The 57671-nt window shown below is 54.7% G+C and carries 53 protein-coding genes (2 of these 53 running past the window's edge); 30 read left to right on the top strand and 23 right to left on the bottom strand.

Annotated features, from left to right (window positions below):
- On the bottom strand, window positions 1-561 hold the 5' portion of the coding sequence (locus ACR0AI_RS19635) for a response regulator transcription factor (RefSeq protein WP_480676554.1). 99 nt of this gene lie to the left of the window's left edge; the window shows 561 of its 660 coding nt (coding positions 1-561); it begins with the start codon at window positions 559-561; its stop codon lies off the left edge, out of view.
- Window positions 562-598: 37 nt separating this feature from the next.
- Window positions 599-1264 carry a PepSY domain-containing protein gene (locus tag ACR0AI_RS19640; protein WP_480676556.1) on the bottom strand — a complete coding sequence of 222 codons (666 nt, stop codon included), beginning with the start codon at window positions 1262-1264 and terminating at the stop codon, window positions 599-601.
- Between the two features lie 179 nt (window positions 1265-1443).
- Here ACR0AI_RS19640 and ACR0AI_RS19645 point away from each other — a divergent pair, with 179 nt between their 5' ends.
- Complete coding sequence (locus ACR0AI_RS19645) at window positions 1444-2619, top strand: hypothetical protein (RefSeq protein ID WP_480676558.1); 1176 nt, start codon at window positions 1444-1446, stop codon at window positions 2617-2619.
- A 239-nt stretch (window positions 2620-2858) separates the two neighbouring features.
- Here the strand turns inward: ACR0AI_RS19645 and ACR0AI_RS19650 are convergent, their stop codons facing one another.
- Entirely contained in the window at window positions 2859-3047 is a 189-nt protein-coding gene (locus ACR0AI_RS19650) for a hypothetical protein (protein ID WP_299898963.1), read from the bottom strand.
- 332 nt (window positions 3048-3379) lie between these two features.
- Here ACR0AI_RS19650 and ACR0AI_RS19655 point away from each other — a divergent pair, with 332 nt between their 5' ends.
- The 5 genes from ACR0AI_RS19655 (at window position 3380) to ACR0AI_RS19675 (ending at window position 7075) form a co-directional block, all read left to right on the top strand.
- The gene (locus tag ACR0AI_RS19655; RefSeq protein ID WP_480676560.1) at window positions 3380-3769 is read left to right on the top strand and encodes a hypothetical protein; all 390 of its coding nucleotides are present in this window, start codon (window positions 3380-3382) and stop codon (window positions 3767-3769) included.
- Window positions 3770-4438: 669 nt separating this feature from the next.
- On the top strand, window positions 4439-4765 hold the full coding sequence (locus ACR0AI_RS19660; protein WP_480676562.1) for a PepSY domain-containing protein: 327 nt from the start codon (window positions 4439-4441) through the stop codon (window positions 4763-4765).
- A gap of 83 nt (window positions 4766-4848) precedes the next feature.
- Window positions 4849-5532, top strand: a complete 684-nt coding sequence (locus ACR0AI_RS19665; RefSeq protein ID WP_480676564.1) for a winged helix-turn-helix domain-containing protein — start codon at window positions 4849-4851, stop codon at window positions 5530-5532.
- Window positions 5516-6787, top strand: a complete 1272-nt coding sequence (locus ACR0AI_RS19670; RefSeq protein ID WP_480676566.1) for a sensor histidine kinase — start codon at window positions 5516-5518, stop codon at window positions 6785-6787. The genes ACR0AI_RS19665 and ACR0AI_RS19670 overlap by 17 nt, the downstream gene beginning before the upstream one ends.
- Window positions 6788-6865: 78 nt before the next feature.
- The gene (locus tag ACR0AI_RS19675; protein ID WP_480676568.1) at window positions 6866-7075 is read left to right on the top strand and encodes a hypothetical protein; all 210 of its coding nucleotides are present in this window, start codon (window positions 6866-6868) and stop codon (window positions 7073-7075) included.
- A gap of 282 nt (window positions 7076-7357) precedes the next feature.
- On the opposite strand, the gene ACR0AI_RS19680 is transcribed toward ACR0AI_RS19675, so the two are convergent.
- Entirely contained in the window at window positions 7358-8539 is a 1182-nt protein-coding gene (locus ACR0AI_RS19680; RefSeq protein WP_480676570.1) for an adenylate/guanylate cyclase domain-containing protein, read from the bottom strand.
- 194 nt (window positions 8540-8733) lie between these two features.
- Here ACR0AI_RS19680 and ACR0AI_RS19685 point away from each other — a divergent pair, with 194 nt between their 5' ends.
- From ACR0AI_RS19685 to ACR0AI_RS19735, 11 genes are all read left to right on the top strand, one after another.
- A complete protein-coding gene (locus ACR0AI_RS19685; RefSeq protein WP_480676572.1) occupies window positions 8734-10266 on the top strand; it encodes a phospholipase D family protein in 1533 nt (510 codons plus the stop codon).
- A 1146-nt stretch (window positions 10267-11412) separates the two neighbouring features.
- Window positions 11413-12696, top strand: coding sequence for a metal-dependent hydrolase family protein (locus ACR0AI_RS19690; RefSeq protein ID WP_480676573.1), 1284 nt, complete (start codon window positions 11413-11415; stop codon window positions 12694-12696).
- A gap of 25 nt (window positions 12697-12721) precedes the next feature.
- Window positions 12722-13852, top strand: a complete 1131-nt coding sequence (locus ACR0AI_RS19695; RefSeq protein ID WP_480676574.1) for a substrate-binding domain-containing protein — start codon at window positions 12722-12724, stop codon at window positions 13850-13852.
- 61 nt (window positions 13853-13913) lie between these two features.
- Window positions 13914-15431, top strand: a complete 1518-nt coding sequence (locus ACR0AI_RS19700) for a sugar ABC transporter ATP-binding protein (protein WP_480676576.1) — start codon at window positions 13914-13916, stop codon at window positions 15429-15431.
- The gene (locus tag ACR0AI_RS19705; protein WP_480676578.1) at window positions 15428-16372 is read left to right on the top strand and encodes an ABC transporter permease; all 945 of its coding nucleotides are present in this window, start codon (window positions 15428-15430) and stop codon (window positions 16370-16372) included. The genes ACR0AI_RS19700 and ACR0AI_RS19705 overlap by 4 nt, the downstream gene beginning before the upstream one ends.
- A complete protein-coding gene (locus tag ACR0AI_RS19710; RefSeq protein WP_480676579.1) occupies window positions 16369-17340 on the top strand; it encodes an ABC transporter permease in 972 nt (323 codons plus the stop codon). The genes ACR0AI_RS19705 and ACR0AI_RS19710 overlap by 4 nt, the downstream gene beginning before the upstream one ends.
- Before the next feature lie 14 nt (window positions 17341-17354).
- Complete coding sequence (locus ACR0AI_RS19715; protein ID WP_480676581.1) at window positions 17355-18704, top strand: substrate-binding domain-containing protein; 1350 nt, start codon at window positions 17355-17357, stop codon at window positions 18702-18704.
- Window positions 18701-19324: a helix-turn-helix domain-containing protein gene (locus tag ACR0AI_RS19720; RefSeq protein WP_480676583.1), complete on the top strand. Its 624-nt coding sequence runs from the start codon at window positions 18701-18703 to the stop codon at window positions 19322-19324. Before ACR0AI_RS19715 ends, ACR0AI_RS19720 begins: the two co-directional genes overlap by 4 nt.
- A 2-nt stretch (window positions 19325-19326) precedes the next feature.
- Complete coding sequence (locus ACR0AI_RS19725; RefSeq protein ID WP_480676584.1) at window positions 19327-20109, top strand: alpha/beta hydrolase; 783 nt, start codon at window positions 19327-19329, stop codon at window positions 20107-20109.
- Window positions 20106-21254 carry a fumarylacetoacetate hydrolase family protein gene (locus ACR0AI_RS19730; protein WP_480676586.1) on the top strand — a complete coding sequence of 383 codons (1149 nt, stop codon included), beginning with the start codon at window positions 20106-20108 and terminating at the stop codon, window positions 21252-21254. The genes ACR0AI_RS19725 and ACR0AI_RS19730 overlap by 4 nt, the downstream gene beginning before the upstream one ends.
- A 10-nt stretch (window positions 21255-21264) precedes the next feature.
- A complete protein-coding gene (locus ACR0AI_RS19735; protein WP_480676588.1) occupies window positions 21265-22761 on the top strand; it encodes an aldehyde dehydrogenase (NADP(+)) in 1497 nt (498 codons plus the stop codon).
- Between the two features lie 84 nt (window positions 22762-22845).
- Here ACR0AI_RS19735 and betC read toward each other — a convergent pair whose 3' ends face one another.
- The 4 genes from betC to proX all read right to left on the bottom strand — a co-directional run bounded on the left by betC (window position 22846) and on the right by proX (window position 27314).
- Window positions 22846-24342, bottom strand: a complete 1497-nt coding sequence (betC, locus tag ACR0AI_RS19740) for a choline-sulfatase (protein WP_480676590.1) — start codon at window positions 24340-24342, stop codon at window positions 22846-22848.
- A gap of 1 nt (window position 24343) precedes the next feature.
- Window positions 24344-25261 carry an ABC transporter permease gene (locus ACR0AI_RS19745; RefSeq protein WP_480676592.1) on the bottom strand — a complete coding sequence of 306 codons (918 nt, stop codon included), beginning with the start codon at window positions 25259-25261 and terminating at the stop codon, window positions 24344-24346.
- Window positions 25262-25272: 11 nt separating this feature from the next.
- Window positions 25273-26292 carry a quaternary amine ABC transporter ATP-binding protein gene (locus tag ACR0AI_RS19750; RefSeq protein ID WP_480676594.1) on the bottom strand — a complete coding sequence of 340 codons (1020 nt, stop codon included), beginning with the start codon at window positions 26290-26292 and terminating at the stop codon, window positions 25273-25275.
- A 62-nt stretch (window positions 26293-26354) separates the two neighbouring features.
- Window positions 26355-27314, bottom strand: coding sequence for a glycine betaine/L-proline ABC transporter substrate-binding protein ProX (gene proX, locus ACR0AI_RS19755; protein ID WP_480676596.1), 960 nt, complete (start codon window positions 27312-27314; stop codon window positions 26355-26357).
- 80 nt (window positions 27315-27394) lie between these two features.
- On the opposite strand from proX, the gene ACR0AI_RS19760 reads away from it, so the two are divergent.
- Window positions 27395-28357: a LysR substrate-binding domain-containing protein gene (locus ACR0AI_RS19760; protein WP_480701446.1), complete on the top strand. Its 963-nt coding sequence runs from the start codon at window positions 27395-27397 to the stop codon at window positions 28355-28357.
- A gap of 462 nt (window positions 28358-28819) precedes the next feature.
- Here ACR0AI_RS19760 and ACR0AI_RS19765 read toward each other — a convergent pair whose 3' ends face one another.
- Window positions 28820-29503: a GntR family transcriptional regulator gene (locus tag ACR0AI_RS19765; RefSeq protein WP_480676600.1), complete on the bottom strand. Its 684-nt coding sequence runs from the start codon at window positions 29501-29503 to the stop codon at window positions 28820-28822.
- 44 nt (window positions 29504-29547) lie between these two features.
- Entirely contained in the window at window positions 29548-30294 is a 747-nt protein-coding gene (locus ACR0AI_RS19770) for a maleate cis-trans isomerase family protein (protein ID WP_480676602.1), read from the bottom strand.
- A gap of 151 nt (window positions 30295-30445) precedes the next feature.
- Here ACR0AI_RS19770 and dctP point away from each other — a divergent pair, with 151 nt between their 5' ends.
- The 10 genes from dctP to ACR0AI_RS19820 all read left to right on the top strand — a co-directional run bounded on the left by dctP (window position 30446) and on the right by ACR0AI_RS19820 (window position 39198).
- Window positions 30446-31450: a TRAP transporter substrate-binding protein DctP gene (gene dctP / locus ACR0AI_RS19775; protein ID WP_480701448.1), complete on the top strand. Its 1005-nt coding sequence runs from the start codon at window positions 30446-30448 to the stop codon at window positions 31448-31450.
- Between the two features lie 65 nt (window positions 31451-31515).
- On the top strand, window positions 31516-32127 hold the full coding sequence (locus tag ACR0AI_RS19780; RefSeq protein ID WP_480676606.1) for a TRAP transporter small permease: 612 nt from the start codon (window positions 31516-31518) through the stop codon (window positions 32125-32127).
- A gap of 1 nt (window position 32128) precedes the next feature.
- Window positions 32129-33424, top strand: a complete 1296-nt coding sequence (locus tag ACR0AI_RS19785; protein ID WP_480676608.1) for a TRAP transporter large permease — start codon at window positions 32129-32131, stop codon at window positions 33422-33424.
- Between the two features lie 152 nt (window positions 33425-33576).
- Entirely contained in the window at window positions 33577-34731 is a 1155-nt protein-coding gene (locus ACR0AI_RS19790) for a M24 family metallopeptidase (protein ID WP_480676609.1), read from the top strand.
- A 130-nt stretch (window positions 34732-34861) separates the two neighbouring features.
- Window positions 34862-35065, top strand: a complete 204-nt coding sequence (locus ACR0AI_RS19795; protein WP_170471590.1) for a hypothetical protein — start codon at window positions 34862-34864, stop codon at window positions 35063-35065.
- A gap of 4 nt (window positions 35066-35069) precedes the next feature.
- Window positions 35070-36476 (top strand): amidase, encoded by a 1407-nt coding sequence (locus ACR0AI_RS19800; RefSeq protein WP_480676611.1) that lies wholly within the window; start codon window positions 35070-35072, stop codon window positions 36474-36476.
- Between the two features lie 2 nt (window positions 36477-36478).
- Window positions 36479-37288 carry a PhzF family phenazine biosynthesis protein gene (locus ACR0AI_RS19805; protein WP_480676612.1) on the top strand — a complete coding sequence of 270 codons (810 nt, stop codon included), beginning with the start codon at window positions 36479-36481 and terminating at the stop codon, window positions 37286-37288.
- A 198-nt stretch (window positions 37289-37486) separates the two neighbouring features.
- Window positions 37487-37807, top strand: coding sequence for a hypothetical protein (locus tag ACR0AI_RS19810; RefSeq protein ID WP_170666240.1), 321 nt, complete (start codon window positions 37487-37489; stop codon window positions 37805-37807).
- A gap of 49 nt (window positions 37808-37856) precedes the next feature.
- The gene (locus ACR0AI_RS19815; protein ID WP_170690821.1) at window positions 37857-38573 is read left to right on the top strand and encodes a HupE/UreJ family protein; all 717 of its coding nucleotides are present in this window, start codon (window positions 37857-37859) and stop codon (window positions 38571-38573) included.
- 13 nt (window positions 38574-38586) lie between these two features.
- Complete coding sequence (locus ACR0AI_RS19820; RefSeq protein ID WP_480676614.1) at window positions 38587-39198, top strand: transmembrane anchor protein; 612 nt, start codon at window positions 38587-38589, stop codon at window positions 39196-39198.
- Window positions 39199-40079: 881 nt separating this feature from the next.
- Here ACR0AI_RS19820 and ACR0AI_RS19825 read toward each other — a convergent pair.
- The 5 genes from ACR0AI_RS19825 to ACR0AI_RS19845 all read right to left on the bottom strand — a co-directional run bounded on the left by ACR0AI_RS19825 (window position 40080) and on the right by ACR0AI_RS19845 (window position 45114).
- A complete protein-coding gene (locus tag ACR0AI_RS19825; RefSeq protein WP_480676616.1) occupies window positions 40080-40463 on the bottom strand; it encodes a hypothetical protein in 384 nt (127 codons plus the stop codon).
- A 993-nt stretch (window positions 40464-41456) separates the two neighbouring features.
- Window positions 41457-42128: a nucleoside/nucleotide kinase family protein gene (locus tag ACR0AI_RS19830; protein ID WP_480676618.1), complete on the bottom strand. Its 672-nt coding sequence runs from the start codon at window positions 42126-42128 to the stop codon at window positions 41457-41459.
- On the bottom strand, window positions 42125-42907 hold the full coding sequence (locus tag ACR0AI_RS19835) for an ATP-binding cassette domain-containing protein (protein WP_170429655.1): 783 nt from the start codon (window positions 42905-42907) through the stop codon (window positions 42125-42127). Before ACR0AI_RS19835 ends, ACR0AI_RS19830 begins: the two co-directional genes overlap by 4 nt.
- The gene (locus ACR0AI_RS19840) at window positions 42907-43977 is read right to left on the bottom strand and encodes an ABC transporter permease (RefSeq protein WP_480676620.1); all 1071 of its coding nucleotides are present in this window, start codon (window positions 43975-43977) and stop codon (window positions 42907-42909) included. Before ACR0AI_RS19840 ends, ACR0AI_RS19835 begins: the two co-directional genes overlap by 1 nt.
- A gap of 117 nt (window positions 43978-44094) precedes the next feature.
- On the bottom strand, window positions 44095-45114 hold the full coding sequence (locus ACR0AI_RS19845) for a substrate-binding domain-containing protein (RefSeq protein WP_480676621.1): 1020 nt from the start codon (window positions 45112-45114) through the stop codon (window positions 44095-44097).
- Between the two features lie 188 nt (window positions 45115-45302).
- On the opposite strand from ACR0AI_RS19845, the gene ACR0AI_RS19850 reads away from it, so the two are divergent.
- The gene (locus ACR0AI_RS19850; protein ID WP_480676623.1) at window positions 45303-46502 is read left to right on the top strand and encodes an ROK family transcriptional regulator; all 1200 of its coding nucleotides are present in this window, start codon (window positions 45303-45305) and stop codon (window positions 46500-46502) included.
- 627 nt (window positions 46503-47129) lie between these two features.
- Here ACR0AI_RS19850 and ACR0AI_RS19855 read toward each other — a convergent pair.
- Complete coding sequence (locus tag ACR0AI_RS19855) at window positions 47130-48062, bottom strand: LysR family transcriptional regulator (protein ID WP_480676625.1); 933 nt, start codon at window positions 48060-48062, stop codon at window positions 47130-47132.
- 334 nt (window positions 48063-48396) lie between these two features.
- On the opposite strand from ACR0AI_RS19855, the gene ACR0AI_RS19860 reads away from it, so the two are divergent.
- A complete protein-coding gene (locus ACR0AI_RS19860; protein WP_480676627.1) occupies window positions 48397-50076 on the top strand; it encodes a BCCT family transporter in 1680 nt (559 codons plus the stop codon).
- Between the two features lie 449 nt (window positions 50077-50525).
- On the opposite strand, the gene ACR0AI_RS19865 is transcribed toward ACR0AI_RS19860, so the two are convergent.
- The 7 genes in view from ACR0AI_RS19865 to ACR0AI_RS19895 are tightly spaced (at most 27 nt apart) and all read right to left on the bottom strand, a layout consistent with a single transcriptional unit that may run on beyond the window.
- A complete protein-coding gene (locus ACR0AI_RS19865) occupies window positions 50526-51680 on the bottom strand; it encodes a Gfo/Idh/MocA family protein (protein WP_480676629.1) in 1155 nt (384 codons plus the stop codon).
- The gene (locus ACR0AI_RS19870) at window positions 51680-52735 is read right to left on the bottom strand and encodes a sugar phosphate isomerase/epimerase family protein (RefSeq protein WP_480676631.1); all 1056 of its coding nucleotides are present in this window, start codon (window positions 52733-52735) and stop codon (window positions 51680-51682) included. The genes ACR0AI_RS19865 and ACR0AI_RS19870 overlap by 1 nt, the downstream gene beginning before the upstream one ends.
- A gap of 27 nt (window positions 52736-52762) precedes the next feature.
- Window positions 52763-53821 carry a LacI family DNA-binding transcriptional regulator gene (locus ACR0AI_RS19875; RefSeq protein ID WP_480676633.1) on the bottom strand — a complete coding sequence of 353 codons (1059 nt, stop codon included), beginning with the start codon at window positions 53819-53821 and terminating at the stop codon, window positions 52763-52765.
- Between the two features lie 7 nt (window positions 53822-53828).
- Window positions 53829-55451, bottom strand: coding sequence for a dihydroxyacetone kinase subunit DhaK (locus ACR0AI_RS19880; RefSeq protein WP_480676635.1), 1623 nt, complete (start codon window positions 55449-55451; stop codon window positions 53829-53831).
- An 11-nt stretch (window positions 55452-55462) separates the two neighbouring features.
- Complete coding sequence (locus ACR0AI_RS19885; RefSeq protein ID WP_480676637.1) at window positions 55463-56455, bottom strand: ABC transporter ATP-binding protein; 993 nt, start codon at window positions 56453-56455, stop codon at window positions 55463-55465.
- Window positions 56448-57545: an ABC transporter ATP-binding protein gene (locus ACR0AI_RS19890; protein ID WP_480676639.1), complete on the bottom strand. Its 1098-nt coding sequence runs from the start codon at window positions 57543-57545 to the stop codon at window positions 56448-56450. Before ACR0AI_RS19890 ends, ACR0AI_RS19885 begins: the two co-directional genes overlap by 8 nt.
- Window positions 57546-57547: 2 nt before the next feature.
- Window positions 57548-57671: the 3' portion of a hypothetical protein gene (locus ACR0AI_RS19895; protein ID WP_155150119.1), read on the bottom strand. It continues 65 nt past the right edge of the window; only the last 124 of its 189 coding nucleotides appear in the window; its start codon lies beyond the right edge, outside the window; its stop codon occupies window positions 57548-57550.

Genomic DNA, 57671 nt, shown 5'->3' on the forward strand with positions numbered 1-57671 from the left:
GGAATCTCTGTCGCCGTCATATTCGTATATGTGTTCCGACAGCTCAGTACGCGACACCATGCGACCGATGTTGTGCGCCAGATAGGTCAGAACGGCGATCTCCTGCGCGGTCAAATCGACAGGTATGCCCCCAACGGTGACCCGACCATTCCGCGTATCTAGAGAAACCTCTCCCATTTCTATCACGGGGTTCAACTGACCGCTCTGACGTCGCAAGATGGCCCGTACCCGCGCCGCCAATTCAGGCATGTGAAACGGCTTGGTCATATAGTCATCCGCGCCAGCATCCAGACCGTCGACGCGTTCGCTCCAGCCATCTCTGGCCGTCAGGATCAAGACCGGTGTCTTGACGCCCGCGCTGCGCCATTCACGCAGGACCGAAATGCCGTCACGCTCAGGTAGGCCGATGTCGAGGATGATCATGTCGTACGGTTCAGTCGACCCCAGATGCAGGGCATCTGTACCATTGTTGGCCACGTCGACCACGCGACCTTCCGCGCCCAATAGCTTTTTGACTTGCTCACAAAGCTGGCGCTCGTCTTCAGCAAGGAGTATTCGCATATCCAGAGGCTACAGCTAAATCAGCGCGACCTTAACTCTAATTTTTTCCACCGCCGTTTCCACCGCCATTGCCGCCTCCGTTTCCACCGCCATTGCCGCCGCCGTTTCCACCGCCATTGCCGCCGCCGTTTCCACCGCCATTGCCGCCTCCGTTTCCACCGCCATTGCCGCCGCCGTTTCCACCGCCATTGCCGCCGCCGTTACCACCACCGTTTCCACCGCCATTGCCGCCGCCGTTTCCACCGCCATTGCCGCCGCCGTTGCCGCCAGCATTGCTTCGACTTGCACTGTTCCCACGGGTGGCAGAGGCGCTCTGACTGTTGTTGCTTTGGGATTTGGTTGAATTGCGTGCGGCTTCGGAAATCTCGCGCCCGGTACTTGAGCGGTTCGAGACGACTGTGCCGGTTTCGGCGTTCACTATCACGCTGACAATCTTTCCGCCCGGCTTTTTGACCAGAATACGATAGTAGATCTTGTCTGTTTTGAATGCGCGCGCATCAACAGGGGTTCCGCCGTACGCTTTCTTCACGCCTTTGATGACACGGTTCAGCCGTATCGCACTGCCTGACAACGTCGCCATACGTAGTTCAGACTGTTTGAGTTCGCGTGCATCTGCCGCCGCTTGTCCCCCGGACAAGGCGGTTAGCAAAGCTGCAACCAGAAAAAACGCTTTGGCCTGCATAACAACCTCAAACACCTTCATCGAAGACTACTAGGCCAGACATGAACCGATGATGAACAAGCAGTTAGCCCTGCGTTCAAGCGACCTCAAGTTAAATCAGTGGCAAGGGCTTTGATTCGACTGCGAGTCAGACTGCCGAAACACTGTGGTCAACCTCAGTATGCGGACTGTCGTTGCTGAAGGTTTTGAGGAGATTGAAAATGAAAACCACCAAGTGCGGACTGCTTAAAGCTTCGACGATCGCGATTGCCTTGTTGGGTTCCACGGCCATTGTAGCCACCGTCGCAACTCCTGATTTTGCACATGCCAAGCCGGGTAACGGTAATGGTGGTGGCAATGGCGGTGGGAACGGCAACGGTGGTGGAAACGGTGGTGGTAACGGCGGCGGAAACGGCAACAGCGGTGGAAATGGCAACGGCAACAGCGGTGGAAATGGCAACGGCAACGGCGGTGGCAATGGAAACAGCGGCGGCAATGGCAACGGCGCTCAGGGAGATCGCGGAGACAACAGCTCGGCTGGAAATGGTGGCCGTGGCAACGGGGCCAACAAAAGCCGTGGCGGCACCAGAGTCGGGTTATTCGGGCAAGGGAAAACAAAGTCTCAGTCTGCTCGGTCCGGTACGAAAAAAGGCGGCGGGTTCTCTCTGAAAGATCTGTTCAACGGGAATGGCAAAACTCGCAAAACGACGACCACCTCAAGGGTTGCCACGACAACCCTTCGAACGCAGAAGGCCAAGGTGCAAAAAACGGTTCGTCAGACTGTGATTGTAGAAGAGTCCAAGCGTCCCGTTTCCCGCACCAAAGGTAATCGTATGGCTGCGCTGCTTGGTGCACATCCGTCCGAGTTGGGCGCACTGAACGCGGCCAATGCAAGCCCAACGGCCCTCGCCAATGCCGCGCCCAATTCACGGGTTGGCAGAATTGCCACGTACCGCGACACTGTGCTGGCCGGAGAACCCTTGCGTGAGGAACTGGAAGAACAGTTGGAGCTCCTTGAGGGGCTGGAAGAACCAGATCGGACAGTTCAAGAAATCGAGGATGACTTGGAAGTCGCATTGGGTGAGGTTCAAACCAACCGGGACACGGTCGCAGAGCTTGAACAGGCATTGGAGGACGCGGGTGGTAGCGATCCGGATATCGAAGCACAGCTAGAAGAGGCCCAAGCCGAATTGGACGCTTCGATTGATGAAGCCCAGACTTTGAATGACGAGAGACAGGCAGCCATTGAATACAACGAAGCTGTTGAAGAGGTGGAAGAGCTGACAGAACTTGTAGAAGAGCAAGATCTGGCTGAACGTGAGGCCCTGGAAGCTGCTGCCAACAAGCCTGTCACCGATGCAGTCGAGGAACAGGTCAAAGCCCTGCTGGGACTGTGATCTGAGGCTTCCCGGCCATCGCCAGCCTCCACTTCAGGGTGAACGGAAAGCTGGAGCGTCGAAAGGCTTTCCGGATACCAAGTTAACAGGTCGACTAAGTCGGCCTGCTAGGCACAAACCCTTGATGATTGTGATGCGCAACAAGAAAATCCCGCCCCAAGTTGGGGCGGGATTTATGTTACAATTCCCATGTTTAGGACGATAATCGAGAATTGTCGGGGGGGTCAGCTTGTTTGCCTTCAGACGTTCTGGTGAGCCTCGGAGAGCCGCATGTTTTTAGTGATCTCTGTCAGTGCATTTTCGATAGGAGGGAAGCGGCTATTGCTCGAATTCATCGTGGTTTGCTGGCGCTCTTCAACAGATTTGCTAGAGGTCCGCATCGCAATTTCAGTGCTGCGATCTTCAGTCACAAAGGCAGGCTTGACCATTTTGTTCCCCTTGTTTCCGCCAAACGATATACGTTTCGTTCGATCCAATTTGGTCATTATGCAAAAGCTTATTTGAACCTAACGAGAATACACTGTTCACGTTCGGTTAATGTTGTTTACGAAATAAGAACAAAGGATTGATCTGGCCGGGCGCCCTTCAATTGCCCCATTCCAGCTCGACGGTTTCAAAGGTCGTTAGATGAGAATGTCGTGCCAAGCGAACCATAGCGTTACAGCAGAAGACTTCGACAGTAAGCCAGTCTCCGCCGATGCATTGGTCAAACCCCGATGGTGATCATAATTGGAAAGCTCAGTTACAGGAGGCGGAAAAGATGAAAACGGCTTTAGTAATTACGGCGACGGTGTTCACTATGCAGACCGGGCCCGTTGCGGGTGCGAGTTTTGACATCCAGTCTCTTGATCTTGGACAGAGTATCGGGTCGCACAACGCACTGCACACTGTTTTGGTGAAATCAAAAGCAGGTAACTGTCCTCCGGGTTTGGCGAAGAAAGCAGTACCATGCGTTCCTCCTGGCCAAGCTAAACGATACCGAGTTGGGGATTTCATCTACAATGGCTATGTTCGCATCGACAATCCTAGCCGATATGGCCTGCGGCGAAACGGCTACTATGTGCGCGCCGGAGATTATGTTTATCAAGTGAACCAGGAGACACACGAGGTGCTGAACCTAATAGGGGCAGTGGTCGATGTTCTAAATTGATTGCATTTATTTAGAACAATCATTGCTCGGATTGACGCCCTTAGGTTGTAGATGAAGCACGGGAGTTTGGGTTTTTCGAGGCTGTCATGGGCGAAGCAGCATCACCGTTAATCTTGCCCCGTAACGTCACTAGGGAAGGTCCAGAGCCGACTTTGAATGATCCCTCACAATGCTGCGGTCGCAGCCCGTTTTCCGGTCCTTAGCTGTAGATATAGTTCTAGGCTTCAGCGAATTCACAAAATGCGGAAGAAGCCGCGGCTAGCCGCACTGCAATGCAAAGAGAACACTTGAGCGTCTGGTCTTCGGACAAAGCCACAATTTGTGTCCGAGACGAATCCCAGCTGTTGAACGTCAAAATGCGCTGAAAGCTAGCTTCGCGAATTTTGGCGGACTGCCCGCAACCGACCTGAAGCTTCTGGGTACAGTTCTTTATTCGCAACTTGTTATCCAAACGGTCGCTGCGACCCTGACAGTCTTCAAAAATACAGGATTAGAAATCAAGTATTTGGCTCGCCAGCCAGATAGCGACCAAGTGCTAGATAGGCATGCGAGGGATCATCAGCTTACAAATTTGTAAACTTCGCCGCACCTTCCAGCAAAGCGCGGCTCCCATGTTGATCTCATCGGAAGGCAATAAAGCCTTCTAACAACTAAACTATGGAGAGAAACATGGACAAGAACAACACAGCGCTCGGCGCTCTGGCAGGTCTGATTCTTACAGGAGCTGTCGTCGGTTCGGTTTCGGCACAAAGCACCGCAGAGGCGACGGGACTCACTTTGCAACAGGCCCTTGAAATCGCGCTTCAGGAAGTGTCGGGTGAGGTCCAGGAAGCGGAACTCGAAAACGAAGACGGGATGAAGATCTATGAGGTCGAAATCCTGGATGCAAGCGGTCAAGAGTTCGAAGTCGAGATTGCCGCCGAAACCGGTGCAGTGATTGAGGTTGAGGCTGAAGGTGAAGACGACGATGACGACAACGATGAAGATGAGACATAGGTCGCGGCCAAGCTGCGAATGATTGGCCAATTCGGAGGTCGCTCACTAGAGTGGCCTCCGAATGCGTGACGGTAAGGGTTCACATGCGAATTTTGTTTCTGGAAGACGACAGCCAACTTGGGTCTTGGGTCTCTAACGGCCTGCGCGAAGAAGGTCATGTCATCGACCATTTCGAGGATGGCAAAGACGCTTTGATGGCGGCTATGACTCAGGAGTACGATCTTCTAATTCTGGACCGCATGGTCCCGGGCCTCGATGGTTTGGCGGTTCTGAAATCCTTGCGGGCCTCGAAGAATACCACCCCCGCGCTTTTTCTAACGGCTTTGGGTGAGGTCGACGCCCGAGTCGAAGGCTTTGGTGCTGGCGGTGACGACTATCTGACGAAACCTTTCGCCTTTGCCGAACTCTCTGCCCGTGTGGGCGCTTTGGGCCGCCGCCGCGAAGGCGTGGAGGCGAGACAGCCGGAAGCCACGGTCTTGCGCCATGGGGATCTAAGCCTCGATCTTCTGGCGCGAACCTGCAAACGCCAGGATCAACAGATTGAGCTATTGGCCAAGGAGTTCAAACTTCTGGAATACTTGATGCGAAGACCGGGTCGATTGGTGACACGTACGATGCTGCTGGAACAGGTCTGGGATATGAGTTTTGACCCGACCACAAGTGTCGTTGAGACCCATATCAGCCGGCTACGCACCAAAATCGACAAGCCGTTTGATACACCGCTGATCCGAACCCGTCGTGGGGAAGGCTATGTCTTTGGCCGGTAATCTGACCTGGCTTCGTCGCTCCTCGACCTTGCGGCTGGCGCTGGTATTGTCAGCCATCTTCGCGCTTTGCATGGCTACCGCGGCCTATATCACGATTACGGTTGGCTCAGATGTGTTCGAACGTCGTATCGATACGACGTTGGATGCGCTGGCAAAGGCCTCGGCCCTTGAGGGTGCGCGCGGGGACCGGTTTGGCGTCATCTTGCGTCACCCAGATGATCTCGAAGACCTGCCAATTGCTTTTCAGCGTGTGGTTGCGCGCGGCGGGGGGACGGTGGAGCTGTCCGATGATTTTCGGGAATCCGAAGCTTGGCGCGTTCTTGTAGATACTGACAGTCAAGGCGCGCCGGTCATGGCGGCTGTTCCGCTTGATGACGCGGAGGATGCGTTTGAACTCTTAGGCGGTGTTCTCTGGACCACGATGTTGACAATGATTGTTCTGACATTGGTGGTAGGGTTTGCCACCGGTATCGTCGCCCAGCGACGTCTCAAGCGGATCAACAGCACGCTTTCGGCGTTGGCCTCTGGCGACCTCAGCGCGCGCACGGAGATCACGCGGAACAAGGATGACCTCGACGACATGGCACGTCAGGTGGATTTGACTGCGGCAGAGTTGGAGCGGCTGGTCGCCCAGACCCGCCATCTCAGCGCGAATTTGGCGCATGATCTGCGCACCCCCTTAGCCCGCCTACGGTCTCGACTTGAAAGCTTGCCTGAAGGAGAGGAACGCGGTGCAGCCCTGGAAGAAGCAGAGCGTTTGTCCGGCATTTTCGATACGATCATGCGGGTCGCTCGGATTGAGGCCGCCCAAGGCACAGACGGATTCGAAAAGGTTGATCTGACGGACTTGATGGCCGACATGTCGATGACATTTGGCCCAGTGGTTGAGGACGCAGGCAAAGTGCTGCAATTTGATGCAAGTGACGCTGCAACGGTTTTCGCAGATCGTCAGATGCTTGTTCAGGCAGTTGCAAACCTCATACAGAATGCGATGCGCCATGGAGGGGATCAGATCAATCTGGCAGCACGTGGTCGCACCATCAGTGTCGCCGACAACGGTCCCGGTGTGGCGCAAGAGAAATATGCCGAGATCCTCAAACCCATGGTCCGTCTTGACGTAACACGGCAAAGCGAGGGTACGGGTTTAGGCCTAGCCCTCGTTCGTGCGGTTGCAGATCGCCATGGTGCAGATCTTATCTTGTCGCAAACCGATCCCCACGGGCTGACGGTGACGCTGAAGTTTGCAAATTTGTAAGTTTTGACCCAAGCGCACGTAAAGCCCGAACCACATATCAGTTTCATCAACACAACAAATGAAACTGGAGATTAGGACATGAAAACGTATCTGAACAAGGTGACCTCTGCTGCTGCTGGTGGCGGCCTCTTTCTTGTGGCCTGTGTCTTAGCGAGCCTTGGCCTGTCCTTTATGGTCATCTTGGCGATGTTTGCACTGGCCATTGTCGGCCTAGGAGTCTTGGCTACTCCGCTTTTGGCGTTGCTTCAATTCTCAGAGCGCAAGGAAGTCGAGGCGGTTGCCGAGTAAACCTGACTGCCTACGGATGCGCCCGATTGGGGGCACAAAGTACCGCACGCTGTTCATTGGGGCTTTCAGGTTGGGCATGTCCGCTTCAGGCTGCGACCGGTCCTCAGCACCCAATGAGCCGACGGCAAATTTGTCCGCGAAGCAGACATTGAACAGAGTTGCGACGAATGACCGTTCCGCGGACTTTGCCGCCATTGGCCCGTTTTCAACGGAGGACCGCAGACAGCCCAAAGCAGACCTTCAAAATACGAAGAACGATTGTGCTTCTAGCAACAGAAAGCATCACTTTGCCTGATCATAGAGACTGATAACGCGAAAAATCTGCACGGGGTTACCGATGCCCTTCAGTTCCCGCTCTCCCATTTCTTCGGTCTCTACATGTTCTTCTATGTCCAGAAGCGCCCTTTGGTTTAAAAGGATCTGCCCGTCGCTGGCAAAGTCGCAAAGCCTGGATGCGGTGTTCACGACCCCACCTATTGCAGTGTAGTCGGCGCGGCCATGAAACCCGATAAGCCCAAGCGTCGCATAACCACTACTGATCCCAATACCCAAACCCATCGCATGTCCGAGTTTCTGCCAGGGTGCTCGTATTCCTTCGAAGGCTTCGTTTATTGCCTTAGCCAGTCGCACGACTTGCAGAACGGGCTGATCGCAGGGAACCGGGTCATTGAAGAAGACCATCAATCCGTCTCCGGCTCGGTATCCAATTGTTCCCTTGTGTTTGGCAACTAAATGGCCAACCTCATCGTGGAAATGCTGGAGAAGGGTAATGACATCTTCCGGCTCAATCGCCTCGGAAATGGAGGTGAAATTACGAATGTCGCAGAATAGGCAAGCGATGTATTGACGATGAGTATTCAAAAGCTCGTCAGCGTTTTCTTCGACGACAAGCTCCGCAACTTGAGGCGCAAGGAATTGTTTGAGACGCCCCAGCCTGTCAATCTCGCCTTCCTGGCGCTTTACCTTCTCAGTCAGTCTTTCGTTCAATGCTTCTATTTCATGTGTCTGGTTGCGAACCGTGTGGTTCAAAGCATCGAGTATAAAGTTCTGGTTTAGCAAAGCAGCGATCACCAAAAGCACATAGGCAAGCGCTTCTACGCGTTCATCATAGCCGAAGTACAGTGTGACGATCAGGATGACGGCAGCAATCCCACCGAGGACGAGCGGAAGCTCCTTGGCATGCCGTTTCCGGTCTCTCCACAAGAAACTAACCGCCAACAATGCAAACACCCACATGAGCACCGCTTGCGCATGTGGGTTTATAGAAAGCGCTTCGTAGCCAATCAAATAGGTCAGTAAAATCCCGGAATAGCACGTGGCCAAAGAAGCCAAAGCAGCCAAGACAGCTCCGATCCCGATTGGCATCGAGATTTTGAACTCCTCCGTTGCCACGCCGATACCGTCGGCCACAGCACGCCGCGAAGGCTCCGCAGCGGAGTTATTTCTGTGTTCGGGATCAGGCATGGTCCTCGTTCGCACTTGGTCGCTGGTAGAGTACGTTTGATTTGAGATTGCGTCAAAATCACATACCTGCATGGGGGAGTTGAGGGTTTCCCCAAATCAACAACGACCAGCCAAACAGTCTCATACTTCACAGAACAGACTTGCAATCACCCGTCTCGGCGTTGTCACCTAATATAAGGGGATGGAGGAAGCTGATGACACGATGGAAGCTGGTTGTCTGTATTTTGTGCACGCTGACCCTTGTTGCTTGCGCCCCCAAAACTCGCACATATGAAAAAACGGTATCGGCTTCGCTGCCGGCGGACTCGCGCACAGCTCTAAGTCGGGCGGCCAATCGGCTTGGCGATCCCAAAGACGGTCGGTCGGGCGTCAAGCTGATCAGTGACGGCGAAGAAGCTCTTGTCTCGCGGCTGTTGCTCGCGGCGGCGGCCGAGAGAACGATCGACGCGCAATACTACCTTCTACACGACGACCCAACGGGCCACCTATTCGCTGCCAGTCTTTTGCAAGCAGCAGATCGGGGTGTTCGTGTCCGATTGCTGCTGGATGACATGGATACGTCTAGCTATGATGCGATGACCGCCGCGTTGGACAATCACGAAAACATTGAGATCCGGCTGTTCAATCCATTCTGGCGGGAACAAAGCCTTTTGATCGCGGGGCTTACGGATTTCAAACGCATCAATCGCAGAATGCATAACAAGTCCATGACGGCAGACAATGTGTTCACGATTGTGGGTGGGAGAAACATCGGCGCCGAGTACTTTCTCGCGCGGGAAGAAATGAACTACGCTGATTTGGATGTCCTGGCCGCGGGCCCCGTTGTACGCGAGGTGTCGCAAAGCTTTGACTCATACTGGAACAGCGAATTCGCCGTTCCGGCTCGGGTAGTCGTTGGAGAACCGCAGGAATTTGACCTTGGTGATGCGCGAGTCAGGTTGAACGAACTGGTCGAGGAAGCGAAGCAGACGCAGTATGGCGCGGCCCTGAGAAAGTCGGCACAAGAGAACTTCGCAGATGGAGCCCTTTCACTGGATTGGCTGCCTGCGAAGCTTTACGCTGATCCGCCGTCAAAAGCCGCCGGTCTCGAGAACTCAGGTCCCGTTCTGGCATCTCAATTGCTTCCGTACTTTGAAAATGCCAGCAGTGAAGTGAACATCGTCTCCGCCTATTTCGTGCCGCGTAACAACGGTGTGAAATGGCTAACCGAACTGGAAAGCCGAGGCGTCGACGTAAAGGTTGTAACCAATTCACTTGCCTCTAACGACGTCGCACCCGTCTACGCGCACTACGCTAAGAAACGCCGTGCACTTCTACGCGGTGGAGTGGAGCTCTATGAACTGCGACCGGACGCCTATCAGGTCCAACGCCGCGGTATTAACTGGGCTCAATCCAGGTCAGGCCTGCATTCCAAGGCATTTGCAGTCGATGACCGATACTTGTTCGTAGGATCGTTCAACTGGGATCCGCGATCTGTCAACATCAACACCGAGATGGGAATTCTGATTGACTCGCCGGCATTGGCGACACAGACCATGGGTGCCTTGGATGACGCTCTACCCGCATACACATATAACGTAACGCTCGAGAAAGCTGGTCAGCTTAGATGGACGACAAGAGGCGATGATGGCAACGTTCTAGAGTACCAATCGGAACCGACAGGATCGACCTGGGATCACATAGTTGCGGGATTTTTAAGTATTTTACCAATTGGGTCTCAGCTGTAGGTTTTTGGCAGATGGCCGACGCTACTAAAATACTCCGGCCTGCAAAACGGCAGGCTTGGGTCGAAAACGCCTTTTGATCGTTTCCTGCCGGTCGCGTGGCTTGTCCGCTAGCAAGAATTTGCAAAGTCCGCTTCCTGCGCATTGCTGTCATTGGGGCATCGAGCAGCATCGGTCAAAGTGGGCTCGAAGAAGACGTTCGCTGCACTTTGTATGAGTGTCTGCTATTCTTATTACCAGTCGTTCCGTCATGCTCGAACCTGAGGCTTTGAAGCGCCAGTTCCAATGATCTGTGTGGTATATTTAGTGGTATGCATTTAGATATGTAATATTTTATGAATTTTTAACAAAAAGTTATATAAAATGTATGGTTGCTCCTCGGTCCGCCACTTTCCTTTAAATTCATTGGAAAGAATGGTGGTTTTTATCAGCTACCCGCTAACATACCCGCCACCCGATTCGAGTGGCTGCATGTAGATTGTGTTTCCAACCATCGCGATTTCTCTCCGCAGTCTTCGATGAATCCGATCAAATCGCGCCCGTGATATGCCCTTGAGTTTTCATCCGATCTTTTGGACACAAATCAAGGTTTGGATAAGCATCTTAGCTACGCCGCTTTTGGCGTTGCTTCAATTCTCGGAGCGCAAGGAAGTCGAAGCGGTTGCCGAGTAAACCGACTACCTGCGGATGCGCCCGATTGGGGGCGCAAAGAACCGCATGCTGTTCATTAGGGTTTTCAGGTTGGGCGTGTTCACTTCAGGCTGAGACCGGTCCTCAGCACCCATTGGCCCGCTAGCACTGGAGCGCCACAGATAGCCTGAAGCTGACGATCAGAGCTAAACTTTGCATTGTCCAGAATTTGCTACATAGTGGCTGATTGATCCGTTCGACTTGGGCCTTCGTGAGAACATTTCTGCACAAAACCAGCAATTTACCGTTTTGACTAACACTAGTCTTAGGAGCTGCGTTCAGGCACAGGCATGATTTTCAATCACCCCCATCTCTCATCTAACTATCTAGATTATGCTATATTTTAGAAAAGTCCAATATATGGTTCTTTGTTAATCTATCTGCTCTAAATTTAGATTGGGATTTGATGCACGATTTCCCCGACCGCGAAGATTGATTTCAAGCGGCAGGGAGGAAAACATGACACAAATCACGATTACAGGTGCGCTGATTTGGGATGGCGTATCCGAGACGCGCTATCCTGGAACTGTTACGATTGAAGGAAACAAGATTACTTCGATCGCCAAAGGCGAAGACGCCTCTGCAGAAGTACAAGGCGAAGTGATTGACGGTACTGGGCATACGCTAATGCCGGGCATGGTCGAAGGCCACTGTCACCCCAGCTTTACCGGTGTAGGCGAGCCATGGGAGCTTGGACAGCTGTGCCCCGAACAGCACATGCTGTTGACCGCCCAAAACTTAAGGTTGCTTTTGAGCCATGGGTTTACGTCGGTTTTCGAAGCGGCCTCAGCCAAACCAATGCTCGGTGTTACAGCACGTGATGCGATAAACGAGGGGATGTTGGACGGTCCACGTATGCGTGCCTCAAGCCCCGAGATCACGACGACCGCAGGCTTGGGAGACGAGCGTAAGCGCCATATCTACCAGGAAAGCTTCGGGTTGGTTGCGGACGGCCCCATAGAGATGCGCCGAGTTGCGCGGGAATGCGTGCGCGACAACGTCGACAACATGAAGATCAATATCTCGGGGGATGAGTTCGTATCCTTTGCGCGGGCCGAAATCACACCATTGGAAGATGATGAACTCGCGGCTTTCATAGCTGTTGCCAAGAAGTACGGCAAAACTGTTGCCGCTCACGCGCGTTCTTCTGAGTCTGTCAAAATGGCTGTGCGTCATGGCGTCGATTGCATCTATCACTGCGATTTCGCGGATGAAGAAGCATTGGACATGCTGGAAGACGCCAAGGATCGCGTCATCCTCGGCCCCGCTTTCGGTCTGGTGCACAACGCAACCCGCGAGGGGGACGCTGTCGGTCTCACCAAAGAAGTGGCCGAGCAAATGAACCTATTTCGCAAGTTCGATGCCACCTGCGCCACTTATCACGAAATCCGCAAACGCGGGCTGCGTGTGGCGGTCGGCGGGGACTATGGTTTTGCCATCACGCCGATGGGGCAGAACGCTCGCGATCTGGAACATTTCGTGCGCTATTTTGGCTACTCGCCTGTCGAGGCGCTGCGCTGTGCCACAAACGTTGGCGCGCAACTGATGCAGATGGAGGATCAGATCGGTCAGGTGAAAGAGGGCTTCTTGGCCGACCTGCTGCTGGTCAAGGGCGACGTCACGCAGGATGTCAGCCTGGTTCAGCATCAGGACAATCTGTCGATGATCATGAAGGACGGGGCGATGTTCAAAGACCCCCGGACCGGCATCAATGCAGGCGGTTTGGTTCGCGCTGCCGAATAAAATCAATACGTTAGGGAGGAAACGCATGCGTATTTTGAAAACCGCGGCCGCCGCCGCGACTCTGGGGCTGTTTGCCGGATCGGCGATGGCGGAAGGATATCAAGGGGTGCCGCGCACCTTTCTGTGGAACCCGGGCGCGTCGGAAATCTATGACGCCGCCGAGTACAAGAAAGATGGGCCTTACACGATCGGGTTCTCGAACGCCTCAATCTCGAACCCGTGGCGTGTGGCGATGTTGCATGGCATCGAAGCGGCAGCGGAACGCAACGCGGACAAGCTGAGCCGCTTCATCATCACCGACGCCAATGACGATCCCAGCAAGCAGGCTGCCGACGTGCAGGATCTGATCGCGCAAGGCGTGGACATCCTGCTGATCTCGCCTGCCACCGCCGAGGCGATGGACCCGGTCATTCGCCGCGCCAAGCGTCAGGGCATCCCAGTAGTTCTGGTCGACCGCTCGGTACCCTCGGACGAGAATTTCATCAGTTTTGTCACCGCATCGGATCAGGCTTTAGGTCGGATTTCAGCCCAATGGCTGGCTGAGAAATTGGATGGCAAAGGCAAAGTTGTCATGCTTGGCGGGCTGGCTGGCGCGTCACCTGCCGAGGCCCGCATTCAGGCAGCAATGGAGGTTTTCAACCAGTTCCCCGAGCTTGAGGTGCTGGAAACCCAATACACAAGTTGGTCGCCCGCCAATGGCAAGACCATCATGTCTGCGCTGATCCAAAAATACGGAGATGAAATTTCGGGCGTCTGGGCCGACTCTGGCCTGCAAGGCTCGGGTTCGATCGAAGCCTTTCTGGCCGCTGGATATGAGGCGGGTTCCATCCCGCCACACACAGGTGGTGACTTCAACGCGATGTATCAGCTGTCGGTGAACAACGATGTTCCGATGATCGGCATCGATTATCCGCCAGCCATGGGCGCACGTGCCTTTGAGGTTCTGTTTGACGTGCTCGACGGAAAAGGCATCCCGAAGCGGATCGAGGTAAACCAGCAGGTCGTTGTGTCTGAAGGCCACGAAACCCCATCCGTGCAGGCCGACGTGTTCGTCGCGGACTATGCGCTGATGGACAAGCCCGGCTCGGTCATTATGTCCTCAGGCGTCGGGGACGACTACGATCCGGCCACCTTCTCGGCGGTCTATCCCAAGTAAACGGGATCAACTCAGGCAGGGGCGGCATCGCATCGCCCCGCCACCACGGGAGGAGAGAACAATGGCACAGCCATATCTGGCCGCGCGCGGCCTCAGCAAGTCATTTGGCCCCAATGAAGTGCTCAAAGGGATCGAGTTCGAAGTCCATGGCCATCACTCCGTCGCACTTTGCGGTGAGAATGGAGCCGGGAAATCGACCCTGATCAAACTGCTGACTGGGCTCTACACCCCAACTGGAGGGCATGTAGAGTTCGAAGGGAAGGAAGCGGGCTGGTCCGATCCGCGCCAGAGCCTCACCGCCGGGATTGCGGTTGTGCATCAGGAATTCTCGGTGCTGGGTGCGCTGTCAATTGCAGAGAACATCTACTTGGGCGCCGAGCCGCGTACCAAGTTGGGCCTGATCGACCGCAAGGCGCTGAAACAGAATGCGCAGGTTTTACTCGATGATCTGGGGATTTCTTTGAACCCCGATGATCTGGTTGAAACCCTGTCGGTTGCCGACAAACAGATGGTCGAAATCGCCAAGGCGCTGCGCGTCGAAGCCAAGGTTCTGATCCTGGATGAACCCACGGCCGTGCTGAGCCAAAACGAAACCAAGCACCTTTTCCGCATCATCAATGACTTGCGAGAACGAGGGATGGGATTGGTTTATGTTTCACACCGGCTAGATGAGATTTTCGAGATTTGCACCGATATCACGGTGATCAAGGACGGGGTCGTAACCTCGAAAGGGCCGACCACGGATTACACCCATGACAGCGTGATTGCTGCCATGGTGGGGCGCGAGCTAGGTGACCTCTTCCCGCACAAGGCCGCGCACCCAACGGCGGGTGAGAAGGTGTTGGAGGTGGAGAACCTTGTGGTGGCTCCGCACCTTCCGCCTGCCAATCTGGATGTCCATGCAAGCGAGATCGTCGGGCTGGCCGGTCTGGTCGGCTCAGGCCGAACGGAACTGGCGCTGGCCCTGTTCGGGGCGGCGCCTTCGACCGGCAGCGTGACCTTGATGGGCGAGCCGATGCCGCACCGTGATCCGGCGGGTTGTATCGAGGCGGGTATTCTGATGCTCACAGAGTCTCGCAAGGATGATGGTTTGTTCCTGAATTCGTCCGTCGCGCGGAACTTTGCGGCGACGACGCCGGGTTTTGGCGTGCATCACAACGCCATCCCACCGGGGCATGAGGAACGTCGCGCGGCAGTTCTGAAAGAACGCCGGGGCGTAGTTGTCGACCATGTGGGTCTGCCAATCTCAGCCCTATCAGGTGGCAACCAGCAAAAGGTCCTGATCGCGCGCTTGCTCGAAAATCGGCCTAAGCTGCTGATCCTTGATGAACCCACCAGGGGCGTCGATGTCGGTGCAAAATCCGAGATCTACAAGACCCTGCGTGAGTTGGCGGATGAAGGTATGGCCCTGCTGGTCATCTCTTCGGAGTTGATTGAGATCGTAGGGCTTTGTGACCGCGTGCATGTCATGCGCGACGGCGAACTGGCCAAAGAATTGGTTGGAGATGAGATCACCGAAGAGGCGATAATCACAGTCGCCGCTGCCGAAACATCAACCCATCACGGAGTAGCGGCATGAGCACGATCGCCCGCGCCACGCGCGCCCAGCCTGTTCATCTGGTCGTTGTTGCTTTGATTGCCATTGTCTTTGTGATCGGCATGACGTCCTCGGATCGTTTTGCAACACCTCTCAATATGGCCAACGTTCAGGACCAGATGGTTGCCCTTGCGATAGTCGCCCTGGCGCAGACCATCGTGATCCTGTCTGGCGGCATCGATCTCAGCTATGCTGGGGCGCTGAGTTTCCTCTGCGTGGTTTTTGCCGCCATTGCCGGAGACACAACCGGGACCTTGTTGTTGGCGATGGCTGCCGTGGTCGCGCTTGGCATCCTGATCGGCATGGTCAACGGAGGGATCACGGCCTACATCGGCGTGCACCCCCTGATCACCACGCTCGGCACCTCGACAATTCTTGCAGGTGCTGCGTTGTTGATCACGCGACAGCCATCGGGTTCGGTACCCTTGTTCTTCGAGGATTTTACCTATGGTCGACTGGGCGTGATGCCCTTCGGCATGGTGTTTGTCATCGCGCTGTATCTGCTGATCGGTTTCATGCTGTGGCGCACGACGTTTGGCACCCGCGTATATGCCATCGGCGATAACGAGGCCGCTGCCGCTGTATCTGGCCTGCCGGTGAAACAGACCAAAGTTGCGATCTACGCTCTGTCCGGTCTGCTTTGCGCCGTAGCCGCGATGTACATGACCGGGCGTTTTGGCGTCGGAGACCCGCGCGCAGGCGTTGGGTTCGATCTGCGCTCGATCACGCCAGTAATTGTTGGTGGTACGTTGCTGGCCGGAGGCAAGGGCGGCGTTCTGGGAACCGCGCTGGCGGTGATCCTGCTTGCGTTCCTGGCGAATGTTCTGAATTTCATGAATATTTCCAGCTACTACCAGTGGATTGCCGAAGGTCTGATCATCATCGCCGCCGTTTCATTCTTTGCAGGAAAGAGCAAGTCATGACCGCGACAGCCACCAACCCCGCAAGCACCAAACCCAACCGCAACACCGTTCGCGCGACACAACGCCGAGAGTTGCTGATCCTATTGGGCTTTCTCGCCGTGATCTGGGCGGTGACAACTGCCTTGTCGCCTAGGTTTTTGACCCCGGCAAACCTGAAGGACATTCTGATCCAGGCCGCACCTTTGGGCTTTGTTGTAATTGGTCAGATGATCGTCATCATCGTCCGAGGGCTTGACCTGTCTGTTGCCTCGATCATGGCGACTGTTGCGGTTCTCTCGACCTCGCTGATTGATTCAACGCCGGTGATTTTCATCGTCGGTCTTCTGTTGGGAGCGTTTATCGGGGCCATCAACGGCTACCTTGTTGCCTATCGAAAAGTGACTCCGTTCCTTGCTACACTCGCCACCATGATCGTGCTTCAAGGTGTGCGATTTGCCTACACCAAAGGCGCGCCGGGCGGGACACTGCCGGACACGTTCCGTTGGCTCGCAACGGGCGACATTTTTGGCGTTCCTGTTGCGCTGATCGCACTGGCTGTCGTGGGTTTCGGGATGCATTGGCTGCTGGAAAGAACGGTCTTTGGCCGTCGCCTTAAACTCTACGGAGACAGCCCGGAAGCCGCGTACATGACCGGCGCGCCGACCCGCCTGTTGGTTGTTATGGCCTTTGTCATCTCGGGCGTGCTGGCTGCTATTGCAGGGCTGTTCCTTGTTGGCTATGTCGGTATCGTCGATAACTGGACTGGGCGTGGGTATGAGCTGGACAGTATCGCTGCAGCTGTGATCGGCGGTGCGGCATTGTCGGGTGGCAAAGGCTCGGTACCTGGCGTGTTACTTGCAGCGCTGATCTTGGTATCTTTGTTCAACATCGTCGTCATCCTTGGCCTGTCGATTGAGTTGCAGTTGGTGATCAAGGGTACTCTGATTATCCTCGCCGCAGCCGTTTACATGAAACGGTCGCAGAGCTGATCGGGAAGGCGCTCATGTCTCAGGATGACAAATCAAACGTGCAGCGCATCGCGGCGATCCTGAAAGGGTTCGACGCACGAAACACACCGCGTCGCACCCATGACATCCTCGAAGATCTGGGCGTCACCCGTTCCACTGGTTTTGGTCTTTTGCGGGCGATGGTGGCGACAGGGTGGCTGGAACGTTTCGACCATGGGTTTCTTAGGTTGGGACCAAAGGCCCGACGGATGATTTTTGCCGCGCTGGAGGTGCCTGAACCCTCGGAAGTTAAGAAGCTGTCGGCGCGACCGGGTGTTCAGGGATCCGAAACGCAGGGCAATATTCCGGATCTGGAGTGGGACCCGACGCTGGTGCGGACTGTCGACGCCAGCCAATATCAGCGCGCAGCACCATACCGCATCGGTTTTTCCAACGCCTCCACAAGCAACGCCTGGCGCCGCGCCATGCTGCAAAGTCTGTTTTACGCAGAACGGATTGCGCAATCGCAGATCGAAACGCTAATCGTTTTGGATGCGCAGGATGATCCCGCTTTGCAGCTTGCCCAGATTGATGAGATTGTAGGGCAGGGGATTGACCTTCTGCTGATATCCATCACTTCGGTCAACGACAAGGCCCTCAGCGATCGCCTCGGAGAGCTGGCCGCTGAGGGCCTACCGATTGTTGCGATTGACCGCCGGCCAAATGACAGGTCTTCGCTCGTTTCATTTGTCACGGCATCTGACAGAAGGATCGGACGTATAAGCGCCCTGTGGATGGCCGAAACTCTGTCTGGGCAGGGTCGTGTGTGGATGCTGAGTGGGCTTGATGGTGCAAGCCCGGCTCTGAGACGACAACAGGCTGCTCTCGCAGTGTTCTCGGAATTCCCGGGCATCAGGGTCGAAAACGTCAGCTATACCGACTGGACCGAAGCAGGTGGGTATGACGCCATCGACAAAGTGCTGGCCGAAGCGCGCCGACCGCCGGATGGGGTCTGGTGTGACAGTGGTCTGCAAGGGGTGGGTTCAGTTAAACGTTTCCTGGATGGCGGCTTTGATATCCCAGCCCACACCGGCGGCGACCTGAATGAGATGTACAAACTATGCCTGAATCACAAGGCGCCGATGGCTGCACTGGACTACCCGGCCAGTATGGGTGCACGGGCGCTGGGGCTGGCACTGGATATTCTTGCCGGGAACACCGTTCCGCAGCGTGTAGAAGAGCCCGTTCAGATCGTGTTGCCGCGAGGATTGGAAACACACTCGGTTAAGGCCGATAGCTGGGCCGAACTGCATGTAGCCTGGGATTTGCGGGATGATGCCATTCTCTCGCAGGGTCCAGCCTTGCGCCTGGAAAAACGATCCATAAAAGGGAGCGCGACAGCATGACCCAATCAGCATATGAGCGTGCAATTGACGTCTTCGAGGCCCTACTGAACGCACCCGCACATGAGGCGCATGGCTCTCCGGCAGGGTTGATCCGGGCGGCAGGGTTGCCTGCCAGCAGCGGTTACCGGCACACCGCGACGCTTGAAGCAGAAGGAATGCTGCGTAGGGACGCACAGGGCTGTTATCTGCCCGGCATGTCTGCCATACGGATTGGTCTGCAAGGTTTCGGCATCGGTCGTCTGGCACCGTTGGTTCAGCCTATCTTGCTACAATTGCGCCAAAGTTCCCAGATGACATCTTTTCTGGCCATAGCACAGGATCTGGAACTGCATATGGGTCCGCATTCTGTCGGGCGTGAGACACGCGCGACGCCCTTGCAGCGTTGTTACGGGTTCGAGACCATTCCGGAATTCACGATCGGTCAGGTCACGGAATTTAGCTTGCGCTGGTTCGAAGGCCGCGTTGCACGTCGCACCAACGTCGCCCTGATCCCAGTCGAAAGCACGGCCACCAGCATTGCCGTTGTCGGCCTGGTCCTGAATTCCACGCGTGGTGCAACCGATTTGCAAAACAGTGCGTTGCGCCAGGCGTACGGACAAATCGCGAAGAAAGAGGTTTAGCCATGCAGACGTTCTGGGACAGCCAGCTCAAATTCTCTGAGGTCATTCCCGGTTTCGCCGAAGCGTTGGACCGTATGGCGCGGGACAGCGACGCTGTAGCTCAACAGCGCTTGTTTACACGTGCCGCTTACGGAGACCATCTGCGCCAATGGGTTGAATGGACCGAAGGCGCAGGCCCAAACTCGGTTTTGCCTGTGATCATTCACGGTGGCTATTGGCGGGCGTTAGACGCCGGGACGCATCGTTTTATGGTTCCCGCGTTTCTGTCAGCGGGGGCCAGCGTGGCCAATATCGAATACCGCCTGATGCCCGAGGTTCGGTTGGCCGATGTCGTGGCAGATACCAAAACTGCCTTGCACAAGCTGGCCGAGGTCTTTCCCGGGGCGCGGTTCGTCCTGATTGGCCATTCCGCCGGTGCGCATCTGGCGCTATCGGCCATTACCGACGACGCTCTGGCTGCACGAACGTTAGGTGTTCTATCTCTAAGCGGGGTTTATGATCTGGCCCCTGTGCGCCTGTCTTTTCTGCAATCGGAACTTGGGCTGACTGCGGAAGAGGTGGCAGAATTCACGCTATCCGCGCATGCGAACCGACCACCTGTCCTCTACGTCAATGGCAGCACCGAAACCCCGGAATACCTGCGGGGCGGGGCGCTGATGTCGCAATCCAAAAACGCTGGTTGGCATGTGATCGACGGCGCGGACCACATGTCACTGACTTGGGCTGCCTGCGATCAGGCCGATCAGCTTTTGTCCAAACTTTATTCTTTGGGAAACACCATATGACACTGAACATACCTGACACCGGAACGTTCGTCGGCCGTATCTGGCTGCCGCAGGCTCAAGGCCCCTCAGTGGTGGCGCGGCGGGGTGATCGTCTTGTCGACATCACCTCGTCACAGACCCCAACGATGCAGGCGCTTCTGGAACTAGACGATCCGGCTGCTGTGGCCAATGCAGTGGACGGCACGGACATCGGCGGTATCAACGAAGTATCGGCCAACTCAACAGAAACGCCCGATCCATCCAGGCCGTATTTCCTTGCACCATCCGACCTGCAACCGATCAAGGCCTGCGGCGTGACTTTCGTATCATCGATGCTGGAACGTGTGATCGAGGAAAAAGCCAAGGGTGACCCGGCCAAGGCGGACGCCATCCGCGCCCGCTGTACAGAGATTCTGGGCGACAGCCTGCGGGCTGTGGTGCCGGGCTCGGACAAAGCGATGGCGTTGAAGGAAGCCCTGATCGCCGAGGGTGTTTGGTCGCAATACCTTGAGGTTGGGATTGGACCTGATGCCGAGGTCTTCACCAAATCTCAGGCTATGTCGGCTGTTGGAGTTGGCGCAAGCATCGGGCTGCACCCGATCTCAACCTGGAACAACCCGGAACCCGAAGTGGTTTTGGCCGTGGACAGTGTTGCTCGTATCAAAGGCGCGACGCTGGGCAATGACGTCAACTTGCGCGATGTTGAAGGACGCTCGGCGCTTTTGTTGGGCAAAGCCAAGGACAACAACGCTTCTTGCGCCATCGGTCCCATGCTCCGGCTTTTTGATGGCAGCTTTGGTCTTGATGACGTTCGACCGGCTGAGCTATCGCTTCGGGTGATTGGTGAAGATGGTTTTGAATTGCGCGGCAACAGTTCGATGGCCGAGATCAGCCGCGATCCGGAAGACCTAGTACGACAGACCCGCGGCGCACATCATCAATACCCTGATGGCTTTCTCCTAATGCTGGGTACTCTTTTTGCGCCCACGCAGGACCGCGACGCGCCGGGTGGAGGTTTTACTCATAAAATAGGTGATCTCGTCGAAATATCGAACCCGCTACTGGGCACATTGACCAACACCGTGCGCCTCTCAACTGAATGCCCACCCTGGGTTTTCGGCACCAGCGCGCTGATGAAAAACCTTGCTGCACGCAAACTGATTTAAGGACATAGACATGAACGGACACAGCCTGATTTCTGGCGAATGGATGACAGGTGAAGGAAGCTTTCAATCTGCGCCTGCAACTGGAGATGCCAAAACCTATTCGGAAGGAACACCGGGCCTTGTGGAACAGGCGTGCACCGCTGCGGAGGATGCCTTTTGGTCCTATGGGTACTCCACGCGCGAAAAGCGCGCCATGTTTCTTGAACGAATTGCCGATGAGATCGAAAAGCGCGGCGCGGAAATAACCGAAATTGGCTGTTCTGAAACCGGTCTGCCTACCGCGCGGCTGGAAGGTGAGCGGGGCCGCACAACTGGGCAGTTGCGCCTGTTCGCTGACCATATCCGCGATGGCGCATACTTGGACTACCGCCATGACGCGGCCTTGCCGGATCGCCAGCCCTTGCCACGCCCGGATTTAAAGATGGTTCAACGCCCGATCGGCCCGGTGGCCGTTTTTGGCGCATCGAATTTTCCTTTGGCCTTCTCGACGGCTGGTGGTGATACCGCTGCGGCGCTGGCAGCGGGGTGTCCTGTGGTGGTCAAAGGTCATCCGGCACATCCGGGTACAGGCGAGATCGTGGCCGAGGCTATCGACGCCGCCCGACAGAGCCTTGACCTGCATCCGGGTGTCTTCAGCTTTGTGCAGGATGGTGGCGTTGCCGTTGGCGGCGCACTTGTTCAGAATCCGTTTATCAAAGCGGTTGGCTTCACCGGTTCCTTACGCGGTGGCCGGGTCTTGTTCGACTTATGTGCAGCGCGTGAAGAGCCGATCCCGTTTTTTGGTGAGTTGGGTTCGGTCAATCCGATGTTCCTGCTGCCCGCCGCCCTGAAATCACGTGGTGCAGAGATCGCGAAGGGTTGGGCGGCGTCCTTAACTCTGGGGGCAGGCCAGTTTTGCACCAATCCCGGGATTGCCCTTGTGCCTGAAGGATCAGACGCTGAGCTATTCATAGCCGAGGCTGCCGCGGCGCTGCAGGATACAGCCCCGCAAACCATGCTGACAGATGGCATTTCCCGCGCATTTTGCGAGGGTCGTGATCGCATCGCATCCGAGCCCGAAGTCACGGCGGTGGTTTCCGGAACAACAGAGAACCGGGATGTGGGTACCTTTCTCTACCGGGTTTCGGCCGACGATTTCGAAACCAGCCCGGTCTTGGCCCACGAAGTCTTTGGGCCATTGGGCATTGTGGTCGTTGCCAAAGATGTCGATAGGTTCGCTTCGATCGCGCGCGCGTTGCAGGGTCAGTTGACTGCAACCATACACATGGACCCGGAGGACTCTGCGCATGCGGTCCAGCTGATGCCAATACTGGAACGCAAAGCTGGGCGTGTTTTGTTCAATGGGTTTCCAACTGGTGTCGAAGTCGCAGACAGCATGGTGCATGGCGGTCCATATCCAGCATCGACGAATTTCGGGGCAACCAGCGTTGGAACACTGTCGATCCGTCGCTTTTTGCGACCCGTTTGCTACCAGAATGTACCTGACGAGATCAGCATAGACATTTGACGCCTTAAGGGTGAGCGGCTGTTGGGTCGCTTTTGCCAAAACTACTTGCTCGGCTAAGCGAGCAGGGCACTTAACAAATTGAAGTCAAATATGTTTAAACGCCCATTCATTGTAGCCCTGTTCTCCGCGGTACCATAGAACTCTGTCGGTTTCAGACTCACCGTGGTTCCAACGCTGCTTGACTCCTTGCCCCATTGCCCTGCGAACCAGAGCGCGTCGCTTTTGGCTTAGCACGATGCTTTCCATCAACTCAGCTTCATTCCATTTTTCTCGGACTTCTTGGCTAAATACGTTGACCAATTCGCAATGGCTCTCTGCATGTGCGAGGTTTGTACGCTCATTCGGGTCGTCGGATAGATCAAAGAGCATGTTCCCGTCATGGGACGAGGAAATGAACTTGTAGTTGCCTCGGCGGATCATGAACATCGGAACCTTAGTCGCCTCGGCCAAATACTCGGCAAAGACCGCGCGTTCAGGCGGTGGATTACCCCTGTCCAGCAGAGACAACAGATTCACGCCTTCCAACGGCTCTACAGGCTCCTCAATTTCGGCCATGCTGTTCAGTGTCGGAAGAAGATCGACAAGTGAAGTCAATTCCTGAACCCGTTGTGGTGCGATACAGGGGCCAGCGATGATCAGCGGAATGCGCAAGGACTTTTCAAAGAAATGTTTTTTGAACCACATGCCGCGTTCACCCAGCATTTCGCCGTGATCCGAAGTGAAAACAATTACGGTGTCTTGGTCCGCGCCGCTTGCTCTCAGAGCATCCATGATCCGGGTCATCAGGCTGTCGATATAGCTGATCGATCCATAGTAGGCGCGGATGGCGCGGGCTACATCCTCGTCACTGAATTGAATTCCCAACATGCCGAAATCCTTGAGCAGCCGCACAGAGTGGGGATCATGCTCGTTTTCTGACAAAGCCCCAACTGCGGGCATTGGGATGTCTTTTCCTTCGTAGAGGTCCCAGAACTCTTTCCGGCACAGGTAGGGTTCGTGCGGATGGGTGTAAGAAACTTGCAGGAAGAACGGGCGTTTGTCGTCACTGCGCGCCATATCGAAGATGTGTTGCACAGCCTTGAAAGTGACCTCTTCATCATAGTCGATCTGGACCGACCGCTCGCAGATCCCGGCGATGCGCACGGCCCGGGGATCGTTGGTGTCGCGCTTGCCCTCGTTTTCCCAATTGGGAACCCAGGCGAAATCACCCGGATACAGGTCTGCTGTCAGGCGCTTTTCAAACCCGTGGAACTGATCAGGGCCGATGAAATGCATTTTGCCGGACAGGGCCGTTTGATAGCCCGCTGCGCGCAGGTAATGCGCATAGGTCGGGATTTCGGCCGAAAACTCTGCTGCATTGTCATAAGCGCCAACTTTCGACGCCAGCTGCCCTGTTGCCATCGAAAAGCGGGATGGTGCACAAAGCGGATAGTTACAATAGGCGTTCTCAAACACCACACCACGCGTGGCCAAATCACCAATGGTCGGGGAGTGGCAGATGGTGTCTCCGTAGGTTTGCAGGGCAGACGCCGTCAGCTGATCGACCTGAAAGAACAGGATATTTGGGCGAGAGTCGGTCATGTTACCCCCGTCCCATCAGGCTGCGGACATATCCAACCGGGCCGGTTTCGTACCATTTCTTGTGACCACGCTCACGCGATGAAATGCCGAAGCTTTGCGATACTCGGTCAATGACGATGGCCAGAAACACGATGCCCAACCCTCCAACGGTCGCCAGACCCATGTCCAGGCGCCCGATGCCGCGCAGAACCATCTGGCCCAGACCCGTCACGGAAATCATCGAAGACACAACAACCATGCTCAGCGCCATCATGATGGTCTGGTTCACGCCGGCCATGATGGTCGGCATCGCCAAAGGTAGCTCGACCTTATACAGCGTTTGCCGGTTCGATGCGCCAAATGCGCGCGCCGCTTCGACCATATCTCCCCGAACCTGTCGGATGCCCAGATTGGTCAAGCGCACCACCGGCGGCAAAGCGTAGATAAAGGTCACGATCACGCCCGAAACATTGCCGATCGAAAACAACATGACGATGGGCACCAGATAGACAAAGGACGGGATCGTCTGCATCAGATCAAGCATGGGCTGCAGGACCGTCCAGAACCGATCGTTCTTGGCCGAATACACACCCAGCGGAATGCCGATCAGTGAACAGAACACAACGCATGTCAGAACGATGGACAGGGTGGTCATGCTTTCTTCCCATGCCCCCATCAGACCGATGGCAAGCATACAGGCCGCCGAGATCAGGCCCAGACGGCGACCGCCTGCCTGCCAGGCCACCAAAATGATCAATGCCAGAACCACCAGGTCAGGGGCCTGGGTTAGAGCGTCCTCCAATCCGGTCAGAACAATCTCAAACGGCACCTTGATAGCCTGAAAGATGAAGCGGAAATTGGTCACCACCCATTGCAGGAAGGATTCAACCCATGTGCCAACAGGGACCCATTCGGTGTCAAAAATATTCCAGATATCCATGATTTCGCTCCTTACCCGCGCAACGCAGTTAAAGCGTCTTTGATGGTGATTTGCCCAACTGAGGCATGATCCGGACTTACGACGGTGACCGGAGACTGGTCCTCCATGAACAGATCAATGATCTCACCCAGTTCAGCGTCGACGCGCACGGTCTTTTCCGTTGTCTCCCGCCCGTTCAGCGGCTCCATGATGGTTTCCGCCCGGACCAGCGCGACACGGCTGATGCCAGTTACAAACTCGGCGACATAGTCGTCTTTCGGGCTGGTCACGATTTCTTCGGGTGTACCAATTTGAACGATCTCACCGTCGTTCATGATGGCGATGTGATCTCCCATCCGGATGGCTTCATCCAGATCATGGGTGATGAACAGCGTGGTTTTGTGCATCTGCGCCGACAGGTTCAGGAACTGGTCCTGTAATTGGCGGCGGATCAGAGGATCAAGCGCCGAGAATGGCTCGTCCATCAACAGGATTTCTGGGTCGGCTGCAAGCGCGCGGGCCAGGCCGACACGCTGCTGCATGCCGCCCGAAAGCTGATCGGGGTAGTGATCAATCCAACCGCCTAGATCCATGGCTTCGAGCGCCTTGACTGCCGCTTCTCGCCGTGTTGGCAAATCAATGCCGCGAACTTCGAGCCCGAATCCGACATTTTCGCCCAAGGTTCGATGCGGCCACAGCGCCATATGCTGAAAGACCATGCCAATCGTTTCGGCTCGCAATTGGCGAAGTTCTTCTTCGCCCATCGTGTCCACACGCTGACCGGCCACATGAATTTGGCCAGACGTCGGTTCAATCAACCTGTTGACGTGGCGCACAAGGGTGGACTTGCCTGACCCGGACAGTCCCATGATGCAGAAAATCTCGCCCTTCCGGACGCTGAAACTCGCATCCCGAACGCCAAGAACGCAGCCAAATCTGTCTCTTACGTCCTCTTTCGACAGCCCCTCAGCCAGGACCGCCTTCATGGCTTCGTCCGAGCGGTTGCCGTAGATTTTCCAGAGGTCACGACATTCGATCTGTGCATCAGCCATTATCTTGTTCCTTCAAAAATCCGGAGCGGCCGGATAAGCCGCCCCAAAGTCTTCGGGGAGAGTTAGTTTGCGGCGGCGGCGGCCTCGGCCACCCAACCGTCGAATTGTGCTTGGTTTTCGGCGATCCAATCAGCGGCGTGGCGCTGGAAGTCTTCCAGCGTGTTTTCCCCGTCGCGCAGTTTCACTTGCGCCGCGTTGACGGCGCTGATCGGGATGTCGACCAGTTCAAAGAACTTGGCAGCGGCGGGGTTCTCTTCAAGGAATTCATTGTTCGCAACGATATAGACGTCGTTCACAGCAAAGCCTGCGTCCATCTCGCCGTCGCTTTGAACACCGATCTGCACCACGTCTTCACCGGGGATCAGGACGTCGCTGATCCAGTTTGGCGTCCATGTGTAATACAGGATGGCGCCACCTTCGTTGTATCGCGTAATGGTGTCAGCCATGATCGCAAAATAACTACCCTGATCATGTTGAACGGTTTCGCGCAGGTTCAAATTGTCCAGATGATCCTCGATTGCGATTTCACATCCCCAACCGGGATTGCATCCGGACAGGTTGGCACGACCATCGCCATCTGCATCAAACAGGGCAGCAACGGCAGGATCGGAAAACTGTTGAACGCTGGTTATGCCGTTCGCTTCGGCGGTCTTCTTGTCGATAAAGAACCCTTGGCCCGCCCCGGTAATCCCGGCCTTTACACGCGTCATTGTGCTTTCGCCGCCGGACTTGTCAAAAAAGTCGTTATGGAGGGGTTTCCAGTGATTGAAGGTGTAGTCGGCGTCACCAGACGCGACAGCCAGATGCACAGCCGGGAAATCTGCTTCCAAGGTTTCTTCGACGTTGTAGCCCAAAGCCTCCAAACCCTGTTGCACGACCATATGCTGAAACCATGCGTTGGCGGGCGATCCCTTAATTGGCGAGACATCAACACCTGCGCCGGGCTGATCGGCCGCAAATGCCGGAAGTCCAAGCACGGTTGTCATCGCGGCGGTACGCGCAAGATTGGAGAAGTTTGGCATGTTTACCTCCCTGAAATTTACGAGGGCCTGTTCGGCCGGTTTCTTCTCTTGGGGTAATTTTTTGTGATCTGATCGCAGTTGTGAAGTTCCAAAATACCATCCACAATGTTAACCATTGTGTTATGGTAAATCTCCGCAAAACTCTTACAAAGCTGCCGCATCTGATTACCTTTGAAGCGGCATGCAGAAATTCCAACTTTACACGTGCGGCAGAAGAGCTGGGTGTCACGCGCGTGTCGGTTAGCCGCCAGATTGCCGAGCTTGAACAAGCGCTTGGTACGACGCTGTTTGTCAGGGACCACAGAAAAGTATCTTTGACTCTAGCGGGCAGAATGCTGGAGGCTGAGGTGGCTCCGGCTTTGCATCAGATTGCAAACGCCGTTCTGAATGTCTCAAAGACGTCAGGTGATACCCCACTGACAGTAACCACGACGACTGCCTTTGCGACCTACTGGCTCATGCCGCGGATGGTGGATTTCAGCAATCAGTTCCCGGAGGTTGAACTGAACCTTGTTATCACTGATCGTAAGCTTGACCTTGCCGCCGAAAACGTCGATGTCGCGATCCGGTATTCCAAAGACAAGCCAACTGGAAACAACGTAACTCCGCTATTGCGCGAGCGTATTTTTCCAGTGATGAGCCCAAAATACTCTCCCAATACCTCACTGTCAGGACCCGTTGATCTGATGAACGAAAACTTGCTTCATCTATCTGGCATCTATCGGCCCGGAGCCCGCTGGCCGCATTGGTTCAAGGCCAACGGTTTCGTGCTACCAGCTGAGTCCAGTGGAGTAGCGTTGAATACCTATATAAACATGTTGCAAGCCGCGATTGCCGGACAAGGGATTGCGTTGGCCGGAAACCCATTGGTCGATCCGTACCTTGCCGATGGGACTTTACTAAAGTTGGATGGCTTTTTGGAGATTGAGCGAGACTATTTCTATTTGATCAACGCAACGACAGAACGAGCGGACGCGGAAAAGTTTTGCAGTTGGATTTTTGATCAGACAGCTCAGTTTAAATGCCCACCAATCCTGCGATAATGTGTTACTAAGGGAGCTCGACCAGCCCAATTCTTACTATCGCACCGAAATGTAGCAGTGAGCGGTCCATTCATCTTTGCAAAGTCGGCTTTGCTGTACGATGCTGTAATTCGGACATCGCGCAGCATCGGTCAAAATGGGCTAGAAACAGACGTTCTCTGCGCGCGGGATAAAAGGCCGCTATTTTGCGGATCGATCTGATGGTTCGCTCAATCCGCAGGTGAGCTGACCACTCAACTATAGATCGCTTCACATAGCACCTGTTTAGCGGTGCTCGCGGTTCGCTATACTCCTAAGATTCAATCTTAGGTAGTGCAGATGCGCCCGCTCTCAAAGGCTCAAAATCCAACTAGAAGGCGGTTCCACTGGGCGGGCAAAATAGTGTGATGTGAAAAAGCGTTTCTTGTAGGATTTTCACGAAAACTCACGGTAGTCATTGGGCAAGTGGATCAAAATCCGCGTTCATATTTGTCGGTGCAACAGGTGCTTCTCAATCAGTTGAAAAGCATATCCTATGTAGACTCTCTGCAGAAATCCGACGGCGGCGATGTCTTCACGCTCCAGTGCTTTGGCCAAGTCAGAGGTCTCTCGCACCAATGAGTCGTAGGCAACTATGCCAACAATCTGTTCCATGCGATGCCAGACGCTGGACGACTGGAAATACGCCTGGTTCCAGAATTCACGCAGAGAGTGGTTTCCGATCAGAGATGTGATCAGGGTCTGTAGTCGTTGGTTCAGTTTTACGTATTCCTGAGAGTCCAGCTGCTCGCGCAGTGCGACGGCTTTTTCATGGATCGAACGAGCCTCTTCGCGGTGAAATTCTGTGACAGTGATCGGCGACAATGTCCCGATCATCTGGGCAAGCTCCATCCTCATTTCGTATAGATGGCGAACCCGTTCTGCTGAAAGCTCGATGACAACGGTGCCGACACCATTGCGCGTCTCTACCAATCCGAGATGCCCAATGCGCGCGATGGCATCTCTGACGGGGGTTCTGCTGACTCCGAATTCTTTGGCAAGCGCAGCCTCTTTCAGTTGAGTGCCCGGAGGGTAGTGCGCGAAGCAGATGCGCTCCAAGATTTGTTCTTGGATCTCGTCTACGGTTGCCTTTGAGGGCGCCGCAATTCCTGAATCTGCGATAGTCACGGTTCTGATCCCTCTGGGTGCTCTTTGCTGTCTTAGACTACCAATCAGTAGTCTCTCAACAACCGACCGTACCCAGCAATTTGGTCATCAACACCCGCTTTACGCAAGACATCCCATGCCATGGCTTGATTTGAACAAATTACGGGTTTGTTCAGGGCGTCTTCGAGCCGTTCAATGACTTCGATTGACCGCAACGCACCGCAGCTAATAAACACGGCATCGGCCGCCCCGGAATCGACCGAATGGGCCAACTGTTCGATCACGTCCGGGCGCACACGGATCATGTCGCTGTCTTTTTCCAGATTCAGGCCGAGTATATCAGTGACATGGAACCCTTGATTTTCAAGATACTGTTTTTCTTTCTGATTCACGTCTTCAAGGTAAGGTGTACACACCGCGATCTTTTCTGCCGAAAGTGCTTTTAAAGCGCGAATTGCAGAGGTGATCAAAGAGGTCGCGATCGCGTTGGGTGCGCCTTTGCGCAGTTCGCGAAATACGTTTTCTTCTCCTAGGACCAAACTGCCGGACGTGCAGGCATAGCTGATCACATCCAGACTACCATCTGGCAACAAGGTCGACGCGGCGCGTGCCAGGTCGGACCCGACTCCGGTCAGACTGTCAACTGTGATGCTGTCTGGAATGGCCACCCGGGTGAAATGTGCGCCGACGCCTTCTGGTATCAGTTCCATTATATCGTCTTCGATTGTCTGCTCGGTCGCGAGTAGAACGAATCCTATTTTTGCCCGTTTGTGGCGGCCCTCATCGAACATGGATCCTGGATCAATTCTCATGACATGCATGCACCTACCTCATTTTTATAAGAAAATAGTGACTAAAATTGATCATAGACATTAAGCTGTATACAGGTCAACTGTCCCGCCAGCCTGATTGGGGTTCCTCAAACACAGGCCGAGATTCGATCAAAGGGAGGTACCTTCGCAAATGCAGGTGTCAAAATTTCTGAAAACTGGGGCTGTCGCGCTCGGCTTTGCCGGGTTCGCCGCGTCCAGTGTATCGGCTCAGGACATCATTCTGGGCCACGTCATGGATCAGGAACACATCTTCCACAAAGTATCCGAACAGTTCATCGAACGGCTGGACGAGCTTTCTGGTGGAACCATGTCGGTTTCTTATCACCCCGGTGGTGATCTGGGTGATTGGACATCGATCGTCGAGCAGGTCGCTCAAGGCGCTGTTCAGATGACCATGTCGTGGAACCATTCCGAGCTTGATCCGCGCTGGGACGTGTCCGTTCTAGGCTATGTCGCCAACGACTGGGAGTCGGGTAAGGAAGTCTACGGTCCCGGTTCGACAATGAACGAAGTCTACAACGGCATAATGAACGACTTGGGTATGGAGTTGCTGGGTACGATCCCGACCGACTTCACGGGTTTCGTTGTGCGCAAAGGCGTTGACGTCCCAGTGAACTTCCCGGCCGATGCCGAAGGTTTCAAGATGCGCGTTCCGGGTATGCCCATGGCGATCGAGCGGTACAAAGCAACCGGCTTTTCGGCCGTTCCGATGGCATTCTCCGAGGTGCATACAGCATTGCAGACCGGTGCGATTGACGGTCGGGCTTACTCGCCGCCCTCCGAGGTTCTGTTGTTCAAGGACGTGCTGAGCGCTTACGTTTTCACGCGCGAAAACTTCGAACACACCTTCTGGACTGCAAACAAAGCCTGGTTTGATGGCCTGAAAGCGGAGCAGCAAGGATGGGTAAAAGAGGCGGCCAATGAATCCGTCACCTGGGCGTGGGAAAACGCCGAGTCTGAAAGCCCCAAGTGGTTCGAGCAGATCGAAGCGGCCGGGATCGAAGTCGTTGAACTGACCCCCGAGCAGCTGGATGCCTACCGCTCAAAGGTTGTCGCCGTCGAATATCCCTACATGGAGGAGATCATCGGCACAGAGGTGATGGGCGCCATCAGACAGGCGGCCGGCGTAGAATAACGCCACTCAAGAACACGCGCAAAATTCGACTTTGCGCGTGTTTCCTTTTGGGGACGGGAGGGAAAATGACCAAGGATATCTTGCACACGGACAGTCTGGACGATGTTCTGGTGCCATCGCCGATCATACCGGTGCCTGCGGCAGAGGATCGCGAACTGCCTGTCTATCGCGGCCTGGATGGCCTGTACTCGCTGGAAGCCAAAGTTGCGTGGCTGATGCGCGTCATCATGTTTGTCGCAATGCTTGCCCTTGGCTTGGTCATGGCCGCGCAGGTTTTCATGCGATATGTCATTGCGTCTCCGTTCCTCGGTATCGAAGAGCTGGCACCGATGTTGGCCTTGTGGATCTACTTCATCGGAATGGCGTATTGCTCCCGCGAGCGTGACCACATCGAAGGTGGAGTGATGTCGCTGGTCTCTCGAAATCGAAAGACATTGCTTGCCCTCCGTTTGTTCGGATCAATCCTGTGCCTGGTCGCACTGATCGTCTTTGCCAAATACGCTTGGGATTTTGCGCAGTTCAACATCAACCTGAACCGCAAAAGCTCTTACATGAAATTCCCAAAATACATGTGGGATCTCAGCATGGTCTTCGGCTTCGTGCTGATGGGTTTCTACATGCTGCTTCAGATCTTTCTCGAAGCCCGCGCGCTGATCACCGGGAAGGGGAGAGAGTGATATGACACTGTTCTTCGTTGCTATCGCAATCGTCATTGTCCTGCTGCTGATCGAAGTACCCGTCGGCTTTGCCTTCGGCATCGGAGCGCTTGTTTTTGGCACTTTGCAGGGCACAGACATCTCGTTTCATGCCGGATTTGGATATTCCCAAGTCAGTGCGTTCTCGCTGCTTGCCATTCCGCTGTTTATCCTGTCGGGAACCCTGATGGGCGCTTCCGGGATATCTGAGCGGCTGTTGGATTTCGTCAATTCCTTCGTCGGGCGAACCAAGGGTGGTCTGGGCGCGGTGACCGTTGTGACCTGTGCGCTGTTCGGCGCGATTTCGGGATCGGCCTCGGCTGCGATTGCAGCCATCGGGAAAATCATGGTCCCGCGCATGATCAAGGAGGGGTATCCCCCGGGCCACGCGACCGCGCTTGTCGCCGTGTCTTCTGTTCTGGCGCTGATGATCCCACCCAGCATTCCAATGATTGTCTTCGCGATTGCGATCCGCGAGTCAGTGGCCAAGTGTTTTTTGGCAACCATGGGGCCGGGGATCCTACTGGCCGCGACCTATTGCGCGCTGAATTTCTGGTTCCTGCGGAACAACACGACCATTACGGTCGCTGAAAAACTGTCGTTCTCGGGCACCGTGAAAGAAATCGGCCAAACCGGTAAACGTGCAAGCCTTGCGATCATCATGCCGGTGATTATTCTGGGCGGTATTTACAGCGGCATCGCTACTCCGACCGAAGCAGGATCGATGGCGCTGGTCTATACTCTGGCCGTTAGTCTGTTGATCTACCGCACGCTTCCGTTCGACAAGTTGTTTGCCTCAACAGTCGAAGCCGCACGTCTGACTGGCGCGATCTTGATGGTTCTGTTTTTCCTGTTTGTCATGAGCCGCGGCATGGTTCTGGCCAAGGTGCCGACACAGTTTGCCGATCTGTTGCTGACGATATCGGAAAACAAGATTGTTATCCTGTTGCTGATCAATCTGCTGTTGCTGATCATGGGCATGATTATCGACGACGTATCGGGTGGAGTTCTGGCTGCGATCATTCTGCTGCCTGTAACGCAGAAGATTGGTTTGGATCCGATCCATTTCGCCGCCATTGTCGGTACGAACCTGGGACTGGGCAACATCTCTCCACCTTGCGCACCGCTGCTTTACATGGCGGGGGGCGTCACTCGACAACCTCTGTCAACCTATGTCGGCCCGACCTTGAAGTTCCTGCTGCTGGGTCACCTGCCGATGGTTTTCGTTGTTACCTTCGTGCCGCCGGTCGCTCTTTTCTTACCGGGTCTCCTAGACTGAGGCGCGACGACGCCGCCCGCGTGGAAGGCGGGCGGTGTTGAATTCACATTCGAAATGGCCGTCCGTGCGAACAATGACAGGACGGCCTGAAGGTCAAACCTGCCATCGGTTTTGGTGTCATGCCGTTGGCTTTTCTCGAAGGATGAAGGCAAATGCTTGAACACGCAAAACAAAGAACTATCGAGCTTCAGAACCGCATGAAGGATGCAGGCATCCAAAAGGGCGTGTTTACCGATGAAAGCTCGATGGCCTACCTGGCAGGTTTCTGGGGTTACTTGGGGATCGAGTTCGGGCGTCCCACGATGCTCGTGGTGGACGCGGATGACTCGCCCGTTATCATCACGCCGCTGATGGAGTCGGAAATGGTCGACGCCATGACATGGGTCGAGGATGTGCGTACCTGGGAAGATATCGGGCAACGTACATGGGGTCGGGCGCTGGCAGGTGCATTGGGTGAGAACCCTTCCGAGATCTGGGTTGAAAAGGGTTCGATCCCTGCAATTGTCCGCAATCATCTGGACGAGACTTATCCGGGCGTTCCGCTCGAGGATATCTCACCGGTGCTGGGCGCGATGCGGACCATCAAGTCACCCTTCGAAATAGAAGTGATGAAACAGGCTGGAGAGATCGCTGGCGCGATGATGCTTGCGGCGCATAATTCCTTGAAAGAAGGCGCACAGGAATACGAGAGCGCGCTGGCGGTGATTGATGCAGGTTCGCGCAAGGCGGCCACTTTCCTGACCGACAAGGGTTGGGACAGCTTCGTCTCGCCCATGATCCACAACCTGCAGATTGTTCAAAGCGGCAAGAATACCTCGATGGTGCATGGTCGTGCCGGTGTGAAAGCATATGAAAAGTTTGATCCCGTCTATTTCTGCTTCTGCAACATGGCGCAGTTCAAACAGTACAAGCTGGGCTTCGACCGTATGTTCCACATCGGCGAAGTGACAGACCTGGACCGCGAAGTGCAGCAGGCTGCGATTGACGCGCAGCAAGCCGCGATCCACGCGATCCGCCCGGGCGTTCTGGCCGAAGACGTCGCTGCGGCCGCCAACGAAGTCTATCAGGAACGTGGTTATGAAACCGGCTACCGTACCGGTCGATCCATCGGTGTTGCATATCTGGAAGCGCCGGAGCTCAAAGCCGGAGACAAGACAGTTCTGCAGCCGGGCATGACCTTTGCGGTCGACGGCGGCATTTCGGTCGATGGTGTCACTGCAGGTCGGATTGGTGACTCGGTGGTCGTGACGGAAACCGGGTTTGACTACATCACCAACTATCCGCGTGAGATCCTGCTGAGCAAATAGGCCTACAGACGGTGGTATCGGTCAGGGCAGCAGATTGCCAAATGGTTGAACTATCGCAACTGTGACGCACGAGTGCGGCGCGCGTCTTGGCGCGCCGGAGGATTTATCGGAACCTGCGTGGATGGGTAACATGCAAAAACTGAAAAAAGAGACTCTGACAGGTATCTGCAATCAGATGGCCTCGCACGACTGGAGCGATGCGGAAATAGACGAACTTGTAGACCCGAAATTAGGCATCATTACCGGATTTCAGGAGTTGCTGGACGAGTTGGAGGTCCTTCGCAAGATCGACCTTGGCACGATACCTCCGGCCCTGACTGTTCAGAAGCGATAGACAGATGACAAATGAAATTGCGTTTGACACTGTCCGCGGTCTTAAATCCAGGCTTGAAGCCGGTGAAATAACGCCAACTGAACTGGTCGCGGTTTTTGCCGAGCGGATTGCAAGGCACAATGACCGTTCCAAAGCCTTTATCACCGTGACAGATAAATCTGCGCGCCAGGTGGCCGAGACCCTCACGCGCGACGATCTGGAGCGGTCGCGTTTTGCGGGTATTCCATACGCATCCAAAGATCTTTTCGACATCGAAGGTGTTCTGACATCAGCTGGATCGCGCGTGTTTCATGACAGAATTGCATCGGAGGATGCTTTTGTCATTGCTCGGATGCGAGAGGCAACCGCACTGAGCCTGGGCAAGACCAATCTTCATGAGTTCGCTTACGGCGCAACCGGCGAGAATGAGGTCTATGGAACCTGCGTGAACGCCTATGACCCAAGCCGACTGGCCGGAGGATCGTCCAGCGGATCAGCGGCAGCGGTGGCCTTCGGCTTGGTCCCTGCCAGCCTTGGTACGGACACTGGCGGATCAGTGCGCGCGCCTGCAGCGTTGAACGGACTGGTCGGACTGAAGCCAACCATTGGCCGAGTGCCGACGACGGGTGTGGTGCCATATTGCTGGACGTTAGATCATGTGGGCATCATGACTCGGGACGTCACAGATTGCGCTGATTTGCTCGGGATCGTTGCGGGTTACGATCCGCGCGATCCGGGTTCGCAAAACCTTGCGGTCGAAGACTATGCCGCAGCGCTCGATGGCGATATATCTGGGTTGCGCATCGGCATTCCCACAAATTTCTATTTCGAGCGAACCGATCCGGAAATCTTGACAGCATTGGAAGATGTCAAACGCCTTGTGACTGCGAAGGGCGCGGCATTGATCCCAGTGACATTTCCGGATCTCGAACATAGCCGCGCCGTGTCTCTCACCGTTCAGATGCCGGAAGCTCTGAGCGCGCATTCGGCTTATTTGCAAGACCGGGGTGAGCTTTATGGGCAGGATTTTCGCGCCGGATTGGCACTGGGGCAGACGCTCCTGGCGGAACACTACATCCGGGCCAAGCGCTTCGTAGAACTCTATCGGCAAGAGACCAACGCGTTGTTTGAAGAGGTCGACCTGATCCTGACGCCGGCGACGCCGGAAATTGCGCAAAAGCTGGGAACTGTGAAGACAACCCGCGACGGTGTAGAAGAAGCAGTTGGTAATGCCATCACGCGCTTTTCAACCTTCTTCAACATGTCCGGCCATCCTGCGCTGACGATGCCCTGTGCAATGCACTCGGAAGGATTGCCGATAGGGTTGCAGCTGGTTGGCAGGTATTTCGAAGAAAGCACGGTTCTTCGTGCCGCCTTTGCCATTGAAAACGACGGGGCGTTCGCAATCCCGCGCCCGAATGTAGACGGCTAGGGATGAAACTTCGAACCTTTATCGTCGATGCCTTTTCAGACCGCACGCTCAGCGGAAACCCCGCTGGCGTTTGCCCACTGGATCAATGGCTGCCTGTACAGGTCATGCAATCCATCGCGAGTGAACTGAACCAATCTGAAACGGTGTTTTTTGTTCCGCGAGCAAATGCGCGCAACCGCGCGGAGCATGCCGAATTCGACATACGTTGGTTCACCCCTACGCGCGAGGTGGATATGATCGGGCACGCGACCCTTGCGGCCGCTCACATCGTATTCTCCAATCTCGAGGTCGGGTTGGATGCAGTCACCTTCCATTCTGAATCCGCCCGAATGACTGTTCGACGTGGGGAAAACGGATTGCGTCTGGATATGCCCGCACTTGTGCCAGAGGTGGTCGATGTCCCCATAGGTCTGATCGAAGCACTTGGGAAGAAGCCCTCGGCTTTGTTGGCCGCAAAGCACTATCTGGCTGTTTTTGAGAGCGAAGATGACATTCTAAGCTGTGCTCCAGATTTTGCTGCTTTGGCAAAACTACCATTGCCCGCAGTTATCATATCGGCGCAAGGGGCAGGGGAATTTGATTTCGTTTCAAGGTTCTTTGCCCCGTCAAATGGTGTGCCAGAAGATTCCGTATCAGGCGTTTCACATTGCTGTTTGACGCCATATTGGTCTCGGAGACTGAAGAAAAAACACTTGTTGGCTCGCCAGCTTTCTGCGCGAGGCGGTATCATTGCGTGTGAAGCAGATGGTAGCCGCGTCATCCTTGAAGGCGCTGCTGTCACTTCGTTGGAAGGTTTCTTGGTTGTTCAATAGAGCGACTGCCAACCGAACCTAGGCGCCACAGAGACCACGGATGCTCTCAGGCACGTTTCTGCCGCGTTATGCGTACCGGATGGCTTGCGAGCATTTGTGGTTTTGACATATAAGTCGAGATAACCCCTGGGGGGGATATAGAAAGGCCGCAGAGGCACTGAAAACGTGAGAGCAGTTCAAAGATATGCGCAGAATGCGATGGCAGCTTTACTCTGCCTGTCTTTGATCTTTTGGTCGCTTCAGCCAAACGTGGGCCATGCTCCGACAGTGATTGAAACTGTGCAGGAGCATTTGCAGATCATTGCAGAGCACGGGCATACCCATGGCTTTGAAGAAGATTTGTTGTGGGCGATGCACGGGCACAGTCATGATGGTGCAGATCACGACCACAGCCAAATGGTCATACCGGAACCGGAAAATGCGCTGTCACTGGCCTCGCTCTCAGATGACAGGGCGTTCGACCGAGTGCCGGACGGCCCAACGAAGAACTACGGTATAGACCGGCCTCCGCGCGTGTGACGTCGCCCCAATCGGGGTTTTCGACATCACATAACAACGGAGAACATCCATGAATCTAATCTCACGGGGTCTAGACAGGCGCGCGACGCTCCTGCTGGCCCTCATTATAACCAATCTGGCACTGAGCACGTCTCAGGTGCTGGCTCATAACGTCACTGAAGGCGATGCGGGCTACATCCAAGAAATCTGGGGCGTGAACATCATCCCCTTCATGTATCTTGGCGCAAAACACATGGTCACAGGCTACGATCACATCCTATTCCTGCTTGGCGTCGTGTTCTTTCTCTATCGAGCCAAAGATGTCGGCATCTATGTCAGCCTCTTCGCGATCGGACACTCGACAACAATGCTGTTGGGCGTTTGGTTTGGCTGGGGCGTAAACGCATATATCGTCGACGCCATTATCGGCCTTTCGGTTGTCTACAAGGCGCTCGACAATCTTGGTGCGTTCCAGCGCTGGTTGGGGTTTCAGCCGAATACCAAAGTCGCGACGCTGATCTTTGGCCTGTTCCACGGCATGGGTCTGGCGACCAAAATCCTCGACTACGACATCGCTCCGGAAGGGCTTCTTGCCAATCTGTTGGCGTTCAACGTGGGTGTGGAACTTGGCCAGCTTACGGCCCTTGCGATCATCCTTATCGTTATGGGGTTCTGGCGCAAAAGCCCGTACTTCTTCCAGCAAGCTTACAGCGTAAACGTCATCATGATGACCCTCGGGTTCATCCTGATGGGCTATCAGATCACCGGCTATTTTGTTGCCGCGTAACGGAGTTCAGAAAATGTTCAACACAGAAAGACCAAGTCTTGAGGAACTGCCAAGCTCGGCTCAGCTTATCCGCTCGACCGTCATTGCAGGTGCGTCTGCCGTCGCGATCCTTGTCACGGTGGTTCTGCCAGCCGAATACGGGATCGACCCGACTGGCGTTGGCCGCGTGCTCGGGCTGCAAGAGATGGGCGAAATCAAATCGCAACTTGCTGACGAGGCCGAAGCAGACCGCAAACTCGAAAGCCAGGATCAGTCGAGCCTGCTGAACGACGTCCTTGGCCTGTTTGTCGGGTCGGCTCATGCGCAAGAGGCCGAGATCTGGCAGGATGAAACCAGCTTCATACTAACGCCCGGAGAGTCGACTGAATGGAAGCTGGTCATGGAAGAAGGCGCGACGGCTGAGTACCGCATGGTCGTGACAGGCGGCCGGGTGAACTTCGACCTGCATGGCCACGGTGGCGGTGAGTCGATCACCTATGAGAAAGGGCGTGGATCGACCGGTGCCGAAGGCACCATCGAAGCGGCCTTTGCCGGTGAACATGGCTGGTTCTGGCGCAACCGAGATTCTGGTGACGTATCAGTGATGGTACAAGTCCGCGGGAACTACAGCGAGATCGTCGATTAAACGACTTACCCGCCGTGCAGGTATTCTGCGCGGCGGGACATTTAGGCGAATAGATCTTTAGTACTGCATCATATAAACACACTGCCCGCGCCCGTTTTGGGTCGCGTCACAAGACGTAAAGGCTGTTATAGAGCTTTGCCACCTTTCATATGAAGTGTTGAATTCGGAAAATGTCGACACAACTGAGACCTCAGCCGCGTTGCACTGAATAGTTGTAGTGTGTATTAGGTCGGGAATGCCTGACGTTTGGGTCAGAATCGAAGGGCGGAATTCTCTAATTCACTGAGGTTTTGGCGGCCGATTGAGTTAAAGATCAGCGACGTTCCAAAACATCCGCAAAACGTAGTCGCAGTGGCATTTAATGAAGAAATAGCCATGAACGATTCTGTATGGTCTGAAATGTCGGTTGGAGCAGTTGCGCAAGTATCGCAGCGCACCAAGCATCCAAACCCAAAGGGGTGAATTGCTGGAATGGATGGAAAAGTACGGGGTGGAGCCGCCAAATCATGCGATACCGACCGAACCAGAACTGCGCGGCCTGATTGGTCATCGCTAGGCTTTTGGTTGGCTTGGCGCCTCACCCAAGGCCAATAGCAAAAGAATGGCCAAAAGGGGTGATCTAACAAGACCTTTCAGAAACCAGATCAATCCCGATCTGTTGCGATGCCATCCCATTGTGATCGGCGAAATGTAGAGCCTATTTGAAAGGAACCCTGCGAGGACAAGGAGCAGACCAAAACACTATCCTTCTGATCTTGGTCTTTCGTTCAATTGCACTGCTAGTGTTTGGGTTAGCGACCGTTGAAGGAGACTCAAAGAAGATACGAAAGAAAGCCGAACACCGCAGTCAGATAAAGGACCAAGAAAATCACCCGAGTCTCTCAGGATTCCCTATTCAAGGCCAATGGATGCCAGCTATCCTTCTTGACAAGCATTTGACCACTGTTTGCAGCCAATTCGCCCCCTAGGAATTTCAAACGTTGCCAATTGTAACCATCCTCAATATCCATGTGACCGTAGAAATAGTCTATCGACTTAATGAACAGCAGTGCTTCGCTTAGGCTGCCAAAACACCCCGTATTCGTGCCTTCATCGTCGAACCATTGTGTAACGAACAGCTTTTGCGGTTTGCTTTTTTGTCGCTCTTGCCGTCGGTGCCATCCACTAATCTCAGCGAAAACACCTGAGTTGTCTGCTTTAGCCCAAATTGCGATAGCCTTTTTAGCGCTGTCCAAGTGACCAAGTGATGTGCTGACTTTGTGCATTTTACAATATTCATCTCACCTTCTGGTCCAAACCACCAGGCTGCTTGCTCTGCAGCAGTTTCTGGTAGATCGCGAAGGGCCATGAATGCAGCGACCGTATGTCGAAATGTATACTTGGTTTTTGTCGTCAGTTTGGTCTCGGGAAGTTGCAACTATTGCTCTCCTTCGCAGGATTTTGTTTGTGCAAGCTAGGAATCGTCCTTGGGTGCGGGTCGTCATAGGCGACGAAAACGATCGAGCCAGTTTTGAAATCGACGGAAATAATGCGGACAGTTTCATCCGTAACTCTTTGTATGCAGCCAGCTGCCGTGTTTCTTTCGGCCATCGAGCAAGTTACTGGCACAGCCACTTTGGTAGGACTTACATAGGTGTCAGACATGGTTAGTGAGCCTTGCGCTGCTGAATCTATCGTTAGGCTAAAACTTTCCCCGATACACTTGAGCCTCCCCAACTGAACTGGTCCTCCGTTATGTTAGGAAGCGGAGGACCAGTTCAGTTGGGGAGGCTCACGGACGCAGATGCAAAAGACTTGAAGCCGAGTATTGGGCGAGTTCGTCTATTGATGATCCGCTGGTCCAGTACTACGGAGTTGTTCAGATGTTTCCGCCTGACCATCTCTATCGGAATACGGCATCCAAGGTCTGTTGCAGTCTAACAATGATGTTGTTGGCGATCCCCGCTAGGTGCTCTGCCTATGCAATCATTCCCGCGGCAACCAAAGCTGCAACCTCAGCCGTTTCCGCTCTATCCGTCAGACTGCGAATTTATGCAATAACTTCTTTGAAATCATGACCTGACCTAGCGATTAGGCTTGGATTGGTTGTCACCCCATCCGATAGGCCGAAGCCTAAAGGGTCTTTGATGTCGTTTACTTCTGCGGTGTCCTCGAAGAATTTCATCAGTTGCCCTCATCGCGTAATGGGGTGACTTGGATTGCACCTGAAGCTGCTAGGAGGCGCTGCACCAGGGTCTGGCTGAAGTCAGTGCACGGGTTCAGAACGCGTGGCGCGTCCCGAATTCGGTGTAGTTTTGACTCAATGTAAGATCGGCTTTTCGGCTGTCACGGATGACACGTTCTGCGTTGGGCAGATCGTTGGTTTTCGCGCGTTGTAGCGCGATTTCCGGGTCGAATCCGTGCTTAATCCAGCGCTGCTGCAATCTGCTTTCAAGTTCTTCCAATGTGGGGCTGACAAAAACCGTTGCGGCGAAAACATCCTCCAACGTCCTCCACGGGTCGCTTTTCATAAAAAGGTAGTTCCCTTCCACAACCACAATCGGAGTTTCAGGGTGAACCGCAATCGCATTGGCGATGGCAAGGTCCATTTGGCGGTCGAACATGGGATGAAAGGATTCATGTAGCGCGGATTGCAGCGCCCTAATCGCCTTGCAAAACCCAACGGCATCGAAGGTCTCTGGTGCGCCTTTTTTTGCACGCAAGCCGCGCGCTTCCAAAACGCGATTGTCCAAATGGTAACCATCCATTGGCACAAGAGTGGCTGAAGGAACCGCCGAGCTCTGTTGCGCGTTCAGCGATTGAACAACGGCTTCCGCTAAGGTCGACTTTCCGGATGCAGGGGGGCCGGCGATTGCAACAATCGTCCGAACCCCAACCTGCCTCCGGGAGGAGATCAGGTCGCAAACGTGCTTTGCATCCTGCTCGATCACGCTGCGTCCTCTTTTGGAGGTTCCTTGGCACCGGTCATGAAGGCCACGGCGTCGGACATCGTATAATCCTTGGGGTCGATCGTACAAAGACGTTTGCCCAGCCGGTGCACATGGATGCGATCGGCGACTTCGAAGACATGCGGCATGTTGTGGCTGATCAGGATGATCGGAATGCCACGCGCTCTTACGTCCTGGATCAGCTCAAGCACTTTGCGGCTTTCCTTCACGCCCAAAGCCGCCGTCGGTTCGTCCATGATGATGAACTTGGTCGCAAAGGCAGCTGCGCGCGCAACGGCAACGCCTTGGCGCTGGCCGCCGGACAACGTCTCTACCGCCTGATTGATCGACTGCACGGTCATCAGCCCAAGCTCTGTCAGTTTTTCGCGGGCGAACTTCTCCATCGCAGGCCGATCCAGCTGACGCATGTATTTGCCCATGAAACCCTGTTTGCGAATCTCGCGCCCCATGAACATGTTGTCCGCAATCGACAGGGCAGGGGACATGGCAAGTTGCTGATAGACGATCTCGATCCCCATGTTCCGGGCATCAATCGGCGAGGTGAAGTTGACCTTTTTGCCTTCTATGAGGATCTCGCCTTCGTCCGGGATCGTGGCACCGCAGATCGCCTTGACTATGGATGACTTGCCCGCGCCGTTATCTCCGATCACCGCAAGGATTTCGCCTTGCCGCAGTTCAAAATCGGAATGGTCAATGGCGGTAACGTGTCCATAGCGCTTCACGATCCCGCGGCCTTGGACGACTGGAGTTGTGTCTGACATTAGCCCGATACCTTTCTGATCCACTGGTCGACTGCGACGGCAGCGATGATGAGAAGTCCGATAAGCAGGAAGGTCCACTGTGCGTCCGCGCCCAGAAGCCTGAGCCCCAGAGTAAAGACACCGACGATCAGAGCCCCGAACAGGGACCCCAGAATGGAGCCACGCCCGCCGAACAGTGAGATACCGCCAATCACGACCGCAGTGATGCTTTCGATATTGGCCAATTGCCCGGATGTAGGTGAAACCGACCCGATGCGCCCGATCAGGGCCCAGCCTGCAAAGGCACAGATCAATCCGGACAACATATAAACTGACATCAGCGTTCTGTGGACGTTCACACCGGATAGTTCGGCGGCCTCGGGATCATCCCCCACCGCATAGACATGACGGCCCCAGGCCGTGTGCTTAAGCGCGTAGGCCAGCACGAAAATCAGAACGAGCATGAATATCACACCAACCGTAAAGGTCGCGCCACCGACGCTGAATTTTGTGCCAAAGAATTGCAGGAACGGGGCGTTGGCCTCGATATCCTGACTGCGAATTGTTTCGTTTGCGGAATACAGGAAGTTTGTCGCGAGAACGATCTGCCACATGCCGAGCGTGACAATAAATGGCGGCAGCTTCACGCGACTGACTAGCCATCCATTGAGCGCCCCGATCAGGGTTCCCATTGCAAGACCGCACATCACCGCAATTGGCACGGGGATGCCGTACCGGAACGTGAACTGACCCATAATGACGGAAGAAAACACCATAATCGCACCGACGCTTAGGTCGATGCCGGCGGTCAGAATGACAAGGCTTTGTGCCGCGGCCACGATGCCGACGATCTGAACCTGCTGCAGGATCAGTGTCATCGCAAAGGGTGAGAAGAACTTTGAGCCCAGCAGAAGGCCGAAAATTACGATCGCGCCAACCAGTACGATCAAGGGAACAAAGGATGGATTGACGTGGAGAAGATGCTGCAACTTCCCCAGTACACCACGCCGATGATCTTCAAACTCCGCAACGGTTTCTGACGCGTTGGCGGCGGTTTCAAATTCCTGGGTGTTTTGGTTTGCTTCAGACATATCCCCCCCTTTTCGTGGCTGGCATCGCGTCCACGAAATCAGTGTACAGGAAGTTTCGGTTTGCAGGTGAAAGGATTGATGAGGCGCTGCGGCGCGCCTCATCCAATAGGGCTGTCTTTAGCCCCAGCAGAGATCCAGGCCTTCTGCAACCGACAGCGACTCAACCCCATCAACCGGCTGGTCGGTGATGAGCGCTACGCCTGTGTCATAGAAGTCTTTGCCGGGTGTGTTTTCGGGCTTCACGCCTTCTTCAGCCCATTTCTTTACGGCCTCAACACCAAGCGAGGCCATCAACAGCGGGTACTGCTGGCTTGTCGCACCGATCACACCGGCTTCGACGTTTTGGACACCGGGGCATCCGCCGTCGACCGAAACGATCAGAACGTCGTTTTCGCGCCCGATGGATTTCAGCGCCTCATATGCGCCCGCAGCGGCCGGTTCGTTGATCGTGTGAACTACGTTGATGGATGGATCCTTGGCCAGAAGGTTTTCCATCGCGCGGCGGCCGCCTTCTTCGTTACCGTCGGTCACGTCACTGCCGACCAGACGCGCATCGGTTTCGTCACCGATGACATTCGGGTCCGCCAGGTCCACACCGAACCCGTCGAGGAAACCCTGATTGCGCAGAACGTCCACCGTCGGCTGACTGACGTTCAGATCCAGTGTCGCGATCTTGGCATCTGCTGCAGCGTCGCCCATTTTGGCCTTCGCCCATTGACCGATCAGCAGACCAGCCTTGTAGTTGTCCGTGGCGAAAGTCGCGTCCGCCGAGTCAATCGGACTCAACGGCGTATCCAGCGCAATGACCAGAACGCCTGCATCACGGGCCTGTTTGACCGCGGGAACGATCGAGCTGGTGTCGGATGCCGTCAGCAGAATGCCTTTTGCGCCATCGAGAATGCAGGTCTCAATAGCCTGGACCTGAGTTTCATGGTCGCCATCAACCTTGCCAGCAAACGCCTTGAGCGTCATGCCCAGCTCTTCTGCCTTGGCGGTCGCACCTTCCTTCATCTTGACGAAGAAGGGGTTGGTGTCGGTCTTGGTGATCAGGCAAACGGTTTCACCAGCCGCCTGTGCGGATGCTGCGGCCAAAGTCAGCGCTGTGGCGGATGCGGCAACCTTAAATAGATTTTTCATTTAGTCTCCTCCCAGAAAATTGTTGTGGCCCCGCGCGGAATAGCGACAAGGCGCGCCTCCATCCTGCAATGAAGGTCCTGCTCAAGAAACCGTGATTCTAGTCTCTGTGTCAATAAATAAATAAAGTTTATTTATTAATTTGACTGCGCATCTTTTCATAAGAAAACAAGGTGTTTATGTTTAGGGTAATGGAAAGAGAGGCGCTGAAAATACTAACTGGCGGGGTAAGCCAAAGCGGTGTTCGTGATCACAACGAACGCCTGATTCTGACGGTTTTACAACGGCATGGACCTGCTGCCGGGGCCGATGTCGCGCGGCTGACGGGCCTGTCCCCGCAGACCGTGTCGATCATCCTGCGTAAGCTCGCAAAGGACGAGATTCTCAAACGTGGGACACCGTTGAAGGGCAAAGTTGGGAAACCTTCGATCCCCATGGAACTCAATCCCGAAGGCATTCTGTCGGTGGGAATGAAGATCGGTCGCCGCAGCGCCGATCTTCTTTTGATCGACTTCACCGGCAAGCCTCGCCAACAGCTCTCGACGACTTATGACTACCCGCTGCCCGAAGCTGTGTTCGGGTTTTTGGAGGAAGGATTGCAAGAGCTTCTGGCCAATGAACCCCAGAAGCTTCGCGACCGTGTATGCGGGATCGGGATCGGTACACCGTTCGAGCTGTGGAAGTGGCACGACCTGTCTGGGCTTGCGGCTCAGAAATTCAAATCCTGGAGAAACGTGAACTTTTTTTCCGAAGTCGCCAAGTTCAGCAACCTGCCGGTTTTTGTGGTCAATGACGCCACAGCCGCGTGTCACGCCGAACATCTCTATGGCCGCGGGGCCGAGTATCGAGACTATTTTTATTTCTTCATCGGCTCAATGATTGGCGGAGGCGTTGCCTTGAATGGCACCGTATTTGAGGGCAACCAAGGCAATGCCGGTGCCTTGGGCGCCATGCGGACAACGGGTCCTTTGGGTGAGAGCCAGCAACTGATCGACACTGCATCGCTGTTTCTGCTCGAGGACAGGCTGATCGAAGCGGGTATTGATCCGGTAATCTTGTGGAAAAAGCCACAGGATTGGAGCAGCATTTCTCGCTATGTCGAACCCTGGATCGGCACCACGGCACAGGAACTGGCCAAGGCTGCGCTGTCTATTTGCGCGGTCATCGACTTTGAAGCGATTTTCATCGACGGCGCATTCCCACCTGAAATACGGGAAGAGCTGGTCTCACGAGTTCGTCGTTACCTGGCCAACCAAGACAAACGCGGTTTGATTCCTCCAGTTGTTGAAGCTGCAGCTGTTGGAGAAAACGCCCGCGGTATTGGAGCGGCAAGCAGCCCAATTTTCCGCCAGTTTCTGTTGAACACCAATGCTGGGCTTTCTGGGATGTAGCCTAAGCTTCTTGGGTTCAAGTCTTAGTCAAGAAGGAACCGCTCTTACTCAATGCGGACGCATAGGAGCAGCCGGTTCGAGGTAGCTGAAGTGTGCCATCAATTTGATTACTATGGACCACCTTGGGCCGTTTTAAAGGCTGCAACCCGTGACCGCGTCCCGCTCGACTAGCCCAACACTGTTGGCAACGAAGCGATAGCTTTTTTCCTTTGGCTGAAAAAGCACAGGATGCCAGACTTGCACGCCGCGCCAAGAATCAACTGACCGAGGCCGAAGCCGCACTTCATCAGGGTAAGAATGAAAAAGTGTTTTGTCTTTTCTGAACGGACATTCACGCTGTGTGCAGTATCTGTCTTTTTGGGCTCTTTGCTGCCCTAAGAGTCAGCGTAATAATGCAGAGCGACATCGCGAGGCTCACCATCATTCACGGCCCAATTCGGTCACTTGACTGGAAACCTAGATGCTGAAGTCGCTCCCGTATTGCCGAAACTCGTAACCAGACATTAATAGTCCGCAAGGCGCGAAAAAAGGAGGGTCCAATGCTGCTTCGGAGCAATTTTGTATTGCAGTGCTTTTTCGAGTTGAACTGAACTTATGGCAGAGTCGACCGAAGGATCCGACAGTGCGCTATTTTGAAGATGTTGCGAGAACTTGGTCCGCGATCCAGTCGAACACAAGCCTGGGTCCTCGGCCCGAGTTGGTATGGCTCCGTGACATCACATAACCGGCATCGCTGAAAACGAGATCGTCCGTAACGGTCACAAGAGAACCCTTGCTGAGCAGATCATCAATCAATCCAATCCAGCCTAATGCAACGCCTTCACCTGACAAAGCTGCCTGAGTGACCATGTCGTAGTTGTTGAAACTAATGTAATTTTTCTTTCTTTCGCCCGTTACGCCTAAGCTATCAAACCATCCTTGCCAGGTTTGCCACGCCGCGGTTGCGGGTTTTGACAGACTCAAGAGTTGAACATTGAGCAAGTCTGCAGGATTTTGGATTGGCCCGATCTTCTCTAACAGCTGAGGACTGCAAACAGCAGCTACAACCTCTTCCAAGACTAGTATTTCATCAGGTTTGATCTGGTCCTGGGGCGCAACATGAATACGAATGTCGCAATCGGTATCATTCAGACTGGGTGGCACATTTGAAGCCAAAATCTGAAATTCAATTTCATCCCCGATTTCCTCTCGGAGGTAACCAAGACGAGGCAGCAACCAGAATGTTGAGAACGCAAAATCGGCTGAGATTCGAACGCTGGGTTTAGTTTTGCGTTCCAGCAAAGAGTTTACCGCATAGTTCATCTGCGTCATTGCTGGTCTGACCACGTTCAAAAGCCTCAAACCCTCGTGTGTCAGTGAGACACCCCGGTGTTCCCTTTTGAAGAGGACGACACCCAGATCAACCTCCAAACCTTTTATCCGTTGCGAGATAGAGGACTGGGTCAGCCCGAGAGAGTCTCCCGCACTCGTAAAGTTTCCATGCTTTGCGACCATTTCGAACGCATAGAGCGCCACGAGGTTCCGGCTTAGATTGGTATTAACTTTGTTAATGTCATCCATAATTACTCAGCTACTGCAAAAGAAAGAAAATTTATACCAAAAACTATGCCAATGGGCGCGAGTGCAGCCCTGTGAAAGCAACACGGGAGCCAATGATAACAAAACAAAGCCGCGGCCATAAGCGCGGACCGCCATCCGAGTAGCGATATTCACATACGTACGATGGCTCTAAGAAGCTAATAATTTCAGAGAGCTCTAACTCTCCGGATCCATTGAGGTTGACGACGCAATTTGCGTGAATCGTTGGGCTCATTGCTTTCCCGGCAATATCGGCTGTCGGACCAAGACTAGCAGACAGTCTTACTACAATATCCAAAACAGGGAGAAGTTGACTATGGCAATAAAGCCACCTCTTTCCGAACTTCCGATTAAGACCGCCGATAACGGTTTTTATCGGGGGTTCAGTGTAAATGTCACGGTGATCAGTAAGATCATTATCAGTTTGTTGGTCGTCTGGTGCATCGTTTGGCCAACCCAGGCCGGCAGGATTCTTGGTGACTGGAACGCGGCTATTCTGGCTCAGTTTGCTGCTTGGTACATCTGGGTCGTAACCGGATTTGTTATCGTCTGTATTGGTTTGGCCATCTGGCCAGCTGCGGGACGTTTGAACCTTGGTGTCGAAGGTGAAAAGCCGGAGTTCTCAAATTTCTCCTGGTTCTCGATGATGTTCGGTGCAGGGATCGGCGTTGGGATGTTGACCTGGGCGGTTGCAGAACCCGTAGCTCACTTCAAGAACAACCCTTCGGTTATTCAGGGTGTCACTACAGCTCTAGATGCAGACAATGTGCGCACCGCCTACGTGTGGTCCTACCTACATTGGGGATTGGGCGCTTGGGCGTGCTACGCGATTGCTGGTCTTGCACTGGCATTCTTCAGCTATCGCCGCGGGCTTCCACTAACGATCCGCTCATCCTTGACACCACTTTTTGGTAAAGCGCTGTCGGGCAACCTTGGGCACCTGATTGATATCGTGGCCGTTGTTGCGACCATCCTCGGTGTGGCACAGACCTTGGGATTTGGTGTCGAGCAATTTGTGGCGGGTCTGACCCGTATCGGCATTGGTGGATTGGCCAACGCAGACGGGTCTGCCACAACACTGGGTATCGTCGTCGCCTTGCTGGTCATTATGGGTGCCTCGACGCTGTCGGCTCTGTCCGGTGTGGGTAAAGGTATTAAGTGGCTGTCAAACATCAACATGGCTTTGTCGATCTTCTTGCTGGGATTCTTCATGCTGTTCGGAGCGACATTCTTTGGCGCCAAGGCCTTCTTTGTCGGTATCTGGGATTACTTGATCGCTTTGCCTTGGCTCAGCTTCAATGTTTACGCATCAGATGGCGTTGAGGGCTCCGAGGCTTTCCTACTAGCACAGTGGCAAGGCTGGTGGCCGGTGTTCTACTGGGCTTGGTGGATCGCGTTCGCACCCTTCGTCGGGTTGTTCTTGGCGCGCATTTCGCGCGGTCGGTCCATCCGTGAATTTGTGCTGGGCGCAATGATCGTACCCTCGCTTATGTGCTTTGTCTGGTTTGCGTGGGCCGGTGGTACGGCCATCGACCTCGAACTGAATGGCGGTGCGAATGGCGTGATTCTAGACGCAGCCAATGGTGACAAGATCTTTGCCATGACTACGTACATGCTCGCGCCAATAGCGGAGTTCCTTGCCTGGGCGATGGCGGTAGTGATCGTGATCCTTTTGATGACGTTCCTTGTAACTTCAGCTGACTCGGCAGTTCTGATCGTGAACACGATCAACGCTGCTGGAGACGAAGGGCCCAAGGCTCGCCCGCACATCATGTTCTGGGGTGCGGCGCTGGCATTGGTCGTTGGCGGCTTACTAATCTCTGGTGGAACAGGGGCAATCCAGACAGCCATGGTAATCGGCGCATTACCTTTCTCTATAGTCATGGCGCTGATGTGCATTGCGTTGATAAAAGCGATCTGGAACGATGGGCGCCGCGAAGCTGCCGGCATCGCATCAACTATTGATCCAGAAACATCGACGATGCCAGCGGAATAATATTGCATAGCCAGTAGTGACCCTGGGACGTTCCTAGGGTCACAAGCATGAAAGCAACACACACAGAAACCTATCAAAAGTGCGGTTTTTTTTTACGCTGCGCACTGATTAGTTGATCACAATTGAAAATGCGTCCTACGTTGAATGTTGCAAAGTCAGCTTTTGCACACTAGCTGCTATGATACACGATATGGCAATTTGCACTTCGAGTTCATTGTGGTCGTTCTTGGCATACAAGACAATTGGATCATATCTCGCACATTGGATTGATTGTCCGTTTTGTCCGTGGATGTGGACTCCACTCAACCAGAGGCCACTTCAGGCAACACCGATTCAATGACGCTCGCCGTTCGTTTTTTGGATTGATTATCTATTGGTTACGCGCTTCGGTTTTTGGTACATACCATTGCTGCCTTCCAAGATACATGCCCTACGCCCACAACCAGGATTTAAGTTAAGCTGACCCAAGCCGCATTCCTTGAAGAACTCTGCACGCATGCGGCTACAAACTTAACACCATTTAGCCCGTCATAAACCGTTGGATAAACAACCGACGCATCAGGCGAACTCCCATTTCGGAAAGCTTGGATCGCCTCAGCAGCCTCTCCATAGATATTGGCGAAACCTTCAAGATATCCCTCGGGATGACCCGGAGGGACTCTGCTCAACCGATTGGCAGCATCACCAGCTCCAGCTCCATTTCGAGTGATCAGACGCTTGGGTTCGTTGTATGGTGTGAACCAAAGGTAATTGGGATCTTCTTGGGCCCACTCCAGCCCACCTTTTTCGCCGTAGACCCGCAACCGAAGTGCGTTTTCATTTCCGGGAGCCACCTGAGACGACCACAGCATACCTCGCGCTCCGCCTTCGAAGCGAAGCAAGACGTGGGCGTTGTCATCGACTTTGCGCCCCGGCACAAAGGCCTGCAAGTCCGCCGCCAGGCTTTCCGCTGTCAGCCCGGTTACAAAGCAAGCGAGGTTGTAAGCGTGGGTTCCGATGTCACCGGTCGATCCGCCCGCGCCCGAGCGTTCGGGATCAGTTCGCCACTCAGCCTGTTTGAAATCCTGCTGCTCGGTCAGCCAGTCCTGCGGGTACTCAACCTGAACCACACGAATCTTGCCAATTTCGCCGTTGGCAACCATTTCGCGCGCCTGCCGAACCATCGGATAACCCGTGTAGTTGTGGGTCAAAATGAATAGGGCATTCGCGCTTTCTGCTGCTTTGACCAGCTTTTTTGCATCGGCAAGGGTCGAGGTGAGTGGCTTGTCACAAATGACATGAATACCGCGTTTCAGGAACTCACGCGCGGCTGCATAATGGACGTGATTTGGCGTGACGATTGAGACCGCCTCAATCCCAGATTTCAGCCGGGCTTCCCTTATCGCCATTTGTTTGAAGTCTTCATAGACCCGTTCGAGCCCCAATGCCTGACCGCTTTCAAGAGACTTCTCTGGCGTCGAAGACAAAGCACCGGCAACCAGCTCGAACTTGTCGTCCAGTCGAGCGGCTATGCGATGAACACCGCCTATGAAGGCGTCACTTCCGCCGCCAACCATGCCAAGGCGAATACGTCCTGACGTTTCTTCACTGCGTCCTGTGACCATCACTCAATCCCCAGCATTTTACGATTGGCGGCTTCGTCGGCACCACCATCAGCGAAATCATCAAAGGCTTTCTCGGTCACACGGATGATGTGATCGGACACGAACTGAGCGCCTTCACGCGCGCCATCCTCGGGGTGCTTGAGACAGCATTCCCATTCGACCACAGCCCAGCCATCAAAGTCATTCGCAGCCATTTTTGAAAACACAGCCCCGAAATCCACTTGGCCATCGCCAAGCGACCGGAACCGCCCGGCCCGATCAACCCAGCTTTGATATCCGGAATAAACACCCTGCCGCCCGGTCGGGTTGAACTCGGCGTCTTTCACATGGAACATCCGGATCCGATCTTTGTAGATGTCGATATTGTCCAGATAGTCGAGACATTGCAGCACGTAGTGTGACGGGTCGTATAGCATGCAGGCCCGTGGGTGATTTCCCGTCCGTTCCAGAAACATCTCGTACGTCACACCATCGTGGAGGTCCTCTCCGGGGTGGATTTCATAGCAAACATCAACGCCGCAGTCTTCGGCGTGATCAAGGATTGGCACCCAACGACGCGCAAGCTCATCAAACGCCGTTTCAATCAAGCCGGCAGGGCGTTGCGGCCAAGGATAGACATAGGGCCATGCTAGCGCGCCAGAGAATGTTGCATGTGCGGAAATACCCAGGTTTTTTGACGCTGACAGAGCCTTTTTGACCTGATCCACTGCCCATTCTTGCCGGGCTTTCGGGTTCCCGCGAACGCTTTCGGCAGCAAAGCCATCAAACGCGCTGTCATAGGCGGGGTGAACGGCCACAAGCTGCCCCTGAAGGTGTGTTGAAAGTTCGGTGACTTCGACGCCATTTTCTTGGGCTTTGCCTTTGAAGTCATCGCAATAACCGGTGCTGGACGCGGCTTGTTCCAGGTCGAATAACCGACCGTCCCAACTGGGAACTTGAACGCCTTTGTATCCACAATCCGCCGCCCATTTGGTGATCGCGTCCCACGAATTGAATGGTGCTTCGTCCCCCGCAAATTGTGCAAGAAACAAAGCTGGACCTTTGATCGTCTTCATATAATTTCCTCCCCAAAACCTATGCCTCTATGGCGGTAAATTATCCTTCAGATAGATGTCGATACGGATACGTTCCTGCGCTTTGTTGAATGGAACCTTATCCGTAGTTGCGCGCAATAGACGGACGGCAGAACGAACAATATGCCCGGTGTCTTGTGAGATTAAGGCGTCAAATGTGCCAAGCCTAAGCGCCTCACGACTGAGCGGCGTGAGCTCATGCGCTATGATCACCAGATCTTTGCTGAACCTGTTTTCTGAGAGAAATTGAATCAGACCCGCATTGCCCGCTGCTGACGAGTATATTCCAACAAGATCCGGGTAAGTCTCAAAGATTTCAGGCATCATCTTGTAAATCAGATCCGGGTCATCCCGGCCCTCGACGGACGCGACCACTTCGAGGTGCGGAAACTCCCCAGCCACAACTAAATCAAAACCCTGGCGGCGCTCCAGATGATCACGTGCCAAACGAGAACCTGTAAGAACCAACACTTTGCCCGGGCGATGCACAAACCGTCCCATCAGCTGAGCGGCGGTCCGTCCTGCCGAAACGTTATCAATTCCTACAAAGTGGTCTCGATCGGAACTGGGCAAGTCAGACACCAAGGCGACCACCGGAACGCCTTTGTCCCTGAGCCTTTTGACAGCATCGCGAACAGAAGGCGTTTCGGGCCCAAAAACGGCGACTCCGTCTACATCCAAACTGTCCACAGCATCCAGAATGTTGACGATATCTTGCGGTTCAAACGGAGCGACCTTCTTTATCGCAATGCGGGTCCGCTCGATAAATTGGTCACGGGATTGTTCTGCGATCTGACTGCTGATTGCCTCCACAAACTCGTTGTCCGTGTCCGGCAGAACAAAGAGGAAGTTGTAAACTCGGTTTCGCGCAAGGTTGGCCGCGGCCGTATCGCGCACATAGCCCAGCTCATCAATTGCCTTTTGTACTTTCTGTACGGTTACGGCACGCACGCCGGGGCGTCTGTTCAAGACCCGGTCTACAGTCGCGAGACTGACACCCGCGACGCGCGCGAGGTCGTTGACGGTTGGCTTTTTCACCAATTCTAGTTTTTGTTTTTGGTCTTCCACGTGTTCTTCAGCCCTCAATCTCCCGCGCCAAGCCTTCAAATAACAAAGCAACAGCCTCAGCACCGGGATCGTTATGTCCAACTAGGTTTTCTTCGGGAACATAGGCTGCCCGGCCTGCCTTCGCACGACGAATATTTGCGGTGTTGTTCGCGCCTTCGCGGGCAGCCTCGGCCGCATGCGTAAGACCAGATGGCAGTGCGGCAAGTGCCGGTGCCAAGGCGTCAATCATTGTTCTGTCACCGACCTTGGCACCCCCAACCTGACTGACGCGATTCAGACCTTCGACCAGGGACTTTGGCACCGAAGCCCCGCTCGCACAGGCGTCTCCAGCTGCGTTGAAAAAGATTGCGAGTATCACGCCGGATGAGCCACCCATTGTCTGGCTTAACTCATTGCCCAACGCCGGAAACAGTTGCGTCAGATCAGCAAGCGGCATGCGATCAAGGCTACCTTGCAATGCTCTTGCGGCAGTCGCCAATGTGCTTCCTGTATCGCCATCTCCGGATTTCGCGTCCAGCTCATTCAGGGTTTTCTCGGCGTTGATGAGCAGCTCAGACAACCGGGTGATCGTTTCCTTTGTTGCGGGATTGTTCGAAGGAATTGGATCGATCGGGGTCAGGCCATCAGGCAATGGTGCAACTTTGATCGGGCCGATGGAATTGACCCCGGGCCATGCGGCCAGATCAACAGGTGCTTCAAGGGCTGATAAATCGTCCTGATCCACGGGCAGAATGGAAACCGAAAACCCGTGCATATCCAGCGATGTCATCATGGGGGCCGGGCCAATGATATGGTGGGCGATACCGGTTTCGGACAACGCATGCGTGAGGACAGACATTTCCAACGGAGTTGTTGAGCCGAGGTTGTTAACCAACGCCACGCAGTCCCCAGACCCAACCCTTTGCTTCAGCTTCTCCACCACTGTGGACATGGCCGATACCGCGTTTGAGAACTCGACTTGCTGTACACCGGGCTCGCCATGAATACCCAAGCCAAGCTCTGCCTTCCCGGGTGCGATCCTGTCTTCTTTCGGAGAACCCGGAACGGTACAGGTGTCCAGGCTCATACCGATGCTGACAACCTTTGCTATGGTTCGTCTCGCTGCGGCGGTGACGGTGTCCAAATCGGCACCGCTTTCGGCAAGCGCCCCGGCGATTTTGTGAACGAACAACGTTCCCGCAACGCCACGTGGTTGCGGAAGGTCGGGCAGGGCGATGTCATCGTCGACAACGACCATCTCGACCTTGCGACCCAAAGCGCGGGCGCGTTCCGCCGCCAGTCCAAAATTCAGCCGATCACCAGTGTAATTCTTGACAATTAGCAAGCATCCAGCCTCACCCGTGACAGCAAGAATGCCCGCTAGAACCGCCTCGACCGAGGGCGAGGCGAACACTTCCCCACACACCGCGGCTGTCAACATACCGGCGCCAACGAAACCGGCATGGGCGGGTTCGTGACCGGACCCTCCTCCGGATACCAGGGCGACCTTCGACTTGTCCCAATCCGACCGGTAAACAACCTTGATATGCGGATAGCCGTCTAGCCGGGTTAGCTGCCCGCCAGAGGAAGCCAGAAGGCCGTCTATCGCCTCTGTCACCAGGGTTTCTTTTGTGTTGAGGAACTGGGCCATGCTTTTGCTCCTTAATTCACGCGCGCGCCGGACGCGTCAAAATACAACGGGTTGTGGGGGCGGATTTTTATAATCTTTCCAGATGGGTAGTCCTGATGGACATCAATCAGGGTCACAACCGGGTGACCATTCAGGTCCAGGTGCAGCCGTGTTTGATCTCCCAGATGCTCGGCGCGTATCACACGCGCCTCGCTGCCTTCGCCTTCAATGATGTTTTCCGGACGCAGGCCAATCTGCGGGCCTTTGTGATCGCCTCCAAATAACTCGGACGGCAGGATGTTGATCCGCGGCAGACCCAACCGGCTGGCGACATAAACACTGCCCGGGTTTTCATAGATATCCCGGGGTGTTCCGTATTGAACCAACCGGCCGTTTTCCAAAACGCCGATATGCGTCGCCATTGTCATGGCTTCGACCTGATCGTGGGTCACGTAGAGCAAGGTTGATCCCAGATCGGCCTGAATCCTTTTCAGCTCGACCCGCAAATCCGCCCGCAGCTTAGCGTCCAAAGAGCTGAGCGGTTCGTCCATTAGGAAGATCTGCGGATCGCGCACCAGAGCCCGTCCGATCGACACACGCTGCATTTCGCCGCCTGACAGTTCAGTGGCTTTGTTGTCCAGCTTGTGCGGGATCTGGAGGATTTCTGAGACTTCGTTGACCTTCCTTGCGATCTCATCCTCTGGCGTCTTCAGGATCGGCGACCGCAGCGGGAAAGACAGGTTCTCGCGCACCGTCATATGCGGGTATAGCGAGTATTGCTGGAAGACCATCGCCACATCGCGCTGGGCGGGCGTATCTATTCCAACATCTCGCCCGGCAATCCACACCGTTCCCGAATCCAGTTTCTCAAGCCCGGAAATCAATCTCAGAGTCGTTGTTTTTCCCGCTCCAGTCGGGCCCAACAACACCACAAAGGCCCCGTTGGGGATCGTCATTGAGATATCATCCACCGCTTTGACGTTGCCAAATGACTTCGAGATATTCTCCAACACGACTTCAGCCATTGCTTAGTACCTCGTCGTTCAGAGCGGACCTCAACGCGCGCCCAGTAGACTTTTCAAACAGGGTTACTGCGCGGGAGCGGAACTCCAATCCCACTGTCTCGCCGGGATTAACGGTTTCGCGCGCATCAATCCGGGCTTTTAGCTCTCCGTTCGGGCTTTGCAGCGTCACGATCTGGGTGGTTCCCAAATACTCTGCGGCCAGGACCTTGGCCCTGTAGGCGCTCGCATCCGACAGAAAAACATGCTCGGGGCGAACACCGAAAACCAAGTCTCCTTCTGCCCCTTCCATCAGTTTGGGCACGGCTTCGTCATGGCCATTCAATCGAACCATTTCCGAGCCAGGTTCGACCTTTCCTTGAAACGGCAAGAAGTTCATCGAAGGCGATCCGATGAAGTCCGCAACGAACATCGTAGCTGGTTTGTCGTAGATTTCCTGAGGTGTGCCGAATTGCTCGATCACAGCGTTGTTCATCACCACGATCTTGTCGCCCATTTGCATGGCCTCCAGCTGATCATGCGTGACGTAAACAGTCGTTGCGCCCATGCGATCATGAAGCGCGCGGAGTTCTTCGGCCATATGCTCACGAAACTCGGCATCCAAGGCACCCAGCGGTTCGTCCATCATGAACGCCTTGGGTTCGCGAACAATCGCGCGACCCAGCGCCACGCGCTGCCTGTCGCCGCCTGATAGTCCACCTACCGGGCTATCGAGTATATCGTTGATGCCCAGAATTCCCGCGACTTCCTCGACTTTGGCTTTGACAGCAGCACGCGGCATACCCTGCGATATCAGCGGATAACTGATATTCTTGCGTACGTTCATGTGCGGGTACAGCGCGAACATCTGGAACACGAAGGCAATGTCCCGCTCTGACGGCGGGCGCTGGCTGATCTCTTCGCCGTCCAGATAAATCTCACCCGACGTTGGAAGCTCCAACCCTGCGATCATACGCAGGGTCGTGGTTTTTCCGCATCCGGACGGGCCCAGCAGCATGAAGAACTCGCCGTCCTCAATCGTGAACGAACTTTCGCGGACAGCCGTGAAATCGCCGAACATCTTCTTTACGTTTTTAACTACGATCTGGGCCATTTCTACTCCGGGAAATGACTGACGATGATGAACATGACGGTTCCGATCAGCGTGACGATGAAAGAGTAGGTGAAGGCCCAAAGGACAAAGGGTTGCATCAGCATGAAGACACCCAGTGCAATCAGG

This window comes from Ruegeria sp. BG3, assembly GCF_056538485.1.

What these genes read in the sequence shown, in the direction of transcription:
- ACR0AI_RS19640 (WP_480676556.1), bottom strand. Translation starts at nt 1,264, where the DNA reads ATGAAGGTGTTTGAGGTTGTTATGCAGGCCAAAGCGTTTTTTCTGGTT.
- ACR0AI_RS19645 (WP_480676558.1), top strand. Translation starts at nt 1,444, where the DNA reads ATGAAAACCACCAAGTGCGGACTGCTTAAAGCTTCGACGATCGCGATT.
- ACR0AI_RS19650 (WP_299898963.1), bottom strand. Translation starts at nt 3,047, where the DNA reads ATGGTCAAGCCTGCCTTTGTGACTGAAGATCGCAGCACTGAAATTGCG.
- ACR0AI_RS19655 (WP_480676560.1), top strand. Translation starts at nt 3,380, where the DNA reads ATGAAAACGGCTTTAGTAATTACGGCGACGGTGTTCACTATGCAGACC.
- ACR0AI_RS19660 (WP_480676562.1), top strand. Translation starts at nt 4,439, where the DNA reads ATGGACAAGAACAACACAGCGCTCGGCGCTCTGGCAGGTCTGATTCTT.
- ACR0AI_RS19665 (WP_480676564.1), top strand. Translation starts at nt 4,849, where the DNA reads ATGCGAATTTTGTTTCTGGAAGACGACAGCCAACTTGGGTCTTGGGTC.
- ACR0AI_RS19670 (WP_480676566.1), top strand. Translation starts at nt 5,516, where the DNA reads ATGTCTTTGGCCGGTAATCTGACCTGGCTTCGTCGCTCCTCGACCTTG.
- ACR0AI_RS19675 (WP_480676568.1), top strand. Translation starts at nt 6,866, where the DNA reads ATGAAAACGTATCTGAACAAGGTGACCTCTGCTGCTGCTGGTGGCGGC.
- ACR0AI_RS19680 (WP_480676570.1), bottom strand. Translation starts at nt 8,539, where the DNA reads ATGCCTGATCCCGAACACAGAAATAACTCCGCTGCGGAGCCTTCGCGG.
- ACR0AI_RS19685 (WP_480676572.1), top strand. Translation starts at nt 8,734, where the DNA reads ATGACACGATGGAAGCTGGTTGTCTGTATTTTGTGCACGCTGACCCTT.
- ACR0AI_RS19690 (WP_480676573.1), top strand. Translation starts at nt 11,413, where the DNA reads ATGACACAAATCACGATTACAGGTGCGCTGATTTGGGATGGCGTATCC.
- ACR0AI_RS19695 (WP_480676574.1), top strand. Translation starts at nt 12,722, where the DNA reads ATGCGTATTTTGAAAACCGCGGCCGCCGCCGCGACTCTGGGGCTGTTT.
- ACR0AI_RS19700 (WP_480676576.1), top strand. Translation starts at nt 13,914, where the DNA reads ATGGCACAGCCATATCTGGCCGCGCGCGGCCTCAGCAAGTCATTTGGC.
- ACR0AI_RS19705 (WP_480676578.1), top strand. Translation starts at nt 15,428, where the DNA reads ATGAGCACGATCGCCCGCGCCACGCGCGCCCAGCCTGTTCATCTGGTC.
- ACR0AI_RS19710 (WP_480676579.1), top strand. Translation starts at nt 16,369, where the DNA reads ATGACCGCGACAGCCACCAACCCCGCAAGCACCAAACCCAACCGCAAC.
- ACR0AI_RS19715 (WP_480676581.1), top strand. Translation starts at nt 17,355, where the DNA reads ATGTCTCAGGATGACAAATCAAACGTGCAGCGCATCGCGGCGATCCTG.
- ACR0AI_RS19720 (WP_480676583.1), top strand. Translation starts at nt 18,701, where the DNA reads ATGACCCAATCAGCATATGAGCGTGCAATTGACGTCTTCGAGGCCCTA.
- ACR0AI_RS19725 (WP_480676584.1), top strand. Translation starts at nt 19,327, where the DNA reads ATGCAGACGTTCTGGGACAGCCAGCTCAAATTCTCTGAGGTCATTCCC.
- ACR0AI_RS19730 (WP_480676586.1), top strand. Translation starts at nt 20,106, where the DNA reads ATGACACTGAACATACCTGACACCGGAACGTTCGTCGGCCGTATCTGG.
- ACR0AI_RS19735 (WP_480676588.1), top strand. Translation starts at nt 21,265, where the DNA reads ATGAACGGACACAGCCTGATTTCTGGCGAATGGATGACAGGTGAAGGA.
- betC (WP_480676590.1), bottom strand. Translation starts at nt 24,342, where the DNA reads ATGACCGACTCTCGCCCAAATATCCTGTTCTTTCAGGTCGATCAGCTG.
- ACR0AI_RS19745 (WP_480676592.1), bottom strand. Translation starts at nt 25,261, where the DNA reads ATGGATATCTGGAATATTTTTGACACCGAATGGGTCCCTGTTGGCACA.
- ACR0AI_RS19750 (WP_480676594.1), bottom strand. Translation starts at nt 26,292, where the DNA reads ATGGCTGATGCACAGATCGAATGTCGTGACCTCTGGAAAATCTACGGC.
- proX (WP_480676596.1), bottom strand. Translation starts at nt 27,314, where the DNA reads ATGCCAAACTTCTCCAATCTTGCGCGTACCGCCGCGATGACAACCGTG.
- ACR0AI_RS19770 (WP_480676602.1), bottom strand. Translation starts at nt 30,294, where the DNA reads ATGAGAATTGATCCAGGATCCATGTTCGATGAGGGCCGCCACAAACGG.
- dctP (WP_480701448.1), top strand. Translation starts at nt 30,446, where the DNA reads ATGCAGGTGTCAAAATTTCTGAAAACTGGGGCTGTCGCGCTCGGCTTT.
- ACR0AI_RS19780 (WP_480676606.1), top strand. Translation starts at nt 31,516, where the DNA reads ATGACCAAGGATATCTTGCACACGGACAGTCTGGACGATGTTCTGGTG.
- ACR0AI_RS19785 (WP_480676608.1), top strand. Translation starts at nt 32,129, where the DNA reads ATGACACTGTTCTTCGTTGCTATCGCAATCGTCATTGTCCTGCTGCTG.
- ACR0AI_RS19790 (WP_480676609.1), top strand. Translation starts at nt 33,577, where the DNA reads ATGCTTGAACACGCAAAACAAAGAACTATCGAGCTTCAGAACCGCATG.
- ACR0AI_RS19795 (WP_170471590.1), top strand. Translation starts at nt 34,862, where the DNA reads ATGCAAAAACTGAAAAAAGAGACTCTGACAGGTATCTGCAATCAGATG.
- ACR0AI_RS19800 (WP_480676611.1), top strand. Translation starts at nt 35,070, where the DNA reads ATGACAAATGAAATTGCGTTTGACACTGTCCGCGGTCTTAAATCCAGG.
- ACR0AI_RS19805 (WP_480676612.1), top strand. Translation starts at nt 36,479, where the DNA reads ATGAAACTTCGAACCTTTATCGTCGATGCCTTTTCAGACCGCACGCTC.
- ACR0AI_RS19810 (WP_170666240.1), top strand. Translation starts at nt 37,487, where the DNA reads ATGGCAGCTTTACTCTGCCTGTCTTTGATCTTTTGGTCGCTTCAGCCA.
- ACR0AI_RS19815 (WP_170690821.1), top strand. Translation starts at nt 37,857, where the DNA reads ATGAATCTAATCTCACGGGGTCTAGACAGGCGCGCGACGCTCCTGCTG.
- ACR0AI_RS19820 (WP_480676614.1), top strand. Translation starts at nt 38,587, where the DNA reads ATGTTCAACACAGAAAGACCAAGTCTTGAGGAACTGCCAAGCTCGGCT.
- ACR0AI_RS19825 (WP_480676616.1), bottom strand. Translation starts at nt 40,463, where the DNA reads ATGCACAAAGTCAGCACATCACTTGGTCACTTGGACAGCGCTAAAAAG.
- ACR0AI_RS19835 (WP_170429655.1), bottom strand. Translation starts at nt 42,907, where the DNA reads ATGTCAGACACAACTCCAGTCGTCCAAGGCCGCGGGATCGTGAAGCGC.
- ACR0AI_RS19840 (WP_480676620.1), bottom strand. Translation starts at nt 43,977, where the DNA reads ATGTCTGAAGCAAACCAAAACACCCAGGAATTTGAAACCGCCGCCAAC.
- ACR0AI_RS19845 (WP_480676621.1), bottom strand. Translation starts at nt 45,114, where the DNA reads ATGAAAAATCTATTTAAGGTTGCCGCATCCGCCACAGCGCTGACTTTG.
- ACR0AI_RS19850 (WP_480676623.1), top strand. Translation starts at nt 45,303, where the DNA reads ATGGAAAGAGAGGCGCTGAAAATACTAACTGGCGGGGTAAGCCAAAGC.
- ACR0AI_RS19855 (WP_480676625.1), bottom strand. Translation starts at nt 48,062, where the DNA reads ATGGATGACATTAACAAAGTTAATACCAATCTAAGCCGGAACCTCGTG.
- ACR0AI_RS19860 (WP_480676627.1), top strand. Translation starts at nt 48,397, where the DNA reads ATGGCAATAAAGCCACCTCTTTCCGAACTTCCGATTAAGACCGCCGAT.
- ACR0AI_RS19865 (WP_480676629.1), bottom strand. Translation starts at nt 51,680, where the DNA reads ATGGTCACAGGACGCAGTGAAGAAACGTCAGGACGTATTCGCCTTGGC.
- ACR0AI_RS19870 (WP_480676631.1), bottom strand. Translation starts at nt 52,735, where the DNA reads ATGAAGACGATCAAAGGTCCAGCTTTGTTTCTTGCACAATTTGCGGGG.
- ACR0AI_RS19880 (WP_480676635.1), bottom strand. Translation starts at nt 55,451, where the DNA reads ATGGCCCAGTTCCTCAACACAAAAGAAACCCTGGTGACAGAGGCGATA.
- ACR0AI_RS19885 (WP_480676637.1), bottom strand. Translation starts at nt 56,455, where the DNA reads ATGGCTGAAGTCGTGTTGGAGAATATCTCGAAGTCATTTGGCAACGTC.
- ACR0AI_RS19890 (WP_480676639.1), bottom strand. Translation starts at nt 57,545, where the DNA reads ATGGCCCAGATCGTAGTTAAAAACGTAAAGAAGATGTTCGGCGATTTC.